Below are 55,780 nucleotides of genomic sequence, written 5' to 3'. Positions count from 1 at the left end.
AAGTACGGTAGTTTTTGTTGTTGTTTCAATCGCCGCGAGGGCGCGCCTCCTACAAAACGTATTACGAGCCATAGAGAGATTTTGCTTTTTCTAGCGACTAGCAAGCGACGAAGGAGCGTCTAACAAGTCACGCAGTGACGTCTAGCGACTGCTCTTACGCATATCATGCATCTTCGGTGTGATGCCGTTGTTTTTGTAGAGGGCGAAGTTTTTCCGGGTGGCGGCGAGGATGTCGGGTTGCTGGATAACGATCTCGAGGATGCGGTCGAATTTCAGCGTTTCTTCTGAAGCATCCAGCGCCAGGTTGATGTAGACATCACGGTGTTGCGGTAGCTGATCGCCCCAGCCGATCTGCACCGGGGCGTCGGGTTTTCTGTTGAGCAGGCCGTGGGGGATGAAGGCGTCGGCGCGATAATCCCACAATAGCTGATCCAGTCGTTCCGCCTCGGTTTCTCCGGCGACATGGATGTAAGCGTTGCGGCCGTGGCCCAGCACTTTATCCGCCAGGCGGCAGAGGAAGGCGGTGCGACTTTCCGGATCGGCGTCGGGCAGAACATAGAAATCAGCCTGGCTCATCGTTGCTATCCTGTTTGATTCAGTCGGAGGAGTGAATTCGCTGGCTTAACGGGTCAGGCCAGGCATCAAAATGCAGATCTGGCCCGTTAAGAACCTGATTTACTCGTCGTCGGTCAGATCATCCACCTGGGCAATCAGATGCTGACACAGCAGGGGGACACAGCGGCCGGTGGCCCCTTTCGATTTACCGTTGCTGTTCCAGGCGACGCCGGCGATATCCAGGTGTGCCCAGCGATACTTCTTGGTGAAGCGTGACAGGAAGCAGGCCGCAGTAATGGTGCCGGCGGAGGGGCCGCCAATGTTACCCATATCGGCAAAGTTGCTGTCCAGCTGTTCCTGATACTCATCCCACAACGGCAGGCGCCAGGCTTTATCCGCGGCAAACTCACCCGCGGCCAGCAGATCGTCGGCCAGCAGATCGTCGTTGGATAACAGGCCGGTTGCATGGTTGCCCAGAGCCACGATACAGGCGCCGGTCAGGGTGGCGATATCGACGACGGTTTCCGGTTCAAAGCGTTCGGCGTAGGTGAGCGCATCACACAGCACCAGTCGACCCTCGGCATCGGTATTGAGGATTTCAACCGTCTGGCCGGACATGGTGGTGACGATATCGCCGGGCTTGGAGGCGTTGCCGGAGGGCATGTTCTCTGCAGCAGCGACAATGCCGACGACATTGAGATCCAGCCCCAGTTGCGTCAGTGCTTCCATGGTGCCAATGACACTGGCCGCGCCGCACATATCAAACTTCATCTCATCCATCTTGGCGCCAGGCTTCAGGCTGATGCCGCCGGTGTCGAAGGTGATCCCTTTGCCCACCAGTACGTGAGGCTGTTGATCCGGCTCGCCACCTTTGTATTCCATCACAATCAGTTTGGATGGCTCAGAGCTGCCCTTGCCGACCGATAACAGGGAGTGCATACCCAGCTTTTCCATCTCATCCTCGTTGAGAATGGTGGTGGTCAGCTCTTTACAGGTCTCGGCCAGAGCCAGCGCTTTTTCCGCCAGATAGGAGGGGGTGCAGATATTACCCGGCAGGTTGCCCAGTTCGCGGGCGGTATCGATACCGTTGGCGATTGCGGAGCCGTCACTGATGGAAAACTCGCCCAGTTCGGCATCGTCCTGGCTCAGCAGGAAGGCGATGCTTTCCAGGTTGAGTGGATCGGCTTTTTTGCTCTTGGTGGCGTCATACTGGTACAGCTCGGCGCTGGCCCATTCGGTGTTGTGGCGCAGTTGGCGGTAGAGGTCCTGATCGGCACTTTCCAGTCCATCCAGAGCGATCACTGCGGTCTTGCAACGAATCGCTTTGAGGCTGGCCATGATGCTCCTGATGATCTTCAGCTGATTACGGTCGCTGCGCTCATCGGCTTTCCCGAGGCCCACCAGTAGCACCCGGCTGGCGCTGATACCGGGAACCTTATGCAGTAGCAGGGTTTCACCCGCCTTGCCGTTGTGATCGCCGAGCACCTCTTTGAGGTAGCCCGCTGATGCCTTGTTGACCAGATCAGCAGAGGGGGCTAGTTCGCCATCAGGGGCAACGCCGACGATTAAACAGTCAGTTTCAAGGGATTCTACTGAACCGGTAACGATTTCAAATTCCATGCTTTCTCCACACAAGACATCGTGCTTGGTTTATAAGATAATGACGCACCGGCGCAACCTGTATCTGTTGCCCGGTTTTTAATTTGATACCCGGATTTTATCCTAATGCCGCAGAAACAAAACCCTGTTTTCGGTATCAGAGAGAATTCTTTACCTGCAATTACACAGGATATGGCAGTTTGATTATCTTTCGCTACCTGGCCAAAGAGGTGCTGATCAGCATGGCCGCAGTTACTCTGGTGCTGCTGTTGATCATTATGAGTGGTCGTTTTATCAGTTATCTGAGTATCGCTGCGGCCGGTGAGATACCGATGGAAGCGGTATTTTACTACCTTCTGTACCGAATGCCCGGTTTTCTTGAACTGATTTTGCCGCTGGGGCTGTTTCTGGGTATTTTGCTGGCCTACGGTCGGCTCTATCTGGAAAGCGAGATGGTGGTGCTGCAGGCCACCGGTATGAGTCAGCGCCGCCTGACCATGTATACCCTGGGACCCGCGCTGTTTACCGCTCTGCTGGTATCACTGATGAGTCTCTATCTCTCGCCTGTGGGCGCAAATCAGACCGAGATTATGCTGCAGAAACAGCGCAATGTCGGTGAGTTTGATGTGATCACCGAGGGGCGCTTCCAGACCATGCCCAGGGGCAACCGGGTCACCTATATCGAACATCTGGATAGTCTCAGCGGCTCCATGAGGGGAGTGTTTATCTCTGAGAAGGTGAAGGTGGATAACCGGGAGCAGGCGGTAATGGTGGTGGCAGAAAAGGGGCGCAGTTATACCAACCCTGACACCGGGATACGTTATCTGGTGCTGGATAATGGTTATCGCTATGAGGGCAACCCCGGTGAAGCGGACTATCGTCAGATTCAGTTTCAGGAATATGGAATTCGTCTGCCGGATCAGCAACCGATCCAGCAGGTGAATGAACTCTACTCCCTGCCGACCACTAAGCTGTTTGATGGCAGTGCCGCAGAACGGGCACAACTGCACTGGCGGTTGTCATTGCCGATGCTGACCCTGATTGTTGCGCTGCTGGCGGTGCCATTGAGTAAAACCAATCCCCGGCAGGGGCGCTATGCCAAGCTGATACCCTCCATTCTGCTTTACATGGCTTATCTGATGCTGCTTACCAATATACGTAAATATATTGAGCGAGACGGGGGCGAGGTGATCCTGCTGTGGCTGGTACATCTGCTGTTCTTTGGACTGGCCATGGGGCTGTTATATGTCGATGGTTCCTGGAAGAAACTGCTGGGATGGCGGAGGGCTGATCATGCTGCTTAAGCTGGATCGTTATGTCGGTCAGCAGGTTTTGCTCAGCATTATGGTGGTGATGCTGATTGTGGTCGGCCTGGACTTTCTGTTCCAGATCATCGATGAGATGTCGGAGCTGAATGAGGGCTATACGCTGATTATCGCATTGGGGTATTCCGCCCTGAATATGCCCGCCGCGTTTTATGAATATCTGCCGCTGGGGTGCCTGGTTGGCTGCCTTCTGGGGCTTGGCGGACTGGCAAACGGCAGTGAGCTGACAGTGATGCGGGCTGCCGGGGTGTCGGTATGGCGTCTGGTGCGGATGGTATTAAAACCGGTGATTGTGCTCGCGGTAGTGGCGCTGTTTCTGGGGGAATATGTGGCGCCCTATGCCGGCGCGCTGGGGGAGAGTATCCGCGCCCAGCACCTTAATCGCGGCACTATCTCCGCCCGTACCGGGGTGTGGCATCGGGAGAATGGCGAGTATATCCATATCAACGTGGTGACCCCTGCCGGCGATATACAGGGCGTAACCCGTTTGGGTCTTGCCCCCGATAGCAGTCTGTCGTTCAGCAGCTATGCCAAATCGGGCCATTACCAAAACGGCGTCTGGGTGTTGAAGGATGTGGCTGAAACCCGTTTTCTGGAAAATAAGGCTCAGACTCAGGTCCAGCATTATGATTCTCAGGAATGGAATATCGAGCTGAACCCCCAGCGTCTCAAGGTGTTGATGGTCAAACCGAAAGAGATGTCCACCAGCGAGCTGTATCAATACAGCCAGTACCTTGATGACCAGGAGCTGGATAATGATCGCTATATGCAGAGTTTCTGGCGCAAAGCATTTCAGCCACTGGCTATTATCGGGCTGGTGCTGGTGGCGGTGTCGTTTATCTTTGGCTCATTGCGCAGTGTGTCTTCCGGACAACGCATCATCACCGGCGTGGTGGTGGGAATGATCTTCAAAATCAGTCAGGATATTCTCGCGCCGATGAGCAGTCTCTATAGTATTGACCCGGTCTGGTCCGCGCTGGTGCCGATTATGATCTGTATGATGCTGGGGAGTTGGTTGATTAAACGAGCAGGATAAATTGCAAAAAGCGCGAGAGTGGCTAGACGTCACTGCGTGACTTGCTAGTGGTTAGAACGCTGCGCTTGCTAGAAAAAGATCAAAGCCACTCCGTGCTATTGCTCTTAATCTTTGCTTTTTCTAGCAAGCAACGCAGTTGCGTCTAACTACTAGCAGGAAGCGAAGCTTCCGTTCTAGAATAAGCGCTTGCAGGGGCATGGTTGTCAGCTTTTTGTGTGCATTATGTAGGAGCGGCTTCCAGCCGCGATCAGTCATTCGCGGCTGCAAAAGGCGCGAAAGTGGCTAGACGTCGCTGCGCGACTTGCTAGTGGTCAGGGCGCTGCGCTTGCTGGGAAAAGAGAAGGATTAAGCGCTTTCAGAGGCATGGTTGTCAGCTTTTTTGTGTGGATTGTGTGTTTTGTGTAGGAGCGGCTTCCCGCCGCGATCAGTCATTCGCGGCTGGAAGCCGCTCCTACAAGGAGAGGTCCTACAAAGCCACTCCGTGCTATTGCTCTTAATCTTTGCTTTTTCTAGCTAGCAACGCAGTTGCGTCTAACTACTAGCAGGAAGCGAAGCTTCCGTTCTGGATTAAGCGCTTGCAGGGGCATGGTTGTCAGTTTTTTGTGCGCATTATGTAGGAGCGGCTTCCAGCCGCGATCAGTCATTCGCGGCTGGAAGCCGCTCCTACAAAGAGAGATCTTACAAAGTTCTCGCTTCACTTCTTGGGCAGCAAAACTATCTGCGTTTCTGAGAAGCTGTCATGCCAGGTGGCTTTGTTGGATGAAAACAGCATCCAGAAGAAGCCCAGGCCTAAGCAGGCGAATGAGACGATGGCGGTCATAAAGCGGATCAGCGCCTGGCGCAGGCTGATATGGCCACCATCGAGGGTTTGCACTCGTAGTTTCCATGCTTGCATCCCCAGGGTCTGACCCAGACGGACCCAGAAGTAGGCGAAGAAAGCGAAGGTCAGCAGAAACAGGACTGATTGAAACAGCGGACCGCTGACCGCTTCACCATGGTTCAGTCCGACGGCTGCGAAACCGGTGCACATCCAGATGGCAACCACCAGAAAACCATCATAGATCATGGCTGCGAAACGGCGCATCAGGCTGGGCTGGCGCAGTTCGCCTTCAAGTTCCGGGAAAGGTTTGCTCATCTTGATTCTTACAGTCTCTGGCTAAGATTGACTACCGGCTGGGCTTGCCTGGATTGATGCAGGCAAGCCGCGACCATCTAACAGCCGCAGACTATACCATCAAAACATGCCCGGTTGTTACGACCCGCATATAAAAAAACCGGACACAGGCCCGGCTTTTCAGTTGTGCGATCGTGTTATTTGAATGGTGTGACAAACTTCTCTTTGTATTCAGTCGCCAGTGCTTTGGCTTGTTCCAGTTCGCTGTCAGAGAGTTTCATGACGATGCGGGACTGGATCGCTGTCGCGGTCTGGTTGCCCAGCTCCAGCGCGTTTTGTAACCAGGCGTAGGCGATGATGTTGGTTTGCTGATCATCCTCTTCACCGTGGTTGTTGGAGTACAGTGCACCAAGGAAGAACATGGCGTCCATATGTCCCTGTTCAGCGGCTTTACGGTACCACTTCTCCGCCATGGCGAAATCCTGCTGAACACCGGTGCCGAAGTTATAGGCCCGTCCCAGGTTGTGCTGAGCAACGACCAGCCCCTGATCCGCGGCCAGTGAATACCATTTGAACGCCTGAGCTGCATCGCGTTTGACACCATAACCAAACTCATACATCTCACCGAGGCGGTTCTGAGCGGTGGCATCGCCGGATTCAGCGGCCGGTTCAACGGTTTTCAGTTCAACTTTGTAACCTTTATCTTTGTAAGCCCGCAGACTGTTGACACAGTCCAGGTGTCCCTGAGCGCTACAACGGTTATAGAGCTTTACGGCGGCCTGCTCGTCGGCTTCAACGCCGAGACCGAATTCATACATCTGCCCGACAAGATTCATTGCGTCCAGATTGTTGTCATTGATCAGTGGCTTCAGCTCAGTCATGGCAGTGCTGTAGTCCTTGGCTTCAAAGGCTTTCAGGCCTTTTGCCAGACTGGCGGCATATGCGGAGGCTGTGTTGAGAGTCAGTAGCAGCCCGGTCATGGCCAGTAGTAGTTTCTTACTCATCGAGTTACGCCCGTAGTTAAAGATAAAAAATTGGCGCCTATTATAACGGCCTGCTTTCCGAAGTTGATAGGGACAAAACGGATCTTTTTGGCCGGCACTGTTGGCGCAGATCAGTGAAATGCTTAATTAGCAGTATCTAATGTTGGGCGTATTCTACATGATAAACGTGCAAAAATCATGACGTTGACCGGGCAGTATTCTTTATCGCTGCGTGATCGGCGAAGCAGTCGCTGGCTCAGTTACTCAGTAGTTCGATCATATAGCCGTCGGGGTCGCGGACAAAGGCCAGGATGGTTGAACCGTGTTTCATCGGTCCCGGCTCTCTGACGATCTGTCCGCCGAGGGATTTTATCTTTTCGCAGGCGTCGTAGACATCTTCCACTTCGATGGCGATATGGCCGTAGGCGTTACCCATATCGTAACTGCTGGTCTCCCAGTTGTGGGTCAGCTCCAGCACGGTGTTGTCGGACTCAGGACCATAGCCGAGAAAGGCGAGGGTGAACTTGCCGTCGGGAAAATCTTTGCGCCGTAACAGTTTCATATTGAGGATCTCAGTATAGAATGAGATCGATTTCTGCAGGTCTGTTACCCTGAGCATGGTATGCAATAGTCGCATTTTGAGGTCTCCTGTTTGTGGCCTGATGGTTGTTCATCGTAAACTATCCCTCTGGCAGATCAAATTAATCTATCTATATATTATTGGGGTTCAGACACCCGGCCGGGTGGCGAGCAAGGATATTGTTATGTTTCAAGATATGTCTAAAGTACTGAGTCAGTCTATGGGGCCGTTTAAAGAGTTAGTCAATATTCAGACAAAAATGCTGGAAGAGCTGACCCGGCAGCAGATGGAGTGTACTAAAGCCTGTATTGATGCAACGGTGGCGCAGACGCGGCAGATGCAGAGCTGTACCTCGGCAGAGGAGTTAATCAGGTCGCAACAGGAGTATGCGGAGCAGCTGGAAGAGATGCTCAGGCAGGCGAACGACAAAAATATGAAGGCGCTGCATGAGGCCCGGGAGTCGGTTGAACGGCTGGCCGGTGATGCGTTTGATGCGTTTGCTCCAAAACGATAATGTTTCTGGTCTGATTAATTAAGTGAGACATAATGAGTAAGGACGTGGGGCTTTTTTACGGATCAACAACCGGCAATACGGAAAGCTGTGCCGAACTGATTGCGACGCATATTGGTCCTGAGCGGGTTGATCTGCATGAGCTGGCGACAGACGGACTGGCGGGGCTGGGCAATTATAGTTATCTGATTCTGGGGATCCCTACCTGGGACTATGGTGAGCTTCAGGAAGACTGGTCTGATGTCTGGGCGGAGCTGGATGAGGTAGATCTCAACGGCGTCAGATGTGCGCTGTTTGGTCTGGGAGACCAGGTTGGTTATGGCGAATGGTTTGTGGATGCAATGGGTGCGCTGCATGACAAACTGGTGAGCCGGGGCGCGCTTATGTGCGGTTACTGGCCGATCTACGGCTATAACTTCGAGGCGTCCAGGGCATTGAATGAGAGCGAGGATTATTTTGTCGGTCTGGTGCTGGATGAAGACTGTCAGAGTGAGCTGACGGCGGACCGGATCGCACAGTGGGTGCCCCAGGTAATGGCCGCGTTTGAACTCTGAGCGGCTGGCAAACTTACGGCTTAATAGCCATTGATCCACAGGTGGGCGGTGATGCTGAGCAGATAGCCCAGCGCGATCGCCCAGCTCCATTTCAGATGGGTGTAAAAAGTATAAACCCCTTGTGCCTGCCCCATCAGTGCAATCCCGGCGGCTGAACCGATGGACAGCAGCGAACCGCCGATGCCGGTTGTCAGAGTCACCAGCAGCCATTGATTGGTGGACATCTCCGGCTGCATGGTCAGCACCGCAAACATCACCGGAATATTATCAATCAGGGCGGAGACCACCCCGATCATGCTGTTGGCCAGGGTCGCTCCCAGGGTGCTGTAGATCAGGTCCGACAGTAACGCCAGATGCCCCAGGGTGGATAAACCGCCCACGCATAACACCACCCCATAGAAAAACATCAGCGTATCCCAGGAGGAGCGCTCAACCACCTGAAAGATATCGAAACGGCGGATAACATCGGTATGATCACCTTTCATCTGACTGATATCGGTCAGGTTATCGATATGATGGTTATGAATATGGCCGGTATCCCGGATGTGAGCTTCAAAACGGCTCAGGTAGTAGCCATACAGTTTTAAGATGCCCAGTCCGGTCATCATGCCCAGCACCGAAGGCAGATTTAGCAGGCTATGGCTGGTGACGGCCAGCATTATGGTGAGCATAAACAGCAGCAAAATCGGCAGCGCTCCGCGTTTCATCCGGCGTGGCTCGTTGCGGCGTTCCGCAACCGGGTTGCCTTTTTCAATGGCAACCGACATCAATACGGCTGGTACCAGCCAACTGACTGCTGAGGGGATAAACAGCGCGAAAAAGCCGCTGAACTCAATTACCCCTTTCTGCCAGACCATCAGCGTAGTGATATCGCCAAAGGGACTGAATGCCCCACCGGCATTGGCGGCGACCACCACATTGATACAGCCGACGGCAACAAATCTAATGTTGTGCTGACCCACCGCCATCACTACCGCCCCCATCAGCAGGGCGGTCGACAGGTTGTCCGCCACCGGCGAGAGAAAAAACGCCAGAGCCCCGGTTGCCCAGTAGATCTGTACCAGCGTCAGTTCGCAGGACACCAGCCAGGCACGCAGGGCGGCAAATACCTGTCGTTCCTCCAGGGTGGTAATAAAGGACATCGCTGCCAGCAGGAAGAAAAACAGCTCAGCGTATTCAAGCAGGTTATGCCGGAAGGCGATCGCCGCGGTTTCGCTATCCCCATCCAGGGTATAGGCCAGCCCGATTAACAACCAGATCAGTCCGGCGGCGACAATCACCGGTTTCGATTTGCGCAGATGAAAAAACTCCTCCCCCAGCACGAACAGATAGCTGATCAGAAAAATGACAATACAGGCGATGCCGATAAATGTATCAGTATGGGGGGGGGCAGTTTCTTCCGCGGCCATCAGGGGCGAAGGAAGTAACGCGAAAAACGTGCAGAAGATGATCAACAGTCGATACATTTTAGTATTGGTTATCTCGCAGTTCCCTAGGTTATATCCAATTCTTGCTGATAAAGGGGGGCAAAGTCGAGTTTTTTCAGCCGTTTGGATACACAGCCGCAGGGGAATCGGGTAAAATGTGCTGCTTTTTTAAACGGCTAATTCAGCCAGTCCCGGTACCGATCAGATAGAACGCTGCCAGCGCAGATAGAGAGAGTAAAGCGATTACGATGGAAATCAATCCGATCATCAATAGCCTGAAAGATATAACCGAGCGAACCGAGGTGTTACGTACTTATCTGGAATACCCGGAGAAGCAGGAACGCCTGGAAGAGGTCAATCGGGAGCTGGAAGATTCTGCCGTCTGGAGTGAGCCGGAGCGGGCGCAGGCGCTGGGTAAGGAACGGGCGATGCTGGAAGGTGTGGTGCAGACTATCGATGATCTGACCGCCGGTGTTGCTGATGCCCGTGATCTGCTGGACATGGCGGTTGAAGAGGATGATGAGGATACCGTTGAAGAGGTGCGCAGCGAAGTTGCAAATCTTGAGGGGCTGCTGAATCAGCTGGAGTTTCGCCGGATGTTCTCCGGTGAGGCGGATGCTAACAACGCTTTCCTCGATATTCAGGCCGGTTCCGGTGGCACCGAAGCGCAGGACTGGGCTGAGATGATGTTGCGGATGTACCTGCGCTGGGGTGAGGATAAAGGCTTTAAGACCGAACTGCTGGAGTGTTCTGCCGGGGATGTGGCGGGTATCAAATCGGCCACCATCCGCTTTGAGGGTGAATATGCCTTTGGCTGGCTGCGCACTGAAACCGGGGTGCACCGTCTGGTGCGTAAATCACCGTTTGACTCCGGCGGCCGTCGTCATACATCGTTCTCCTCGGTATTTGTTTCCCCTGAGATCGACGATAACGTGGAGATCGAGATCAATCCGGCCGACCTGCGGGTGGATGTATACCGGGCCTCCGGTGCCGGTGGTCAGCACGTTAACCGGACTGAGTCTGCGGTGCGTATTACCCACGGACCTTCCGGTATTGTGGTGCAGAGCCAGAGCCAGCGTTCGCAGCATCAGAACAAAGATACCTGTATGAAACAGTTGCGGGCCAAACTGTACGAGATGGAGATGCTGAAGCGCTCCGAGGCCGCCCAGGAACAGGAAGACAATAAAGCGGATATCGGCTGGGGCAGTCAGATCCGTTCCTACGTACTGGATGATCAGCGTATTAAAGATCTGCGCACCGGGGTGCAGAGCAGTAACTGCGATAAGATTCTCGATGGCGATCTGGATCTGTTTATTGAAGCCAGCCTGAAAGCCGGTCTTTAAGTGTTAAACACTGCGAAAGCGGTTGCGCTCATCACGCTTTCACCGCGTTTAAGTTATTGTGCTGGCTGGCGCAACGCTTAAACGATTTAGAAAATATGAAGAGATTGCGATTTAGCGATCTCTGGAATTAAAGAGTTAACCATTAAAGGTTCCACATAACATGTCTGATAACACTCAGCAGCAAGATGAAAACCGCCTGATTGCGGAGCGTCGTGAAAAACTCAACGCGCTGCGTGAAGCGGGTAACGCTTTCCCAAACACTTTCCGTCGTGATAGCTATGCTCAGGATCTGCAGGATCAGCATGGCGATAAATCCAAGGAAGCGATTGCTGAAGAAGGCATTAAAGTCAGTGTTGCTGGCCGGGTGATGCTCAACCGCGGTGCTTTTGGTGTCATCCAGGATATGTCCGGGCGGATTCAGTTCTACGTGAACAAAGAGGCGCGTGCTTTCGCTAAATCACTGGATCTGGGCGATATTATCGGTGTTACCGGTACGTTGCATAAGTCAGGCAAGGGCGATCTGTATGTCGACATGGAACAGTATGAACTGCTGACCAAGAACCTGCGTCCGCTACCGGATAAGCATAAGGGGTTGCAGGATACCGAGATTCGTTACCGTCAGCGCTATGTGGATCTGATCACCAATGAACAGTCCCGCAAAGTATTTGAAACCCGTTCTAAAATTGTTGCCGGTATCCGTAACTATCTGACTGAAAAACGCTTTATTGAAGCGGAAACGCCGATGCTTCAGGTGATTCCCGGTGGCGCCAGTGCCCGGCCCTTTATCACGCACCACAATGCGTTGGATCGGGATATGTATCTGCGGATCGCCCCGGAGCTGTATCTGAAACGTCTGGTGGTGGGTGGTTTCGAGCGGGTGTTTGAGATCAACCGTAACTTTCGTAACGAAGGCCTGTCGACCCGTCATAATCCAGAATTTACCATGATTGAGTTCTATCAGGCGTACGCGGATTACCATGATCTGATGGACCTGACCGAAGATATGCTGCGTACCGTGGCGCAGAATGTGCTGGGAACGACGACGATCGTTAACACCGTACGCAATGAAGACGGAGAGGTGCTGGAAACCTTTGAATACGACCTTGAAAAGCCGTTTACCCGTCTCAGTGTGTTTGATTCTATCCTCCACTATAACGACGATATCACTGCCGAAGCGCTGGCCGATGATCATGCTGCCCGTCAGATCGCAGAGCGTATGGATATCGATGTGAAGGATAGCTGGGGGCTGGGTAAGGTGCAGATCGAGATCTTCGAGAAGACCGTTGAGCACCGACTGCAGCAACCGACTTTTATCACCGAATATCCGACCGAAGTTTCACCGCTGGCCCGGCGTAGCGACGCCAACCCGTTTGTGACTGACCGGTTTGAATTTTTTGTTGCCGGACGCGAGCTGGCGAACGGCTTCTCTGAGTTGAATGACTCTGAAGATCAGGCGGAACGTTTTCAGGCACAGGTGGCAGAAAAGGATGCCGGTGATGATGAAGCGATGCACTACGATGCAGACTACATCAATGCGCTGGAATATGGCTTGCCGCCCACTGCCGGTGAGGGTATCGGTATCGACCGGCTGGTGATGCTGTTCACCGATTCGGCTTCGATTCGGGACGTTATCCTGTTCCCGGCGATGCGCCCCCGGGGCTGATGCGTCTTTGAACAGAACCGGTTAATCTATAAGGGCTGCCCTCGGGTGGCCCTTTTTGTCTTCAGGAATCTCTGTATGAGCTGGTTAATACCGCAACAGAAACGCCATCTGCCCGGCAAACGCTGGATCAGCATTATGCTGCGTTCGCTGCATCTGGTGGGAATTGCCGGGCTGGCGGGTGCTTACCTGTTTCATCAGCCGCAGGCGGCCTGGTTTCCCTATCTGCTGCTGGCTGTTGGCAGTGGTGTGCTGATGGTGGCCAAGGAGCTCTATGTGGACTCTATCTGGCTGTATCAGCTGCGGGGTCAGTTAATACTGTTTAAACTGTTGTTGCTGAGCGCCGCAATCTACTGGTTTACTCAGCCACAGGCCTGGATCTATATCGTGGTGATTCTGATCTCCGGCGTGATCTCCCATGCCCCGGGTAAGGTGCGCTATTACTCGATTATCTATGGTAAAACCCTGACCCGTGAGGTGTGGCTGGGGCGCTCTGATGCGAAGATTCGTGACTGCGGTGATAACTGAATGAATGAGGAGTGTATTATGGCACTGGACAATGCCCCGAGCTGGCAACCCTGGTTAAACGCTGAGTTTAAAGCGCCCTATATGCAGCAGCTGAAACAGTTTTTACAACAGCAGAAGGCGGCTAAAAAAACCATCTACCCCCATTCGACTCACTGGTTTCATGCCCTGGAGGCAACACCGCTGGACCGGGTGAAGGTGGTGATTATCGGTCAGGACCCCTACCATCAGCCAGGTCAGGCCCACGGTCTGTGCTTCTCGGTGCGACCCGGTATCAAGACGCCTCCTTCGCTGGTGAATATCTATAAAGAGCTGCACAGTGATCTGGGGGTGACCCCGGTGAATCACGGTTATCTGGAAAGCTGGGCAAAACAGGGGGTGTTACTGCTGAATGCGGTACTCACGGTTGAGGATTCGCAGGCCGCCTCCCATCAGGGGAAAGGCTGGGAACAGTTTACCGACCGGGTGATCGCCACGGTGAATGAGCAGTGTGAGCACGTGGTGTTTCTGCTGTGGGGGAGCTATGCCCAAAAGAAGGGGGCTGTCATCAATCCGCACAGGCATCTGGTGCTGAAGTCTGCTCATCCATCGCCACTGGCGGCCTATCGCGGCTTTTTTGGCTGCAAGCACTTTAGTCAGGCGAATGAGTATCTGCAGCGTTGTGGGCGTGACCCGATAGATTGGCAGCTCCCGGGGGAAATTAGCAGCTAGACGCGACTTCGTCGCTTGCTAGAACGGCGCTGCGCGCCTGCTAGAGGCTAGCAAAAGAGAGAGTTTGAGCAAATATTAGTAGAGTAAACTGCTGATTGTGTTACGCTTTTTCTAGCCACTAGCCACTAGCCACTAGCCACTAGCCACTAGCCACTAGCCACTAGCCACTAGCCAGCGGCGTAGCCGGTCTGTCGACTGGAAGGAGACACCCCATGAATGAAACTGTGCGTTTGAAAGTATTTCATCTGGATACCGATGCTCAGGAGACGCTTTCTCAGTTATTTGATTTGCGTCTGGATGAGATCTGGGCAGGAGGGCTGCATACCTGTCTGGGACAGGATATGAACCGAGCCTGCTGGCTGCGATTTCGTTTGAGTGATGAACAGTGGATCGAGGTGAGTGTTGCCCGGCATCCGTTTGCCGATGGTTTTACGGTGGGTTGTCTGGCGGTTAATGAGGTTGAAGCGGTGGTGCCTCGTCCTGATCGGTGCAGCTGGATCAGTCTGCCTGCAGCCGCTAGTATTCTCTCTATCGAGATCTATGAGCAGAGGGAGCTGATCGATATTGTGGCGGCAGAACTGAATATCCCCTCTGAATCCCTTAACTATGACGCGCTGCTGATTCTCTATCTGGATAACGGTTCTGCGATTATGTTGGGGATGGAGCAGGATTTCGTTGATGGTGAACTGGTGATACTTCAGACTGACCAGCCTGAGGCGCAGGTTGGCCCCGGCTTACGTTTGCGGCGTAAACTGGAAAACCGTCAGAAGTGAAATTCAGGGGTGCAGAGCAGCCATGAGTGCCCCTAAGGAGATGAAATATGAGTGATACATTAACGGTAACGGGTCAGTGTCTTTGTGGTGCGGTGTCGATGAGCACCGGATCGATGTCTCCTTCAATGGGGGCCTGCCACTGCAGTATGTGCCGGACCTGGACCGGAGGTCCGTTGCTGGCGGTGGACTGTGCTGCTGATCTGCAGATCTCAGGTGCTGAATATATTCGCCGGTTTCAGTCCTCGGACTGGGCTGAACGGGGTTTCTGCAGTCAGTGTGGCACACATCTGTTTTACCATTTAACGCAGCAGGACCAGTATATTGTCCCGATCGGCTTTTTTGCGGTTGATGAGGGGGTTACGTTCAGTCATCAGATATTTATCGATGAAAAGCCTGAATACTATTCGTTTGCCAATGTCACAAAGGATATGACCGGGGCGGAGGTCTTTGCTCTTTATGCTTCTGAATAAGCATCACCGATAAAAAAACCGCCTGAGTTGGCGGTTTTTTTATAAGCTGTGTTAATTATGCACGGCCGGTAAATTTACGCTCTTCCACGTTGACCTTGATGCGGTCGCCGGTGGAGATATGTTCCGGCACCTGCACCACCAGTCCGGTGGACAGTTTGGCTGGCTTGGTGCGGGCGGTGGCGGAGCCGCCTTTGATTGAGGGGTCGGTTTCGATGATCTCAAGTTCGACAATACCGGGCAGGTCCAGCGCCACCGGCACATCATTTAAAACCATGACATGCATCCCCTGCAGATCTTCAGTGATAAACGGTAGCTCATCTTCGATGGTTTCTTTGTTCATGCTGTAGGAGGTGTAATCCTCGCTGTCCATGAACACATACTCATCACCATCAGTGTACGAGAATGTGGCTGCACGACGGCTCAGGTCGGCCAGGGTCAGCATATCGGAGTCTTTGAAGGTCTCATCTATCTTAGCGTTGGTGGCAACATTGTACATCCGCATGCGATAGAGGCTGCCTCCGGCGCGCCCTTGCGGAACTGAGCGTTCAATATCCCTGACAATATAGGCTTCGCCATTGATCTCGATGGCGGCATTTCTTTTTATTTCGCTAGCTTTAGGCATGATCTGATGTTCCAGGATAAAAATGTTAGCGTAGTATAATCAGGTCTTCGGCCGGAAAAAATGGGGCGTCAGATATTTTCTCTATAAAGATGATGCGAGACCGGCAACCGCCAGGCGGGCAATCGTTATTTTCAGCGCTATAGCGACGCTGCGTTCATGGATCAGAGCCGCTGGGGGCGCTCAAACAGTTCCGGATCGAGTTCGTAGGGCAGTGTCAGGCGCTGCAGTGGCTGATCACCGCCTTCCAGTGTCAGCGCGGTCTCGGTGTCATCAAAACTGGTTTTCAGAATGACAGCCAGCAGTTCACCCTGCTGCTCTGAGGTCATTGCGGCACTGACAACGGTGCCAACACCTGCGCGCTCCGGCGTATTGATCGCGGTGCCGGGGGGGGGAGTCTGGTCAGCGCTGAACGCCAGTCGGTACATTGGTCGGTTGAGTTTGCCCCGATGTTGCAGGCGGGTAATCACCTCCTGACCGGTATAGCAGCCCTTGCTGAAGCTGACACCGTCGAACACCTGAAGGTTGGTCATCTGAGGGATAAAGGTTTCCAGGGTCGCGCTGTCCAGTGACGGGATGCCGCTGCGGATATCCTGCAGCTTCCAGCTGTTGGTATCCGCCAGAGTGGCCTCTTTCAGCAGTCCGCTGAGCAGGGTTTTGGCCTGTTCAACCGGCAGCCACAACTCAAATCGCTCTCCCGGAACCCTGATCAGTAAGCCGCTGCCATAGACGGCGAATTCTCCGGTTTCTGCCGGGAGGGTGAAACCTTCTGCCAGGAGTGCCCGGTCCGCCTGTGCGCCACTGATCCCCAGCCCCACAATCTCATCTGAACGGTTATGGCTTTCCGCTTTGGAGAAGATCATATACTTTTTCAGGTTGGCCATCGCGGTGTCCAGAATCGGCCGTTCAGTGCGTAGCCAGAAGCCATTTTCAACCGGCATCAGACGACTGAGGCTGATCATGCTTCCTTTGATATTACAGTGTGAGCCGAGCAGACTTTTACCTGCACTAAGCTGTTGGACATCGCAGGAGAGTTGGCCCTGAAGAAATTTCTCTGCATCAGGACCGGTGACACTGAACAGCCCCAGATGGGTCAGCGGGGTAACCGTGACCGCCGCATCGCGGCTCTCTGCTGCTGAAACCTGGCAGTTTCCCAGCTCATCAACCTGAACACCCAGCGCATTAAGCGTTTCTAACCAGCTCATAATATAACCTGAAAAAGTGAAGTTCTTGTATTAAGTTCTTATGCAAGCTCTTGTATGTAAGCGCTTGCCAACTCGCAGTGGCCTGCTTAATCTTTTTCTAGCCACTAGCCACTAGCCACTAGCCACTAGCCACTAGCCACTAGCCACTAGCGAAGCCGCATCTGGCGAGTCACGCAGTGACGTTCTTGCACGGCTCGTTCACGAGCCACTGATCGCCTGGCCAAGACGCACCGGATCATCCGCTTTCAGTGTCCCTGACCATTCTATCGCATCTTTACCAAATAGCAGCACAACGGTCGACCCGAGCTTAAATCGGCCCATCTCTTCGCCCTGTTGTAGCACGACCGGCTCTGCCGGTTTGTGGTGGTCTGTACGCCAGCTGTGTTTCTGCGGTGGGGCCACCTGACCGCTCCAGACCGTTTCAATACCCGCGACAATCATCGCTCCGACCAGTACCATCGCCATCGGCCCCAGCTCTGTATCAAATATAGCGATCAATCGTTCATTTCGGGCGAACAGATTATCGACCCCTTTGGCGGTGGTCTGATTGACTGAGTAGAGATCGCCCGGAACATAGATCGTTTCCCGCAGGGTGCCGGTAACCGGCATATGTACCCGGTGGTAATCACTGGGGGACAGATAGATGGTGGCAAAATGGCCATGGATAAATTCCTGTGCCAGATCTGCGTGGCCGCCTAACAGGGTACTGAGGCCGTAACCCCGGCCTTTTGCCTGTAAAATCCGGCCATAATCGATACCACCGATCTGGCTGATCGCGCCGTCGGCAGGAGACACCACGGTGGCCTCATCAAGTGGGCGCATACCGGGTTTCAGGGCGCGGGTGAAGAAGGCGTTGAAATTGTCAAACTGGTCCAGATCCCCGATCAGTGCTTCACTCATATTGACCCGGTAATGTCTGGCAAATGTTTTAATAAAGGGTCGCTTGATCCAGTTGCAGCGGCTTTCAGCCAGATAACCTACCGCCCGGGACAGCAGGTGTTGGGGCAGTATGTGTTGCAGCAGAATAAACAGGGAGTCTTTCACAGTCAGGTTTCCGAAAAATAGGTCAAATAATTCTGTTAAATATTATCGTTGAACAGCGGTGTGGATGATCGCGGCGGAAGAACAGCGGCGTTGCTAACATCAGGTCTCAATCGGCGTATCATCCCGGTTACCCCATTCAAACCAGGAGCCATCGTAGCAGCGTACCTTGTCGAACCCAAGGTGTTTTGTGAACAGATAGCTGAGGCCCGAGCGGCGGTGGGTCTGGCAGTGGGTGATGACGGTCTTATCCGGGGTGACACCCAGGGCGTTGAGTTCTGCCATTATCTCCGCGGCAGGTCGCAGTTGTGGCTGCTCGCTGGACACCAGGGCGCGGGTCCATTCATAGTTCACCGCGCCGGGAATATGCCCCCCCCGTTTTGCGTTAATGATCTTCTCGCCCGCGAACTCTGCGGGGGAACGGACATCGAGAACGATATGGTCACTGGCATTCAGATGGTCGCTGATATAGGCGATATCTGCCAGATACTCTGACGTTAAGGTTACCGGGTAAAGGGCTGGGGTTGCGGTGTTTGGCCGGGTCTCCAGTGGCAATCCCGCTTGAACCCAGCCCGCCAGGTGGCCATTCACAAATGAGCAGCGCCGGTGGCCGATACTGTTCAGGGTCCAGATCATCCGTCCGGCCCAGGGCCCCATCTGGTCATCGTAAACAACCACATGTCGTTCAGGGGTCAGGCCGATCTCCCCCAGTAATCTACTGAGCTGTTCAGGCTCAGGGATTTTGTTTGGCACCTCGCCATGGCCCCGTAACAGTCTGGCCGGGTCCATATGTATGGCGCCGGGGATATGCCCCTTGTGATAGTTTTCTGCTGAAGAGAGATCAAGAATCAGCAGATTTGCGGTGGATGGTTGTTCAGCTAGCTGCTGAGGGGAGATAACCAGTGGCAGGCTCATTTTTTGGCTCCGGCGCGTAATTTATAAACATGGTCCAGACAGCGTCCGGCGCTATTACACAGGTCTTTAAACTTTTTATGATGAAAGGTCTGCACCCCATCGGCAGTGTTATCCCGGTCAGCGTAGATAATGACCACCGAGCGGTTACTGGCGATCAGTGACATCAGCAGGTAGTCATTCTGGCTGACATGGCGGCTGAAGGTGGCTGGTAACATTGTTCTGACCTGTTCTCGGTTGGTCTGGTTAATCAGCAGACATCCCGGTTTTTCGTTCAGGCGGCTGAACAGACTTTTGGGCCCCAGAATATGGGTGGAGTGTGGCAGGGGGTGGTTGTCGGCAAAACCGGTGGCTTTGACAACTTTCAGGGAGTTGCTTTTCGGTGGCAATATAATCAGTGCAGCGCGTTGCATACCCAGCCCGGCAATGAGCGCTTTTAGCAGATCATTAAGCACCTGGGCACCCTGACTGTAGTAATCCCCTAACTCATTGAATCGTTGCAGATACTGCCGGTAGAGATTCTTGTCGAGAAAGTCAGCGTCGGCCACAGTGCGTTGCTCAGCTGTTCTGATCGCTGGCTGAGTTTCGGGGGTCACGACCGGCTCAGCCTCAACCGGGGTTTGCCGGTTATCCGCTGACGCGGCCTCATCTTGGCTGATACGACCAGCAGCAGGTTGATCGGTTGCGGCTTCAGCTTCAGCTGCGACTCGTTGCGGTGGGGCCGGCCGGTTAACTGTTGTGGTTGCGTTGGTTTTGGCAGACTCTGAAATTGATTTATCGTGAGGCAGTTGAAAGAGTTTTCTGTCTGTTGCGGTCAGTCTGTATGTGGGAGACAGATCCGATTCAAGCATCAGCATCTCTGCGGCAGGGGCGAGCGTTCCGGCGACATGATAGTTTCGTGAAGCCATAACACAATTTCGATGCAGGAACGCGAAGGTATGGTTGAGTTCGCCCCGCAGGTAATCATTGATGATGTCGATCAGATGGAGAGTCGCTTCTGTCCCCCAGCCATAGTTGGCCGTCAGCGCCAGCAGATTGCCCAGTTTGACCGGGAAAAACTTCTGCTGTGTCAGATGGTTTAGCTGACGCAGCTGGTCGCCATCCAGTCGGGGATCACTCAGGGCGCGCTGGTGTAGCTGCAGGATCATCTGACGATTAAGAGGGGTGCTGTTTTCCAGCGTCACTCTGGCCAGTGACGATACTGGCCAGAGGGACAGCAGTCGCTTGGAGATGCCATCAATGGTGCAGCCCAGTACCCGGGTCTCAGCCAGTTCAGGACTGACATTTTTTTCGCGGATCATGATCTGGATTTTAACCATATGCTGCGGGGCAAAATACCACAGCAGCCAGTGACCTATGTTGTAAAACAGCGCGGCCAGATAGCTCTCTTCGGCAAACATACCGCCACGGCACTGTTTCAGCCACTGATGCACCTGAGTTGCAGCATGATGACTGTTGGCAACGGCCCGGAAATACATTTTCTGCGCGGTACTGGCCGGATTCAGGCGGAGGCTGGGCAGACTGTTGATCAACTGTTCCAGTTTATGCATCCCCAGTGAGCCGATGGCGTGATCGATACTGGTGATCTCTGACTGCTTTTCATCATGCAGCCTTCCTGCAGCCAGTGCCACGTGAAAGCAGAGCAGAGGATCGCTTTTGATCAGCTTGCTCAGATGGTTGACTGAGCAGTTCGGATCGGCCAGTTTTTTTTGTAGCCGTTTGATGATGCTGAGTCTGACCGGTGGCTGTTTTTCACTGAGAAAGTGGTACCACTGCTCAGCATTCTGCGGAATCTGTTGTTCGGTCATTGGTCCTGCTGCCCCGTCAGTCCTGATTCAGGGTATTCAGAATATGCTTGTAGCTGTTTACCCGTTGCTCACTGATCTTACCCTCTTCGATGGCCTGTTTGATAGCGCAGCCGGGCTCCTTTTCATGGTTGCAGTCTCTGAACTTACAGTAGCCGATAAAAGGGGCAAACTCGCGAAACCCATCGAGAAGATTATGTTCATTAATGTGCCACAGGGCAAACTCCCGGATTCCGGGGGAGTCGATCAGGTCGCCCCCATCAGGAAAGTGAAACAGCCGGGCGGTGGTGGTGGTATGGGTGCCTTTGCGGGTGGACTCGGACAGAGCCCCCACTTTGAGATCTATTCCCGGTAGCAGGGCGTTAATCAGTGATGATTTGCCCACGCCGGACTGGCCGACAAACACACTGATACGGTTATTCAGCTGTTGTCGCAGAGGAGCCAGCCCCTCTTTGTCCATCGATGAAACCTGCATCACCTGATAACCGATGGAGCGATAGAGGTCGACCATCGTGTCTACCCGTTGGCGATTTTCATCGTTTAGCAGATCGGTTTTGTTGAGCAGGATGACCGGTTCGATGCCACTGAGTTCGGCAGCCACCAGATAGCGGTCGATCAGATTGTAATGGGCCAGCGGTTCAACGGCGATGGTGATCACGATCTGATCGATATTGGCGGCTACCGGCTTGAGCTCGCCGTGGTTGTTTGGCCGTTGCAGAATCGTGTTGCGTGGCTGGGTGGCCACCACCACACCATATTCAGCTCCGGCGCGCCAGATTACCCGGTCACCAGTTACCAGCGTGTCGAGATTGGTGCGCATATGACAGCGAAAGATCTGCCCGGCAGCATCGCCTTCCTGCGCTTCAACGTCGACCTGCCGGCCAAAGTGGGAGATGATCTGGCCGTGTTGTTCCGGCCCCAGATCACCGCCTTCCAGTTGCTGATCGATATCTGAATCTTTGCGCGCTGCTCGCTGGGCACGCTCGTCCTGAATCTTCTGTACGCGCCAGGTCTGGCGGCGGGTAAGCTTACGTTTCGACATTTATCAGCTAATTCTGGTATAGGGGTGAATTTTCACAGCATGCTAAGGTATTCTATTAAGCACTCATTTTACAGTACTGGTACTAAGGAATACTAATATGTCACGGCAGAATAACCTGATCTGGATCGATCTTGAGATGACCGGTCTTGATCCGGAGCATGACAGAATCATCGAGATCGCCACTATCGTAACAGATTCGCAGCTGAATATTCTGGCAGAAGGGCCAAATCTGGTGGTTCATCAGTCCGATGAGTTGTTAAACGGTATGGATGAATGGTGTACCAGGCAGCATGGGCAGTCTGGGCTGACGCAGAAAGTGCGTGACTCTCTGATCAGTGAGCGACAGGCTGAGCTGGATACAATCGAATTTGTCAGTGAGTATGTGGATAAGGGCGCTTCGCCGATCTGTGGCAACTCAATCGGTCAGGATCGGCGTTTTCTGGTGAAGTATATGCCGGAGCTGGAAGCGTTTTTCCATTACCGCAATCTCGATGTCAGTACTATCAAAGAGCTGGCCCGGCGCTGGGCACCAGAGGTGCTGGATGGTGTGGTAAAAAAAGGCAGTCATCTGGCGTTGGATGATATTAAAGACTCCATTAATGAGCTGCAGCACTATCGTGAAACATTTTTTAAGCTATAAATGATAACGTCTGAATCAGGCTCCCATTATGGGGGGAGAGCTTCGGGTCGGGTGAAGACTTATTCCTTTTTCTGCCATATGCTTACTGGTGAACCGGAACCTGGACACTGCTCATGATTGATGAAATCGATAGTGTAAACTCATACGACCAGCCGCCTGTTGAAGAGCGGGCGATGTCGGTTGAGGAACTGGATAAGATTCTCAGGTTGCAACAATCTATTTTTGCTCAGGTTGCCGGCAACGCTGAGTATATCGATACCCTCAATGCTTTGTGTTGCATGGCGGAGCAACTGCTGCCCAATTCTGTTGCCTCGGTTATGCTGCGCGATGAACAGAGTGGTCTGCTCAATGTGCTGGTTGCCCCCAGTGTGCCGCAACAGGGGGTCGATGCGCTGCAGGGCCTGGCTCCGGGGCCTGGCAGCGGATCCTGCGGCAATGCGGTGATGCGCAATGAGCCGGTGTTCGTCAGGGATACATTCAGTGATCCCCGCTGGCAGGATCTCAGGCAACTGGCTCGTGATTTTAATCTGTGCGCCTGCTGGTCAATGCCGGTGCGCAACAATGATGGCAACGTCATTGGGTCGTTTGCGCTCTCCTCTTTTGAACAGCGTGCGCCATCGGCTTTTCATATTCGGTTGCTGGATGTCGGCGCCTCGATGGTGAATATTGTGCTGGCGAAACAGCATCAGGAGCAGGCGCTGGAAGAGCAACGCAAGCAACTGATAACGGCGCTTGAGTGCGACAGTCTGACAGCCCTGCCGAATCAGTCAAAACTGAAGGTGCAGCTGAAAAACTGTATCGCTATGCAGTCCCTGTTGCTGATCAATCTGGATAACTTCCGCTTTATCAATACCGCTTATGGTCCCTCCTTTGGTGATCTGTTTCTCTGCAAGGTGGCGCAACTGCTGCGGCAGCAGTTTCCTGAGGCTGAGCTATACCGTATTAATGCGGATGAGTTTGCGCTGTATTACCGGCTGCCGACCGATCTGCAACAACAGGTTGAACGGTTCAGGGAGTATCTGTTCGGGCATCCGCTGAAAATTGACGACCAGTTGTTCAGTATCACTTTTACTGCTGGTGGTGCATCGGGACGCAAAAATCTGCTGGAACAGGCCGTTCAGGCGATGAGCCAGGCAAAAGCACGGGGTAAAAACCGTTATCACATCTATGACGCCGAGCTGGATGAGCCTGACCAGACATTGCGCCGTGAATATATCCGCTGGAATGCTATGCTGCATCAGGCGCTGAATGAGGGACGGGTGAAACCGTATTTTCAAGGGGTGCGTGATAATAGTAGCGGCGACATTGTCAGTTATGAGGCTCTGGTGCGTCTTGAGGATCGTGGTAAGGTCTATACCCCCTACCATTTCTTTAATGCGGTCAGGCTGTCCGGCCTGTTTCCCACCATTACCCGTCTGGTGATTGATAAGGGGCTGGCAGAGATTGCCGGTACCGGGTTAATTCTGTCGGTTAATATCACTGAGGATGATCTGCTGCTGGAGTACCTGGAAACCTATCTGACAGAGAAGACGGCCACCTACGGAGTAGCGCCGGAGCAAGTTGTACTGGAGATTCTTGAAGGGATCAGTGCGTCAGGTAAGAAAAATCACATTGCCCAGTTAACCCGGCTTAAAGATCTGGGGTATAAACTGGCCATCGATGACTTTGGCACTGAGTATTCCAATTTCGAACGCCTGCTTGAATTACACGTCGATTTTGTCAAGATCGACGCGAAATATATCAAAAATATCGCTACCGATAACAAAAGCTATGAGATTACCCGGGCAATTGTCTTCTTTGCCCGTAACGCTGGCATCAAAACCGTTGCTGAGTTTGTTCATAATGCTGCGGTGCAGCAGGTGGTTGAAGCATTAGGGATAGACTATTCTCAGGGGTATCTGTTTAGCGAGCCTGCCGCGAAAATTACCGTTGATCACTATTAGATAGAGAAAGCAGCGTTTCGCTTACCTTTCAGCGCAAACGAAAAGTATTCATCTCTAATTCACCTCTGGTATGTTATTTTTGTGCATTGCACAATAAGGCCTGAGAGGTGTCTATGAAACCTGTTTCTATCAATCTTGCATTACAGGGGGGTGGTGCCCACGGGGCATTTACCTGGGGAGTGCTGGATCGTTTGCTGGAGGAGTCCTGGATCAGCTTTGATGGTGTCAGTGGCACCAGTGCCGGGGCTATGAATGCGGTTATGCTGGCTGAGGGGTGGCGCAAAGGTGGTCGTAGCGGCGCTAAGGCGCAGTTAGCGTCGTTCTGGCTGGCGGTCGCTTCCAGTGATTTTTCGATTCGCTTGCCGGAACAGCTTGAGGGGGCGGTGACCCGTTTCTGGCTACATGCGATGCGCTATCTTTCCCCCTACGACCTCAATCTGTTGGATATCAATCCTCTCGAAGACCTGCTGCAGCAGCAGGTGAATTTCAAAAAGCTGAGGCAGGACTGTCCGTTTAAGCTGTTTATCGCCACCACCGAAGTAGCCACGGGAAAATTAACCCTGTTTAATGAGACTGAACTGGATCTGCCCCATCTGTTGGCGTCGGCTTGTCTGCCTAATATCCATAAAGCGATTGAGATTGACGGGGCATTCTACTGGGATGGGGGTTTTTCCGGCAACCCCGCAGTGTTTCCGCTGATCTATGAGTGTGTTACGGATGATGTGCTGATTATTCTGCTGCAGTCGTTGCAGCGGGATCAACTGCCGGTTTCCGCAGAACATATTGCGGCGCGGGTTACCGAACTTGGATTTCAGAGCACCTTTATGCGGGAGATGCGGACCATTACCAATATCCGCAAATACAGTTCAGGCTCGCGTTGGCGGCAGGGCTGGGCAGAGCGTAAGGTAAACGGCATGCGCTGTCACCTGCTGGAGAGTGATCCTCTTTTGGCGGGGCTGGGTGGGGCCAGTAAGTATGATAACAGCAAGCAATTTCTGACCGGGCTGATGGAGTCTGGCCGGGAGGCGGGCGAACACTGGCTGTCTGCCCATGGAGCCCAGTTGGGGAAGCGGGAAAGTTGTGACCTTAACGCCCTGTTTAGTTAAGTAAACTCATGAATATGGGTTTCTTTATTCAGTCCGGCAGTGTTGCTGACCGGCGGTGGTTCAGAATGGGGGGCTGCTGATCGGCGCGTCGGCTTTGCAGATGCTGTAGCGCCCAGAGGGCGTGCTCCCTGACCAGTGGATCATCACCATCGATCATGCTCTGTAACGCCTTCAGCACCTGCTCGCCCCCGCGGCTGTTGCCCAGGGCAACGGCGATATTGCGCTGCCAGCCGCTGTAGCCGGTGCGCCGGATCGCCGACCCTTCCGTGCGTTTCAGAAAAGTCGCCTCATCCCACTGCTGAAGCTCCAGCAGCGATATGCGGTCAAGGTTATGGCGTGGAGTGAAATCAGTCTCGTCGCTGTGCTTTGCAAAACGGTTCCAGGGACAGATCAACTGGCAGTCATCACAGCCGAAGATACGGTTGCCAATCAAAGGCCGGAACTCGGTAGGAATAGAGCCCTTTAGTTCGATAGTCAGGTAGGAGATGCAGCGCCTAGCATCCAGTTGGTAGGGCGCGACAATCGCCTGGGTTGGGCAGATATCGATACACGCCTGACACTGGCCGCAGTGCTCCTCTGTGTAAGGAGGATCGACCGGTAGCGGCAGGTCGACAAACAGTTCCCCCAGCAGAAACCAGGAGCCGGCCTGACGATTTAAAATCAGGGTATGCTTGCCCTGCCAGCCCAGGCCGCTGTTGCGGGCCAGCGGCCGCTCCAGAACCGGTGCGCTGTCGACAAAGGCACGATAACCGAACTGACCGATCAAGGTTTCCATCTGTTTGCCCAGTTGGGTCAGCTTTTTGCGCATTACCTTGTGATAATCCCGTCCCATGGTATAGCGGGATATATACGCCTGATCCGGGTTTTTCAGCACGCTGATGGTTTTTGTATCGGGGGGCAGGCAGTTCATACGGACACAGATAATACGCTGCGTTCCCTCGGTGAGCAGTGCCGGATTAATCCGTTTATCGAAGTGATTTTCCAGATAGCTCATCTCTCCCTGATAACCTTTATCCAGCCAGGCTTTAAGGGGCGCAGCTTCCGCACTCAGGTCGGTGCCGGTGATGCCGCACTGCTGAAAACCCAGGGATATGGTCATCGCTTTGATCTGATCCGCCAGGGTTTGCAGTATTTCAGGGTCGTATTGAGTCATCGGCGCTATATAATGAAGTTAGGAAAAGTCTTTCAGAGACCATGTTTACAGAGAGTATGTTATGTCACATTCTGACCTGCCAGCATCATTATACACAGCGAAACAGACCCGCGCTCTTGATCAGACAGCGATAGCGTCGGGTGTGCCGGGTTTTAAACTGATGCAACGGGCTGGGCATGCCGCCTTTGACCGTTTACGGCAGCGCTGGCCCGACGTTCGGAAGCTGACGCTGTTGTGTGGCGGTGGCAATAATGGTGGGGATGGCTTTGTGGTGGCGGTGCTGGCGCAGCGTTTGGGTATGCAGGTGCAGTTGCTCTGTGTCGGCGGCGATGATTTTGCCGCGCGGTTGTCCGGTGAAGCACTGCAGGCCTGGGAGTGGTTGCAGACGGAGTCTGTGGCGTGGCAGCTTTACAACGAGCAGCCTTTCACCGGTGAGCTGATCATTGACGGGCTGTTGGGAACCGGGATTAGCGGCGAGGTACGCGATCCATTCCGCACCGCGATTAAACAGATTAACCGGGCGGGCCTGCCGGTTGTGGCGCTGGATATTCCATCGGGTTTATGCAGTGATACCGGCGCGGTTCTCGGCGTTGCTGTGCGGGCCGATATGACGGTGACCTTTATCGGCGTTAAGCGCGGATTGCTGACCCATGAGGGGCCGGCGTTTACCGGAGAGCTGCTGTTTGACGGGCTGCGTGTCAGCGATGATGTTTATGAGTCGGTGGATGTCGCTGGATTTATTACCGGGGCAGATGATCTCAGCCACCTGTTACCGCCCCGGAATACAACCACTCACAAGGGTGATTGTGGTCATGTGTTGGTGATTGGCGGCGATACCGGTATGGGCGGCGCGGCAATTATGGCGGCCCAGGCAGCCGGGCGCTGCGGCGCCGGGCTGGTGACGGTTGCGACCCGGGCTGAGCATCTCTCTGCGCTGTTGTCCCGCTATCCTGAAGCGATGGCGGTGGGGGTTCGTTCAGGTAGCGAACTGGAACCCTTTATCGAACGGGCTGATGTATTGGTGGTGGGACCGGGGCTGGGGAAAAACGCCTGGGGCGAGCAGTTGCTGATGCAGGCGCTGGGCGCTGACAAACCGCTGGTGCTGGACGCGGATGCGTTGAACCTGCTGACGCTTCGCCGGGAGTTTGGGCAGCGCAATGGCGAACGCTGGGTGATCACGCCACATCCGGGGGAGGCCGCCCGGCTGTTAGGCTGTAGCGTTGCCGGATTGCAGGCTGACCGGTTTGCTGCGGTGGTTGAGTTGCAAGCCGCATTTGGCGGGGTTGCGCTGTTGAAGGGGCCGGGAAGTCTGAGTTTTGATGGCGACGCGCTGCATCTGAATCCTACCGGAAACCCGGGGATGGCCAGCGGTGGCATGGGCGATGTATTGAGCGGTGTGATCGGCGCGCTGATCGCTCAGGGGCTGTCTGCTGCCGATGCAACCCGTTTGGGGGCCTGGTTGCATGGTGCTGCAGCAGACCGCAGTGCTGCACTTTATGGTCCCCGAGGTATGCAAGCGACCGATCTGTTGGCACAATTACGCCTGTTGGTTAATGGTTTGTAAGGATGGGCAGAGTGCCGCAGAAATCTGATTACAGTGTGTTTATTGCCGATGAAGCGGCAATGGTTATGTTTGGACAGCAGATTGCCCGTGCAACCACCGGCGGAGAGGTGATCTTTCTGGAGGGAGACCTGGGTATGGGTAAAACCACCCTGAGTCGGGGTGTATTGCAGGGCTTTGGTCATCAAGGCTCGGTTAAGAGTCCAACCTATACACTGGTTGAACCCTATGAGCTGGGCGATATAACGGTGTTTCATTTTGATCTGTATCGGCTGGGAGACCCTGAGGAACTCGAATACCTGGGTATCAGAGACTATTTTACCGATCAGAGCATCTGTCTGATTGAGTGGCCTGAACGGGGTGAGGGGGCGTTGCCTCTGGCGGATCTGTTACTGAATATTACGGTGGAGCAACGGGGCCGTCGGATAAACTGGCAACCGCAGACTGAAAAAGGCCGGCAACTGGCCGATAAGCTGATAGTCAGTTGATGTGATTGGCAGGCAGCCTGTCAGCAGGTATGTTGTAATGGATATATTCAGAGCGTATGTGAGCGCTTGATTTAGGGGCTTGGGTTGTAACAGTACGATGAGAAACCGAATGATACGACGGGCGGGACTGATAGTATTGCTTTTGAGCTGTTGGCTGGGGACTGCTGGTGGCTATGCGGCTGAAGTTCATAATGTGCGGGTGTGGATCGCTCCGGATCATGCCCGGCTGGTGTTCGATCTGTCCTCGGAAGTACAGCATAAGTTGTTTACTCTGAAGAAGCCTGACCGCATCGTGTTGGATGTCTCCGATGCGTCTCTGCAATCCAATCTGGAAACTGTTGATCTGTCTGGCAGCCCGGTATCACTGATCCGTTCCGGTTCCCGTAATGGTGGTAAAGATCTGCGCATCGTGCTTGATCTTAAAGAACATGTGAAGCCGAAGAGCTTTGCCCTCAAACCGAATGATCAGTATGGGCACCGGCTGGTGCTCGATCTTTATCGTGATGTGGCGCCTGAAGCCCCGCAGAAAACCGCAGTGGCGTCTGCAGACGACCCGGCAGCGTTGCGGGATATCGTGATTGCGATTGATGCCGGACACGGCGGTGAAGACCCCGGGGCTATTGGTCCTGGACGGGTCAAGGAGAAAACCGTGGTGCTGGGGATCGCCCGGGAACTCAATGCACTTTTGCAAAAGGAGCGGGGGTTTCAGCCTAAACTGACCCGTGATGGGGATTACTATATCAGTCTGCGCAGCCGTACTGAACGGGCGCGCAAGATGAATGCAGATATGTTTGTCTCGATCCATGCGGATGGCTTTCGCGATCACCGTGCCCGGGGGGCTTCGGTCTGGGTGCTCTCCCCCCGGGGGGCCAGTAGTGAGATGGGACGCTGGCTGGCGCAGAAAGAGAACAGTGCCGATCTGATTGGTGGTGTGGGCGGAGTGAGTCTGGAGGATAAAGACGATGTGCTGGCCAAGGTGTTACTGGATATGTCGATGACCGCCAGTCGCAGTGATAGCCGGGATATCGCCCACAGTATCCATAAAAATATGAGTAAGTTTGCCAAAATGCATAAAAAGCAGGTTGAGCAGGCGGGATTTGTGGTTTTGAAGTCTCCTGATATCCCCTCTATTCTGGTCGAAACCGGTTTTATCACCAATCATGACGAGGCGGCCAAGCTGAAATCTAAGGCGTATCAGCGAAAGATGGCCGAAGCCATTTTTGCCGGCATCAAAGCGCATTTCTCGGCTAAGCCCCCCGCGCTGACCTGGCTTGCCTGGCAAAAAGAGGGACGGGGCGCCGCCAGGGCAGCACCCTCCAGCTACAAGGTGGTGCGGGGGGACACTCTCTCTGTTATTGCCAGCAGGAACGGTGTATCGTTGTCGGCACTACGCAAGGCGAACGGGCTTAGCAATGCTGACCAGATACTGGTTGGCCAGGTGCTGAAGATCCCTGCCAGTTAAATAACTATTTGTAATCTGTGATATGTCCCGAATACACCTGCTGACCCCCCGGCTGGCGAACCAGATCGCCGCTGGTGAAGTTGTTGAACGTCCCGCTTCGGTTGTGAAAGAGATCCTTGAGAACAGTCTTGATGCGGGGGCTGGCCGGATTGAACTGGATATCGAGCAGGGTGGGGTCAAACTGATCCGCCTGCGGGATGATGGACAGGGGATAGAGAAAGATGATCTGCCGCTGGCGCTGAGTCGCCACGCCACCAGTAAAATACTCAACCTGGATGATCTTGAAGCGGTCGAAAGTCTAGGCTTTCGCGGTGAAGCCTTGGCATCGATCAGTTCGGTATCCCGTCTGACGCTCACCTCACGAACCGCGGATCAGGAGGCAGGCTGGCAGGTGCAGACTGAGGGGCGGGATATGGTCGCTGAGGTATCGCCCGCAGCGCACCCGCAGGGCTCTACAGTCGAAGTGCGGGATCTGTTTTTTAATACCCCGGCGCGGCGTAAATTTCTGAAAACGGAAAAAACTGAGTTTAAACACCTGGAAGAGGTGGTGAAACGGCTGGCACTGAGCCGCTTTGATGTCGGATTTACCCTGCGACATAACCAGAAAGTGATCCATCAGTTGCGTCCCGCCATCAGCGAAACCGAACAGGAACGGCGAATTTCGACCCTGCTGTCGCCAGCATTTATTGAAAATGCAATGAAAGTGGATGTCAGTGCCGAAGCCTCAGGGCTGCGTTTATGGGGCTGGGTGGCGCTGCCGACCTTCTCCCGCAGTCAGGCCGACCTGCAGTACTTCTTTGTCAATGGCCGGATTATCCGCGATAAAGTGGTTGCCCATGCACTGCGACAGGCCTATCAGGATGTGCTCTACCATGGCCGGCATCCGGCCTATGTCCTCTATATGGAACTGGATCCGAAACTGGTGGATGTCAATGTGCATCCTACCAAGCATGAGGTGCGCTTCCGTGAGACCCGTCTGGTACATGATTTTATCTTCCGCACTACCCATCGGGTGATAGCCGATATCCGCCCGGAGCAGGGTAGTGAGCCGGCGATCTCCGGTGCCGCAGCCAGTCACCTGTTGAGTGCTGCACCGGGACAGTCCGTGACGCAGCAGAGTTTTGAACAGAGTCGCATGCCTCTGCATCAGTTGCAGCGTGATTCCGGCAATGCAGCCGGTGCCGGGTTTATTTCCCGTGCTACGTATCAGTCAGATCGCCCGGGGGCTGGCCAGGTTCGTGATCAGATCTCCGCCTATGGTGCGCTGCATCCTCAGGGAGATTCTGCCACTGGCATGCAGCCGGCCTCTATGCCGCAGGCGGATGATACCGAGTGTCCGCCGCTGGGGTACGCTATTGCTCAGTTGCACGGCGTGTTTGTGCTGGCACAGAATGATGCTGGTCTGGTGGTGGTGGACATGCATGCCGCCCACGAGCGGGTGGTATATGAGCGGATGAAACAGGCATATGAGATGGAAGGGGTTCGCAGTCAGCCGTTGCTGGTGCCCGTGAGTATGGCGGTTAGTTCTATGGAAGCAGACTGTGCTGAGGAGCAGGCACAGGTGTTCTCGAAGCTCGGTTTTGAGATCGCCCGGATGGGAGAGGAAACCCTGGTTGTCCGCCAGGTGCCGGTGGCACTGGCCAGCGCCGATATCAGTAAACTGATTCTCGATGTGTTGGGGGATATGGCGCAGTTTGGTACCAGTCAGAAAATTCAGCAACACACCAATGAGTTGCTGGCGACCATGGCCTGTCACGGTTCTGTGAGGGCTAACCGGCAACTGACTATTCCTGAGATGAACGCATTGTTGCGGGATATGGAGCGTACCGAACGCAGTGGTCAGTGTAACCATGGCCGTCCCACCTGGACACAGATGTCGATGAATGATCTCGACAGTCTGTTTATGCGGGGACAGTAAGTTGGTTGATCAGTTGCCGCCAGCCATCTTTCTGATGGGGCCGACTGCGTCAGGCAAAACAGATCTGGCGATGGCGCTCTGTGATCGCTTGCCCTGCGATATTATCAGTGTTGATTCGGCGATGATCTACCGGGAGATGAATATCGGCACCGCGACGCCGGATGCAGAGTTTCTGTCCCGTTACCCCCACCGGCTGGTGAATATCCTTGATCCGGCTGAGAGTTACTCTGCGGCTGATTTCAGAACCGATGCCCTGCGGGAGATGGCTGAGATCACGGCAGCAGGGCGGATTCCGCTGTTGGTAGGCGGCACCATGCTCTATTATCAGGCTCTGCTGAAAGGTCTGGCCACCCTGCCGCAGGCGGATCAGTCGATCCGTGAGCGTCTGGTTAAGGAGGCTGAGCAGTCAGGCTGGGAGACGCTGCATCGGCGTTTACAGCAGGTGGATCCGGTGGCCGCGCAGCGTATCCATCCGAATGATCCGCAACGGATGCAGCGGGCGCTGGAGGTGTATGAGCTGACCGGACGTTCGATGACTGAGTTGTGGCAGGAGCAGGAGTCACAACGGTTGCCCTATCATGTCACCCAGCTCTGCGTTATGCCGGGTGAGCGTAAAACTCTTCATGAGCGGATTGAACAGCGCTTTCATATTATGCTGGAACAGGGGTTTGAGGCTGAGGTTAGAGCGCTCTGGGAGCGTGGCGATCTCAATCTGCAGATGCCTTCGGTGCGCTGCGTTGGTTATCGGCAGATGTGGGAGTATTTCGAGGGCGTTTGGGATTACCCGACAATGATCGAAAAAGGTGTCATCGCGACGCGACAATTAGCAAAACGACAGGTCACCTGGCTGCGTAGTTGGGACAATCTGCATCATTTTGAATCGGCAGACCCTAATTTAACTAATAATGCCTTGAAATTGTTGGATGGGATCATTATATAATGCAGTACTGAAAATAACTTTTGGGCTGTCCGGCTTTTTAGAGGCAGCATTTTGTATCGCGGGCTATAAAATATAGCTGACCAGCGCTGCATTACTTAGTCTTAGGAAGGAGCTTCCAATGTCAAAAGGGCAATCTCTACAAGACCCTTATCTGAACGTACTGCGTAAAGAACGGGTACCTGTTTCGATTTTTCTTGTAAATGGTATCAAACTTCAGGGACAGATTGAGTCCTTTGACCAGTTCGTTATCCTGCTGAAGAATACTGTCAGCCAGATGGTATACAAGCACGCTATTTCTACTGTGGTTCCAGCCCGTCCGGTAAAACTACCGCAGGGTGACGAATCGACCGACTGAGGTATTCATTGTTCTTTGAGCGCCCTGAGTCTGGCGAATGCGCCATACTAGTTCATATCGATATGGCAGATGAGGTGGACCGCGAAAGTCCTAAAGAGCTCGAAGAGCTTGCCCTGTCTGCTGGTGCAGATCCGGTAGCCTTTCTCACCGGATCTCGCAGTCTCCCAAATCCGAAAACGTTCATCGGCTCCGGTAAGGTAGAGGAGCTGAAGGATCTTGTGCACCTGCATCAGGCTGAACTGGTGATTTTTAATCACAGTCTGAGTCCGGGGCAGGAGCGCAATATCGAGCGTGAGATCGAATGTCGCGTACTTGACCGTACCGGTCTGATTCTGGATATCTTTGCCCAGCGGGCACGCACCCATGAAGGTAAGCTTCAGGTTGAGCTGGCTCAGCTTGAGCATATGTCGACCCGATTGGTGCGCGGCTGGACCCACCTGGAACGACAGAAGGGGGGGATCGGTCTGCGTGGTCCGGGTGAAACCCAGCTGGAAACCGACCGCCGGCTGCTGCGGGCCCGTATAAAAAGCATTCTTAAACGGTTGGAAAAGGTGCGCAAACAGCGCGAGCAGGGGCGTCGTGCCCGCAGCCGCTCCGAGGTGCCAACAATCTCATTGGTTGGTTATACCAATGCGGGTAAATCAACTCTGTTTAATCGTATTACTGATGCTGAGGTTTATGCTGCAGATCAGTTGTTTGCCACGCTGGATCCTACCCTGCGCCGGATTGATCTGGCGGATGTGGGGGCCGCAATCCTGGCTGATACTGTGGGCTTTATCCGCCATCTGCCCCATAAGCTGGTTGAAGCGTTCCGTGCTACTCTGCAGGAGACTACTGAGGCCGATCTGCTGCTGCATGTAATCGATGCCTACGATGAAGATCGGCAGTCACATATGGACGAGGTGCACTCTGTCCTGAAAGAGATCGGTGCCGATGAGGTGCTGACTCTCGAAGTTTATAACAAGATCGATATGCTTGAGCGAGCTGAAGCACGTATCGACCGTAATGATGAGGGAAGACCTGTACGGGTCTGGTTATCTGCAGTCTCAGGTGAGGGGATCGATCTGCTATTTCAGGCGATCACTGAGCTGCTGGCTGGCGATATCTTCCATGAACAGCTGAGCTTACGACCGGAGGAGGGTGGTTTGCGTGCCCAGCTTTATGCTCAGGGGGCTGTTCTGAATGAAGTGGTGGATGATCAGGGAGTTATCGATCTGGAGGTTCGTATTCAGAAAAAAGATCTGCTGCAGCTATTAAGTCGTATGAACATAGCACCAGAGCGCTATCTTGGCGTTAATGTCAACAAACCCGAGTGGTTGCATAGTTAAGTTATGCTGCTTACAATTTTTTAATGGTTTAAACAGTTCTAGACGGAGTACAGTATGGCTTGGAATGAGCCTGGTGGTAACGGGAATAATCAGGACCCCTGGAATAACGGCGGTGACCGTCGCGGTGGTGGTAAAAAGGATCAGGGGCCGCCTGATCTGGATGAAGCACTGCAAAAGCTGCAGGAAAAGCTGAACGGTATATTTGGTAAAGGCGGTGGCAATAAAGGCGGCGGTGGTTCCGGCTCTGGTCCATCGGCGGGATCTTCTTTCGGTATGCTGGTGGTAGTTGCTGTTGTGTTGCTGGTTGGCTGGGCGGCGATGGGCTTTTACACCGTGGATCAGCAGGAGCGTGGTGTGGTGTTGCGGCTGGGTAAATATCACGAAACCGTGATGCCGGGGCTGCAGTGGAATCCGCCACTGATCGATGATGTAACCACTGAAAACGTAACCCGCGTTAGCGCCTATGAGCATCGTTCACTGATGCTCACCGAAGATGAAAATATTGTCGACGTCAGTATGACGGTTCAATACGTTATCTCTGATCCGGTCAAGTATGTGCTTAAGGTTCGTGATCCTAAGTCCAGCCTGGAGCATGCGTCAGAGTCTGCTCTGCGTCATACCGTTGGTTCCTCTGAGATGAACTCGATTCTGACCGCGGGTCGGGAGGTGCTGGGTAATGATGTGAAGCAGCGACTGCAAAATTACATGGATGGTTATCAGACCGGTCTGCGGATCACGCAGATCAACATCAAAGAAGCGAAAGCGCCGTCCCAGGTGCAGGATGCGTTTGATGACGTGATCAAGGCTCGAGAGGATGAGCAGCGCTCTATTAACCAGTCAGAATCATACCGTAACGGTATTGTCCCTGAAGCACGCGGTAATGCGCAGCGGATGAAAGAGGAAGCGAATGGTTATCGTGAGCGGGTTGTGGCGCAGGCTGAGGGTGATGCCAAGCGCTTTACTTCGCTGCTGACTGAGTATCAGAAAGCCCCTGAGGTGACGCGTGAGCGTCTCTATCTGGATGCCATGGAGTCCGTGTATGCCAGCAACGCTAAAGTGTTGGTTGATGTCGAGGGGGGCAATAATATGATGTACCTGCCTCTGGATAAGCTGACAGAGAGCCGGCCCCGGACGGCTACCGGCAGTAATACAAGCCGGTTGAACAGCTCTGAGTTGCGGGATGTAACTAATCAGGTTATTGAGCAGCTTCGTCAGCGTCAGCAATCGACATCACGGGAGGTACGCTAATGTCTGGTAAATCTATGACGGGATTAGTGATCGCGCTGTTAATTATCGTGGTTGGCTATAACTCCCTGTATATCATTAAAGAAACCGATCGGGCGGTACTGCTGAAGTTTGGTGAGATCGTTAATCCGGATATCAAGCCCGGCTTGCATATCCGCTGGCCGATTATCAATAAGGTGCGTAAGTTTGATGGCCGGGTGCAGACACTGGATGCTCAGCCACAGTCATACCTGACAGTTGAAAAGAAGCGACTGGTTGTGGATTCGTTCATCAAGTGGCGTGTCATCGATCCGCAGAAATACTACACCGCCACTTCGGGCGACGAGTATAAAGCGGCAGAGCTGTTGTTCCCGAACGTCGATGCGGGACTGCGGAATCAGTTTGGTGAGCGTACCCTGACCGAGGTGGTTTCCGGTGAGCGCGATGAGTTGATGCTTGAGCTGGTCGACTCCCTGAGTGTTCAGACAAAGGAAGAGCTGGGTATTGAGATGATCGATATTCGCGTCAAGAAGATCGATCTGCCGCAGGAGGTGTCTGCCTCTGTTTACGAGCGGATGCGTACTGAGCGTGAACGGGAAGCCCGTGAGCTGCGTTCCCGTGGTAAAGAGCTGGCTGAGGGTATTCAGGCGGATGCCGATCGTCAGAAAGCGGTTATCGAAGCGAATGCTTATCGTGATGCGCAGCAGGTTCGTGGTGAGGGTGATGCCATGGCGGCCAAGATCTATGCTGAAGCCTACAATAAGGACCCAGAGTTTTATGCCTTTTACCGCAGTCTGAATGCGTACAAAGAGGCGTTTAATCAGCAGGGCGATATTCTGGTGCTCAAGCCTGACAGTGATTTCTTCCGCTATCTGGGAAATTCCAGCGGAAAGGGCAAGTGATCACAATGCGCCGATTGTAGTATAAAAAATCCACGGAATAGGCTGCACTAACTGACCTGTTCCGTGGTAGAATTCCGCAACCGGGTTTTGACCCGGTTTTTTTATGTGGCGGCCGTGCCGCTGTGTTGAGGTGGGTAATGCATTCTGAACTCTGGCACCAGTTACTGATTGGCTTCTGTCTGATGCTGGTGATGGAGGGAGTTTTGCCTTTTCTCTATCCACAGCGCTGGCGTAATCTGGTTCATCAGTTGGCTTTGGTGAGTGACCGGGCGCTACGTATAACAGGTTTTGTAAGTATGATGGCTGGCGTCATCCTGCTTTATATATTTAACTGATCCACTGTATTTCGGAGAGTTACATGTCGTTGGCAGAACGCTGGTTATTACCAGACGGCGTCAAAGAGGTGCTGCCGCCTCGGGCACAAAAGGTCGAGACAGCGCGGCGGCGTTTGCTGGATCTTTATGATACCTGGGGTTATGAGTTGGTGATGACCCCGCTGATTGAGCATCTGGATTCTCTGCTTGTCGGAGTGGGACGCGATCTGGAGCTGGACACCTTTAAGGTCACTGATCAGTTGACCGGACGGATGCTGGGTATTCGCGCAGATATCACTCAGCAGGTGGCCCGCATTGATGCCAACCATCTTAGCAATCAGGGACCGGTCCGTTTCTGTTACTGCAGCACCATATTACACACTCTGCCAGCTAATCCTTTAGCCTCGCGAAACCCTCTGCAGGTGGGGGCTGAGCTGTTTGGTCACAGCGGTGTCGCCAGCGATGTGGAAATTATCTCGCTGATGGTGGAAACTCTGAATGCGATGCAGGTTAATCAGGATCTGAGTCTCGATCTGGGTCACGTAGGTATCTACCGTGGTTTGATGGGCGAGGCGGCACTGAGTGCAGATCAGGAAGCTGAGTATTTCGAGTTGTTGCAACGTAAGGATCTGCCTGAGATAACGCGCTTTCTGGCGGGTTCCGGGCTTCCTGAAAGTGTTAAGACTCATCTGACTATACTGCCAACACTGCATGGCGGACGTGAAGTGCTGAACAAGGCGCGTACCTGCTTTGCCGACGTTGAAATGATTAAGGATGCGCTGGATTATCTGGATGCCGTTGCAGATCAGATCTCCCGGCGTTACCCCCAACTGGATCTGTATTTCGATCTGAGTGAGTTGCGGGGCTATAACTACCACACGGGCGTGGTGTTTGCTGCTTATGTTCCGGCATTCGGACAGGCGGTTGCCAAAGGTGGTCGTTATGATGAAGTGGGGCGCGATTTTGGTCGTGCCCGTCCGGCAACCGGATTCAGTGCTGATCTGAAAACTCTTGTTGAGTTATCTGCCCTGGAAGATAAGCCTGCACGTAAAGTGGTGCGGGTTCCGGCTGTTGAAGATTCTGCAGCGCTGGATGCTGTGGCTAAGCTGAGAGCTCAGGGGGAGCGTGTTGTGCCGATGCTGGATGAAACGGTTGTGGAAGATGCGCAGCAGTTTACCCACCAGTTGGTGCAGCAGGATGGAACTTGGGTTCTCGAGAGCCTGTAAATTTTTGATTGATTAATCGCTAGAGACAACCAATGGGCAAAAACGTAGTTGTTTTAGGAACGCAGTGGGGCGACGAAGGTAAAGGCAAAATCGTTGACCTGTTAACAGATCAGGCATCTGCCGTGGCGCGCTTTCAGGGCGGGCATAACGCAGGCCATACGCTGGTAATTGATGGTGAGAAGACGGTACTGCACCTGATTCCGTCCGGTATCCTGCGTGAGAATGTACTTTGTCTGATCGGTAACGGTGTGGTGTTGTCACCGGAAGCGCTGTTGAAAGAGATTGATGAGCTGGAAGGCCGCGGTGTGCCTGTGCGTGAGCGACTGCGTCTGAGTCCTGCATGTACTCTGATTCTTCCATATCACATCGCACTGGATCAAGCGCGCGAGCTTGCGCGTGGTGAGGCCAAAATTGGTACCACCGGTCGGGGTATCGGCCCTGCCTATGAAGACAAGGTTGCACGTCGCGGTTTACGCGTCGATGATCTGATGCATCCGGAGCGTTTTGCGGTGAAACTGAAAGAGGTGATGGAATATCACAACTTTATGCTGCAAAACTACTATAAAGCCGAACCGGTCAGCTATGAAGCAGTGCTGGAAGAGGGGCTGCGGATGGCTGAAGTGATGCGGCCGATGGTGGCTGATGTCACTGCTAAGCTGCATGAGTATCGCGAACGTGGTGAAAATATCATGTTTGAAGGCGCACAGGGCTCTCTGCTGGATATCGATCACGGTACTTATCCTTATGTAACGTCATCTAATACAACTGCGGGCGGCACCTCGACCGGTAGTGGTTTTGGTCCGCTGTACCTGGATTATGTTCTGGGTATCACTAAGGCTTATACCACCCGGGTGGGGTCTGGTCCTTTTCCGACTGAGCTGGGGTGTGCGGTAGGTGAGCGTCTGGCTGAGCGTGGTCATGAGTTCGGTGCAACCACAGGGCGTGCCCGTCGTTGTGGCTGGTTTGATGCCGTTGCACTGAAGCATGCGATTCAGATCAACTCTGTATCCGGTATCTGTCTGACTAAGCTGGATGTGTTGGATGGTCTGGAGACGATTGAGATCTGCATCGGCTATAAAGATGCTCAGGGTAATGTGGTGACCTCGCTGAGCGGTAGTGAGGCGTATGAGGCAGTTGAGCCGGTATACGAGTCTATGCCGGGTTGGAGTGAGTCTACTCTTGGCGCGAAAACCCTGGATGAGCTGCCTGCTGCTGCCGTTGCTTATATTAAGCGTCTGGAAGAGCTGACCGGTGCGCCGATTGATATTATCTCAACCGGCCCGGACCGGGTGGAGACGATTGTCCTGCGTCATCCGTTTGATGTCTGATCTGCTTTTCTGAGATTTATAGACACAAAAAAGCCCGGCACTTCGCTTTGCCGGGCTTTTTTGTGTCTGGTGTTATTTTTTTGAGACTAAAAAAAACCGGGCAATGCCCGGTTTTCTGTGAGCAGCCGATGTGAAAGCTGCTTTATTAGTCGGTCTATTTTAGTTCGTCATTCAGAGCCGGGCGGATATTCTGCAGCAGTGCTTTCAGAATTTTCGGATTGCCGGCGACCAGGTTGCCTGAGCTCATGAAGTTGTTGTTGCCGGTAAAGTCGGACAGCAGGCCGCCTGCTTCCTGGATCATCAGGATACCCGCTTCCATCTCCCACTGGTTCAGTCCGATCTGGAAAAAGCCATCCAGTCGTCCCGCCGCTGTGTATGCCAGGTTCAGGGCAGGTGAGCCGCCGCTGTAGATGCTGCCGCTTTCCAGGGTGATGTTTTTGAAGATCTGCTGGAAGCTGTCCAGGTGGGCTTTGTCACTGCTGCGGCCAAAAAAACCGCTGCCGATCAGGGAGTTGTCCAGGAGTTTGCGATTGCTAACCCGCAGACGTTTGCCGTTCAGTTGTGCTCCTCTGCCCCGGCTGGCGGTGAACTCTTCACCGGTAATCGGGTTGAGGATAATGGCGTGTTCAAGTTTGCCGCGCTGGTGGCAGGCGATGCTCAGGGCAAAGACTGGCAGGGCGTTGGAAAAGTTGGAGATACTGTCGATCGGATTCACTGTCCAGATGACATCACAAACCCGGTCTTCAGGTTTGTGTGTGCCGGTATATTCACAGTTGATCTGATGCTCTGGGTACGCCTTATGGATCGCGTTAACGATAGTGCGTTCAGCTTGTTTGCAGGTGTCTTCGAGAAATTCGATAACACTTGATTGTTCAGATTTGATCAGATCGAGTCGTTCGACTGAACGGGTGATCTGTTCACCTGCGACGCGAGCCCCGCGCAGGGCGATATTAACCATCGGTTGCATCTGTAAATACCAGTAAGGGAAGCAAAACGCGCATTATACAAAACAGTTGTCATATAAAGAACAGTCCGGGATTAATAGTTGTAAAATATCTGATAAAATACGCCCTTTTTTTCAATGGGTGGGTTAAAGATGCTGGAAAATGTCCGAATCGTGTTGGTGAATACCACCCATCCGGGAAATATCGGTGGTGTTGCCCGGGCGATGAAAAATATGGGGCTGTCTGATCTTTGCCTGGTGAAGCCGAAACTGTTCCCTCATGCTGATGCAGAGGCGCGGGCGTCCGGTGCCGGCGATATTCTCGCCCAGGCGAGGGTAGTTGAGAGTCTTGAAGATGCCCTGGAGGATTGCCATCTGGTAGTGGGAACCAGCGCCCGGAGTCGGACGATTCCCTGGCCTCTGGTTAATCCGCGAGAACTGGCGGCGATTGTCGCACCTTTGCCGGAAGCGACCCGGGTTGCGATTGTCTTCGGGCGGGAAGACCGGGGGCTGACAAATGATGAGCTGCAGCGCTGTCATCAGCATGTCCATATTCCGGTAGATGAGCAGTTCAGCTCGCTCAATCTCGCCGCGGCGGTGCAGGTTATCAGTTATGAGCTACGCATGGCGAAAGTGTTTGGTGTTGATGATGTTAAGCCGCGCTGGGGGACTGAGTGGGATGTGGAGCTGGCTGAAAACCGCGAGCTTGAGCTGTTGTTTGGCCATCTTGAACAGACTCTGACAGAGATTGAGTTTCTCGATCCGCAGAAACCGCGTAATCTGATGCCAAGATTACGTCGTCTGATATTGCGGGCGGTACCTGATAAGGTCGAGGTGAATGTGCTCAGGGGAATGTTGACAGCAATACAGAAACGTAGCCGTCGCTGAGTGTTGTGCTACGGGTTGTAGCTGATCTGTCTATAGTTGACTGTTTTAGTCGGCTTAATAGTTGACCAAAATAGTTGGTTATTGCATAATGCAACCAGCTTCGTTGAACCACGAAGAATGACGGAGAGATTGGTAATGCGATTAACAACAAAAGGCCGCTATGCGGTGACAGCAATGCTTGATCTGGCAATACATGCCGGAAAGGGACCCGTAAGTCTGGCAGATATTTCCGAGCGTCAGGGTATCTCCCTGTCCTATCTTGAGCAGTTATTTGCCAAGCTGCGCCGCAACGAGCTGGTACGTAGTGTACGCGGTCCTGGTGGTGGTTACCAGCTTAACCGTGAGCAGCAGGATATCGATGTGGCGCAGGTGATTGATGCCGTAAATGAGTCAGTTGATGCCACTGGCTGTGGTCACACCGGCAGTTGTCATGATGGTAATATCTGTCTGACACACCATTTGTGGTGTGATCTGAGTAGCCAGATTCATGACTTTTTAAGCCAGATATCACTGGCTGATCTGATGGCAAGAAGTGACGTTCGCAGTGTTGCTGAGCGGCAGGAGCGCGGTCATATGGCGTCATTCGAAGATTCACTTATTTCCGCAAAAGTAACAGCCTGAACCGCGATTCAGGTTTTGGAGAAGTATAGACAATGAAATTACCAATCTACTTTGATTATTCTGCAACTACGCCGGTAGACCCCCGGGTTGCGGACAAAATGATTGAGTGTCTCACTATGGACGGTAATTTCGGTAACCCGGCGTCCCGTTCACATGTGTACGGCTGGAAAGCCGAAGAGGCTGTTGAAACGGCGCGTCGCCAGGTTGCTGATCTGCTTAATGCCGATCCCCGGGAGATCGTCTGGACCTCGGGCGCCACTGAGTCTGACAACCTGGCGATAAAAGGTGTAGCGCACTTCTATCAGAAGAAGGGCAGGCACATCATCACCTCCAAAATTGAGCATAAAGCGGTGCTGGATACCTGCCGCCAGTTGGAGCGTGAACGGTTTGAAGTGACCTATCTTGACCCTGATAAGGAGGGCATTATTCAGCCGCAAGCGGTTGCTGATGCACTGCGTGAAGATACTATTCTGGTTTCGCTGATGCATGTCAATAATGAGATCGGTGTGATCAACGATATCGCGGCAATCGGTGAAATTACCCGTGCCAATGGTGTGCTGTTGCATGTCGATGCGGCGCAGAGTGCTGGTAAGGTCGATATTGATGTTGACAAGATGAAGGTTGATCTGATCTCTCTGTCTGCCCACAAGATGTATGGGCCAAAAGGGATGGGGGCACTCTATGTTCGCCGTAAGCCACGGGTTCGTCTGGAGGCGCAGATGCATGGTGGAGGCCATGAGCGGGGCATGCGTTCCGGTACCCTGGCGACTCATCAGATTGTCGGTATGGGTGAAGCGGCGGCCATTGCCAAAGCCGAGATGCACCAGGAGAAAGAGCGGATAACCGCGTTGCGCAAGCGTTTCTGGGAGGGGCTATCCGATATGGAGGAGATCTACCTGAACGGTTCCGAGAATCAGCGCTATATTGGCAATATGAATGTCAGTTTTAACTATGTTGAGGGTGAATCTTTGCTGATGTCGCTGAAAGATCTTGCGGTCTCTTCCGGGTCCGCTTGTACCTCTGCCAGTCTGGAGCCCTCTTATGTGCTGCGAGCTCTGGGATTGAATGATGAGATGGCGCATAGCTCTATTCGCTTCTCGATCGGTCGTTTTACGACTGAAGAGGATATTGATCAGGCTGTCGAAGAGATTCGCACAGCGGTAGGTAAGCTCCGTGAACTTTCTCCTTTGTGGGATATGTATAAAGACGGTGTGGATTTAACCAAAGTTGAATGGGTTCACCATTAATCTTTATCAGGTGAATACTGCTTTAGGAGGTCGTTATGGCTTATAGTGAACAGGTTATCGATCATTACGAAAATCCTCGTAATGTCGGCAAAATGAATGATCAGGATGATAACATCGGTACAGGCATGGTGGGTGCACCGGCTTGTGGTGACGTTATGCGTCTGCAGATTAAGGTCAGTGATGACGGTATTATTGAAGATGCCAAGTTTAAGACCTATGGTTGTGGTTCTGCCATCGCTTCCAGCTCTCTGGTGACCGAATGGGTAAAGGGGATGACTCTGGACCAGGCTCAGGAACTGAAAAATACTAAGATTGCAGAAGAGCTGGCTCTTCCGCCGGTGAAAATCCACTGTTCAGTCTTGGCTGAAGATGCAATTAAAGCCGCGGTTGCCGACTACAAAGAGAAGCAGGCGAAAAAGCAATAACAGAGCTAAGGGCTCAATGGAGAAATCGGATTCATGGCAATTACAATGACACCGGCAGCGTCTGATCATGTCAGCAAATACCTCAAAACCCGGGGGCACGGGTTTGGCATCCGTCTGGGCGTGCGGACATCGGGCTGCTCTGGTATGGCCTATGTGCTGGAGTTTGTTGATGATATTCAGGATGAAGATAAGGTGTTTGAGTCTGACGGTGTAAATGTTGTCATTGATCCGAAAAGTCTTCTCTATCTTGATGGTACTGAGCTGGACTTTGTTAAAGAGGGGTTGAATGAAGGGTTTAAATTTAATAACCCTAACGTCAAAAACGAATGCGGTTGCGGCGAAAGCTTTAATATCTGAGCCTTCCCTCTTTACGCCACTGTTATCTGAGCGCTTGTTTATTAAAGCGCTTTGATAATGTATAACACTTCTTTTTTCACCTGCTGGTTAGATAATGGATATTACCCAGAACTATTTCGAATTCTTAGCTCTGCCGGTGACGTATCAACTGGACCTGCAGGCGCTGTCTGAACGCAGCCGGGAATTACAGAAAACCCTGCACCCGGACCGCTTTTCACACTTGTCAGACCGGGAACGCAGGCTCTCGGTACAATATACAGCCTATCTGAATGAGGCTGTATCGACGCTGAAAAATCCTCTTTCCCGCGCTCAGTACCTGTTAAAGCTGAAAGGGTTTGATACCTTCTCTGAAAGCCAGCGGCAGCTTGATCCGATGTTTCTGATGCAGCAGATGGAACTGCGCGAATCGCTGGCAGAGATTTCGGCTACAGCCGATCCTGAAGCTGAGCTGGACGCTCTGAGGGCAACGGTTGAGCAGGAGCTGAGGTCTCTGCGTGAACAGTTTGATAAGTATTATCAACAATCGACACCATCATCTTTTGAAGCTGCTGCGGTCTGTGTCAGAAAGATGCAGTTTTTTGATAAGCTGGGCCGCGAAATTGAGGCTCTGGAAGATCAACTATTCGACGAATAAACAAATACTATGGCGTTATTGCAGATTGCAGAACCGGGACAAAGTCCTGAGCCCCACAAGCGTAAGCTTGCGGTCGGCATCGATTTAGGAACAACCAACTCGCTGGTTGCCGCTGTGCGTAGTGGCGAATCAACCACGCTGCCGGATGAGGGCGGGAGCCACCTGCTCCCCTCTGTTGTGCGGTATACCGAGCAGGGTGTGGTGGTTGGTCAGGCTGCCCTGTCGAAAGCATCGGTAGACCCGTTTAACACTATTGTATCGGTTAAACGCCTGATGGGACGCGGTGTTGATGACCTTAAAGGTCTGGAAGGTGAGGCGGTGTATCGCTTCACTGAGCACGAGGGTGGAATGCCATATCTGCAGACAGTCGCCGGGGATAAGAGCCCGGTTGAGGTGTCTGCTGAAATTCTGAGAACACTGAAGGCGCGGGCACGGGCTTCATTGGAAGGTGAGCTTGAAGGTGCGGTTATTACCGTTCCGGCATATTTTGATGATGCCCAGCGGCAAGCCACTAAAGATGCGGCGCAGCTGGCGGGTATCAAGGTTCTGCGGTTACTGAATGAGCCGACGGCGGCTGCGGTGGCCTATGGTCTGGATAAAGCTGCCGAAGGAGTGATCGCGGTCTATGATCTGGGTGGCGGAACCTTCGATATCTCTATCCTGCGTCTCAATAAAGGGGTATTTGAGGTGCTCGCCACCGGTGGTGATAGTGCGCTGGGCGGTGATGATTTTGATCTGGCGCTGGCGGGATGGTTTCTGGAGCAGCTTGGCGGTAAAGAGGTGGTTGCCGGTGAATCCCGTTATCTCACTGAGAAAGCTCGCTGGGTGAAAGAGCAACTGACCGATAATCCGGCGGTGGCCGTGGATCTGGATCATGCGGGTCAGAAGATCTCGCTGGAGGTTTCGCGGACGTTGTTTGATGATCTGGTTGAACCACTGGTGAGTAAAACAATTCGTGCCTGCCGTCGTACACTGAAAGATGCAGGTGTTACTATTGGCGAGGTGCAGGATGTGGTCATGGTCGGCGGCAGCACCCGGGTGCCGGCTGTGCGTAGTCGGGTAGAAAGCTTTTTCGAGCGAGCACCGCGGATCGATATTGATCCCGACCGGGTTGTGGCTGTGGGCGCGGCGATCCAGGCTGATGTGCTGGCAGGTAACAAACCGGACAGTGAGATGCTGCTGCTGGATGTTCTGCCGCTCTCGCTGGGACTTGAAACGATGGGCGGGCTGGCAGAAAAGGTGATCCACCGTAATACCTCAATACCGGTTGCCAGGGCGCAGGAGTTTACCACCTATCAGGATGGTCAGACGGCGATGATGATTCATGTGGTTCAGGGTGAACGGGAGTTGGTTGATGATTGTCGCTCGCTGGCTCAGTTTGTGTTGCGGGGAATTCCTCCCATGGCGGCGGGGGCCGCTAAAATCAGAGTGGCCTTTCAGGTTGATGCGGACGGTTTGCTGGGGGTGTCAGCGAAAGAGTTATCCACCGGTGTTGAAAGTGAGATCCAGGTAAAGCCCTCATACGGCCTGGATGATAATGAGATCGCTGAGATGCTGAAGGCATCCTATAGCTTTGCCGAAGATGATATGGCGCTGCGCAATCTGCGTGAACAGCAGGTGGAAGCGGATCGTCTTTTGGTGTCGCTGGAACAGGCGATGCTGACTGATGGTGAGCAGTTGCTAACCGCTGAAGAGATGGAACATCTGCGTGAGCAGATGGCGATTCTGCAGGCGCTGCGTAACGGCTCCGATGCTTCAGCAATTGAGCAGGGGGTGAGTGTATTATCCCAGGCCAGTGATTTTTTTGCCGCACGCCGGATGGATCAAAGTATTAAAAATGCTCTCAAAGGGCATAGTATTCAAGAGATTGAGGGAGAGTCCTGATGCCGCAAATTATTTTTCTGCCCCACGATGAGCTGTGTCCGGAAGGTCGGGTCATTGACGCTGAGGCGGGGGAGACAGTCTGCGATGCTGCCCTGCGGGAGGGGATCGAGATTGAGCATGCATGTGAGAAATCCTGCGCCTGCACAACCTGTCATGTCATTGTCCGGGAAGGATTTGATTCCCTGAATGAGTCCGATGAGCTTGAAGATGACATGCTGGACAAGGCCTGGGGGCTGGAGCCCGAGTCCCGTTTAAGCTGTCAGGCTGTGGTGGGCGACGATGACCTGGTGGTCGAGATTCCAAAATATACCATCAATCAGGTGTCTGAGCGTCATTGATGTCTGAGTTTAAGGGCTGTGTTTAAGGGGTGAGTTCAGGACAGAGCGGAGGTGATTATGAAGTGGGTAGACGTTTACGATATTGCGATAGAGCTGGATGAAAAGTATCCGGATACAGATCCTCTGGCAGTCAGTTTTCCTGATCTGTATGAATGGGTGATGGCCCTGGATGGCTTCGATGATGATCCTGACCGTTGTGGCGAAAAAGTCCTGGAAGGGATTCAGATGGCCTGGATCGAAGAACGTCGGTAGATGATATGGAAAAAGCCCGCACTTGCGGGCTTTTTCATGGCTGGAGACGCTGTTCACTCCGGATCGCATAGCGTATAATTGCGCGTTTCATTTTTCTGGCGAGTCTGCGACTTTAGTCTGCCGGCTTCAATTTGCCCTGAACTTTATACAGAGGATTAATAGCACATGGCTATCGAACGTACTTTTTCTATCATCAAGCCTGATGCAGTTGCAAAAAACGTTATCGGTAAAATCGTTTCCCGTTTTGAGTCTAACGGCCTGAAAATCGTTGAGATGCAGCTGAAGCAGCTGTCCCGTGAAGAAGCTGAAGGTTTCTATGCTGAGCACAAAGAGCGTCCTTTCTTTGGTGATCTGGTTGAATTCATGACTTCCGGTCCTGTTGTTGTTCAGGTACTTGAAGGTGAAAACGCTATCGCTCTGAACCGTGAGCTGATGGGCGCAACTAATCCACAGGAAGCTGCTGAAGGCACTATCCGTCGCGATTTCGCTCAGTCTATCGATGCGAATGCGGTACATGGTTCCGATTCCCCGGCGTCTGCAGAACGCGAGATTGCTTACTTCTTCGGTAAGTAATCCCTGCGGGCCGCTGACCGGCGGCCCGTCATTTCATGAAAGTTGAGACCGCTATGACTGAATCCACTCAAAAAATTAACCTGCTCGGATTCTCTCCCAAAAAACTGGAAGAGTTCTTTGTGAGTATTGGCGAGAAACCGTTTCGCTCAACTCAGGTGCTGAAATGGATTCATCAGTTTGGTGCCAGCAGCTTTGATGAAATGACCAATATCAGCAAGGCGCTGCGGCAGAAGCTGAGTGAGGTTTCTGAAATTCGCGAGCCTGACGTGCTGGTGCAGAATATTTCTAAAGATGGTACCCGTAAATGGGTGATCCAGCTGGATGGCGGTTCCGCTGTTGAGGCGGTATTGATTCCGGAAAATGGCCGTGCCACCCTGTGTATCTCATCTCAGATCGGCTGTTCGCTGGATTGTAGTTTTTGCTCAACTGGTAAGCAGGGATTTAACCGTAATCTCAGTGCAGCAGAGGTTATCGGTCAGGTGCGCGTTGCTATCCGCTCATTTGGTCCGTTTGATCCTAACGGCGACCGTCGGGTGACCAATGTGGTGTTGATGGGGATGGGTGAGCCGCTGATGAACTTCGATAATGTCGTTGATGCGATTCAGCTGATGATGGATGATAATGCTTACGGTCTGTCCAAGCGTCGTGTTACCTTGAGTACAGCGGGTGTGGTACCGCAGATCGATAAGCTGAGTGAGGTCACCGATGTCTCTCTGGCTATTTCGTTGCATGCTCCCACCGATGAATTGCGTGATCAGTTAGTGCCGATCAATAAGCGTTATCCGATCGCAGAGCTGGTTGATGCCTGCAATCGTTATATGGCAAGTTTAAAGGATAAGCGGGTGATTACGGTTGAATACACTCTGATTGCCGGTGTAAATGACCACCCAAGTCAAGCAAAACAACTGGTTAAGCTGTTAAAACGTTTACCCTGCAAGTTAAACCTAATACCATTTAACCCATTTCCGAACTCAGATTATCGGCGACCCTCTGAAGATGCTATTCAGGCCTTTAAGATGATCATGGTTAAAGCGGGCATTGTTACCACTGTGAGGCGAACCCGGGGGGATGATGTGGATGCAGCCTGTGGGCAGCTGGTTGGGCAGGTGATGGACCGCACCCGGCGCAGCGAAAAATATATCCCTCTGAAAGATGCCAGCGGAGTGCAGCAGGAACCGCCCCGTTAATTGATACAATGTGATACTAATCTCACCAGGAGTGAATACGATTGAAAGGTTATCTGATATTACTGATTAGTCTATTGATTACCGGGTGTGCTGGGCAGCAGGTTAGTACAGCAGAACAGGATTCTCCCAAAGCGGTTCAGGCGTATAATTCGCTGGGTATGCAGTATCTTCGCCGGGGCGATACAGGCAATGCCAAACTCGCGTTCCAGCGTTCCATCGAGCTCGATTCAGGTTCCGCTCAGGCCTACAACGGTCTGGCAATGGTGTTTCAGCTGGAAGAGGATGCGACGCTGGCCGAAAACTATTTTAAGAAAGCGATCAAGGTTGAGCCGGACAGTGCCATGCTACACAACAATTATGGCGCTTTTTTGTTCAGTCTTAAGCGCTATCCGGAGGCCTGCAAACAGCTGGCCCGGGCCACAGAGGACCCGTTTTACAATCAGCGTAGTCAGGCGTTTGAAAACCTCGGCCGGTGTTATCTTCTGATTGATCGTCTGGATGCCGCAGAACATGCTTTTAAGCGCAGTCTGACATTGAATCCGAAGCGGCCTCTGGCCATTCTGCAGCTGTGCGATGTCATGTTGCAGAAAGATGATCTTGAAGCAGCGGTGAATCTGTTCGATCAGTACAGTGCGATGGTGGATGCAAAGCAGATCCAGCATAACGCTCAAAGTCTGTGGCTTGGGGTGCAGATCTCCCGGCTGGAGAAAAACGGCGTAGATGCTGCAACCTATGGTCTGATCCTGAAGAACCTGTTTCCGGATTCAGAAGAGTACCAGCAGTATAAGGAGTCGACTCCGTGAGTAATGAGCAGTTGCTGAATCAGGAAGCTGAAGGGCTCGAAACAGAGTTTCCGGCAGGTGAGCTTGCAGTCGCCAGAGAACAGCAGGGGCTGACCCGCAGTGATGTCGCCCGGGAGCTGAGGCTGTCGGAAAAGTATATCGATTCGCTGGAACGGGGGGCGTTTAATGAGTTGCCCAGTATGGTGTTTGCACGTGGTTATGTTCAGTCATATACCAAACTGCTGAAACTTGATGCGAAGCATTATCTGGACCTTTTTGATCGTCTCTATGGTCGTACCGGAGCCGGAGCTGCGCCGCAGTTTCGTATTGCCCCGGGGGTACAGTCTACCGCGAAGCTTGGTGACCCGGTGATCAAGTGGTCGGCCTGGATATTTGTACTGGCGATTATCGCTGCCACTGTTTGGTGGTGGAAAACCCAGCAGGGAGTCGGTCAGCCAGTATCGCAGATGCCTGCAGCACAGTCGGTGGAAGTGGAATCAGTTGATGGCAGTACTCTGATCGTACCCTCGGGTATCACGGAAGAGTCGGAAGCGCAGAATCCGGACCAGTCGGGGATTGATGCTGCTTTGCCAGACGTAGCTACTGAGGCGGGAGAAGAGACTGCAGGTGCGGTCACAGGCTCACCAGAAGAGGAAATGGATCCGGAAGAGGGTGATACCTCAGAAACGCTGGTTGCTGGTGATACTGCTGTTGAAGAACCGGACCCTCAGCCGGTAACTGGCAGTGATGCTTCGCTGCGGATTACGTTTACCGATGAGTGCTGGGTGAGTGTTGAAGATCATACCGGTAAGGTGCTGGCTATGCGGGTTAAGCCTGCAGGCAGTGAACTCAGTGTCAGCGGCGAAACGCCGATTAAACTTCTGCTTGGCAGGGTTGAGGCCGTCGGACAGGTGTTTTTTAATGGCACGCCGATAGAGTTTAACCGTGACAGTCGCTCAGGGGTGGTGCGTTTAACGCTGCCGCAATAATTGATAAAGTCATAACAGATCAGGAAATAGACATTGGCCAAGATTAAAGCCATACGTGGAATGAATGACATCCTGCCAGACCAGACACCGGTCTGGCATTTTCTTGAGAACAGTGTGAAGTCGGTGCTGGGCGCTTATGGGTATTCTGAGATCCGTATGCCGATTGTAGAGCAGACCGATCTTTTTAAACGCTCCATCGGCGAAGTGACCGATATCGTAGAGAAAGAGATGTACACCTTTGAGGATCGCAATGGCGAAAGCCTGACGCTACGACCTGAGGGGACCGCCAGCTGTGTTCGCGCTGGTGAAGAACATGGTCTGCTGTTCAATCAGGCTCAGCGTCTGTGGTATCAGGGGCCGATGTTTCGTTATGAGAAGCCACAGAAAGGACGTTATCGTCAGTTTCATCAGATCGGTGTTGAAACCTTTGGTATGTCGGCCGCTGATATTGATGCTGAAGTGATCATGCTTAGTGCGCGGCTGTGGAAGCAACTTGGAATCATTGATTCGGTTACCCTGCAGCTGAACTCGCTGGGCAGTAATGAAGCCCGTACCGAATACAAAGCGGCACTGGTTGAGTATCTGTCCGCCCGTAAAGATCAGCTCGATGAAGATAGTCAGCGTCGTCTCAGTAGTAACCCTTTGAGAATCCTGGACAGTAAAGATCCTCAGACCCAGTCGTTGCTGGATGGTGCCCCCTCGCTGAGTGACTATCTCGATGATGAGTCGCGGGAGCATTTTGCAGATCTGTGTGAAATGCTTGATCAGGCAGGTATCGCCTATGAGTTGAACCCGCGTCTGGTACGGGGCCTCGACTATTACTGCAAAACCGTTTTTGAGTGGGTTACTGATAAGCTTGGTGCTCAGGGTACAGTGTGTGCCGGTGGCCGCTATGACGGTCTGGTAAAACAGCTGGGTGGCCGGCCAACACCTGCCGTGGGTTTTGCAATGGGGGTTGAGCGACTCATCCTGTTATTGGAAACACTGGCGGTGATTCCAGAGTCGGTGAAACAGCCCTTTGACCTTTATCTCGCAGCAGAGCATAAAGGGCTGCAGCAACCGCTGATGGTGTTGGCTGAGCAGTTGCGGGACGAGATTCCCGGCCTGAGAGTCCGGGTGCATTGCAGTGGTCTGAAAAATATCAGCAGTAAGGCCAGGCAGACGGGTGCTCCCTGGGTGGTATTGGTCCGTGAAGAAAACGGGTCTCTGCTTGCCAACCTGTGGTATAACTCTGAACCAACCTATGATGTTCAGGTCAACAAGCTGAGCGGCTTGCTGCTGCAGCAACAGGCATAATAACTAAATTTTCAAAGGCGATTAGGAGCTGGCTGTGTCGGATATGCGCACTGAAGAAGAACAGGTTGAAGCGTTAAAGAACTGGTGGAAGGAAAATGGTAAATCGCTTGTATTAACCATCGCGCTGGCGCTGGCGGTTGTTTTTGGCTGGAAGGCCTGGCAGAACAATCAGCGCATCACTGCTGAGAATGCCGGTGTTATGTATCAGAACCTGGTTCAGGCTGTCGCGCTGGCGAGTGCCCCTCAGGCCACCGATGATCAGCGGGCGACCGCATCGCATCTGGCAAAATCGCTGAAAGATGAATACGGCGATACCACCTATGCGCTTTTTGGTGCGCTGTTCAGCGCCCGTTTGTATGTAGATGCCGGTGATTATGCGGCGGCGCTGACTGAGCTCGACTGGGTATTGGCCCAGTCCGATGACAGTGTGATGAAAACGGTTGCGACGATGCGTAAAGCGCGGGTGATGGCGGCGATGGGTGATGCCGATAAGGCGATCTCGCTTCTTGATGGACTGGCAGAGCCCAGCTTCAGCGTCAGTGTCGCGGAACTGAAGGGCGATCTCTATCTGCAGACGGGTGAGGTTGATAAGGCGCGTGCTGCATATCAGTCCGCAGCCGCTGATGCGCCTCAGGGCGCACGTCCGCTTCTGACTCTGAAGCTTGAGAGTCTTGCTGTAAAAGGAAGTTAACAGATGAAACAGCTATGTCGAGTTTTACTGCTGACTATCAGCATGCTGTCGATGACAGCGTGTGGCTGGTGGGGTGGCGAGGTCGAGATTGAGCCGGCTGAACTGGTCGATTTTCAGGCTGAAAAAGAGGTTCAGGTCCTGTGGAGTCGCTCTGTCGGGGCGGGCCTGGGGGAGAAATTTAATAGGCTCAGTCTGGCGGTGAATGGCGAGGTTATTTACGCACTGGATGTTGATGGCAAAGTGTTTGCGGTCAACCGCAGTGATGGTAAGGAGATCTGGAAAACCGATCTCGATACCCCTATTCTGGGCGGGGTTGGTGTGGGGCCAAACCACGTTGCAGTTACCACCGAGTCGGGTGAAGTTGTTATGCTGAGTGCCGATGATGGGGCGGAGATGTGGCGTCAGCAGCTCAGCAGCGAAACCCTGAGTCCGGTACAGATGAACACTGACATAGCGGTTGCTCAGCTGCAGAATGGTAAACTGGTGGCTATGGATATCAGCACCGGTAAGCGTCTGTGGAGCTATGATAGTCAGATTCCACGGTTGACGCTGCGCGGTACCAGTTCACCGATTGTTGCTTCTAATGTCACTATTGCCGGATTTGCAAATGGCAAGCTGGTGGCGGTGCGCAATGATAGTGGCGCTGAGTTATGGGAGCGCCAGGTTACAGTACCCGAAGGTAAAACTGAGCTGGAACGTCTGATCGATATTGATGCCAGGCCGCTCTATATCAATGGTGTTATCTATATTGTCTCCTATCAGGGGCGTCTTGTTGCAGTGAGTGCCTCGGATGCTCAGATACTGTGGTCGCAGAAAGCTTCCAGCTATCAGAGCCTTGCCGCCGGTTTTGGCAATATCTATGTAAGCCAGGAGAATGGCTTTATAGAGGCTTTTGATCAGCGCAGCAGTGCCAGTGTATGGCGTCAGACTGCTCTGGAGAACCGTCAGACAACCGCGCCAGAGGTGCTGGGAACCACCGTTGCGGTGGGTGATTTTGATGGTTATCTGCACTTTATGTCTCAGGTTGATGGGCATTTTGTGGCCCGTTACCGGGTCGATAGTGATGGTATGCGTGGCGATATGGTCGTCGTTGATGATGTTCTCTATGTGCTGGGTAATAGCGGTCGTCTGGTGGCGCTGCAGTTAAACTAGCCATAGAATTTCTGATCGGGCGGCTATCTGTTACTCCAGGTAGCCGCCATTTTGTTTTATATGTAACGCTTTCTTAAATGTGGTAATGAAAATATGCTTCCGGTAATTGCACTCGTCGGCCGACCCAATGTGGGCAAGTCGACACTGTTTAACAGACTGACAAAAAGTCGCGATGCGCTTGTCGCTGACTATTCGGGTCTGACTCGTGACCGGAAGTATGGCGAGGGTCGTCTGGGTGATCGTGACTATATCGTAGTGGATACCGGCGGTATCTCAGGTGATGAAGCGGGCATTGATTATAAGATGGCTGAGCAGTCGCTACTGGCGATTGATGAAGCGGATATCGTGTTGTTCCTGGTAGATGGCCGGGCGGGACTTAATCCGGCTGATGAGATGATTGCAGATCATCTGCGCCGTTCCGAAAAAGAGAGCTATCTGATTGTTAATAAGACCGATGGTCTTGATCCTGAAGTAGCGATGGCGGATTTCCATGGTCTGGGGCTGTCTGAGCCGCTGCCTATAGCTGCGTCACATGGCCGGGGTGTTACCCAGTTAGTGGAATATGTTCTGGCCGAACTGCCTTTGCGGGATGAGGCTGAAGAGGAAGAAGAGCGACAGCGGCAAAAGAAAATCGCGATTATTGGCCGCCCTAATGTGGGCAAATCGACACTGGTGAACCGGATTCTGGGTGAGGATCGCGTGGTTGTATTCGATCAGGCAGGCACAACCCGGGATAGTATCTATATCCCGTTCGAAAGAGATGAAGAGGCTTATACGCTGATCGATACGGCGGGGATTCGTCGCCGCAAAAATGTGACCGAGGCGGTGGAAAAGTTCTCCATCATCAAAACATTGCGTGCAATTAACGATGCCAATGTTGTCGTGCTGGTTATCGATGCTCGTGAAGGGGTTTCAGAGCAGGACCTGCATCTGCTGGGGTATGTGCTTGATGCCGGGCGATCCCTGGTGATTGCGGTCAATAAATGGGATGGTATGTCCGGCGATGAGAAAGAAGCGGTGCGTGAGCAGTTGCGCCGTCGGCTTGAATTTGTCTCGTTTGCGCGGATGCATTTTATCTCCGCCCTGCATGGCAGTGGTGTAGGCAACCTGTTCGCTTCCGTCGATGAGGCCTATGGCTTTGCGATGGCCAAGTGGGCAACCAACAAGCTGACCCGCTTGCTCGAAGATATTGTTGCGGATCATCAGCCTCCGATGGTCAATGGCAACCGGATTAAGTTGAGGTATGCTCACCAGGGTGGTTCTAACCCGCCCATCATTGTTATCCATGGCAATCAGACCCGTTCCCTGCCGGGGTCATATAAGCGATATCTGGAAAATAAATTCACCAGCGTCCTGGGAATCAAGGGCACGCCTCTGCGCTTCGAGTTTAAGAGCAGTGAAAACCCATTCAAAGATAAGAAGAATGAACTGACTAAACGTCAGGTGATGAAAAAACTGCGCCAGAAGATGCATAATGATAAACAGAAAAAGAAAGGTAGAAAGCGGTGAGGGCTTTGGAGTAGCTAGACGCTTCGCTTGCTAGTGGCGAGAACGGAAACTGCGTTTCCTGCTAGAAAAAGCAAAGACAAAACATAAAAACCGCCGCGAGGCGGTTTTATGTTTAAGGGTTAAGAGATTTTATTCTACGGACTCGCGTACGAAGTGGGTTTTCACAACACTGATAAAGAAGGCTCTGCTAACCACTAGCAAGCGAAGCGTCTGGCAGCGGCGAAGCCGCGTTCTAGCCACTCGGTCTTAAAAACTTCGATGTTTTTCAAATATTCTTAACTTTTTCGTGCTCCCCCTGTTGACTCCTCTGCCGACGGCGGTAGAATGCGCTTCC

At 53.0% G+C, this 55,780-nt stretch carries 56 protein-coding genes; 42 read left to right on the top strand and 14 right to left on the bottom strand.

From position 1 onward, the window contains the following. Positions 1–141 precede the first annotated feature (141 nt). The gene (locus JW499_RS16075; RefSeq protein WP_205211536.1) at positions 142–576 is read right to left on the bottom strand and encodes a DNA polymerase III subunit chi; all 435 of its coding nucleotides are present in this window, start codon (positions 574–576) and stop codon (positions 142–144) included. A 99-nt stretch (positions 577–675) separates the two neighbouring features. Then, positions 676–2,175, bottom strand: a complete 1,500-nt coding sequence (locus tag JW499_RS16070) for a leucyl aminopeptidase (protein ID WP_205211535.1) — start codon at positions 2,173–2,175, stop codon at positions 676–678. A gap of 179 nt (positions 2,176–2,354) precedes the next feature. Here JW499_RS16070 and lptF point away from each other — a divergent pair, with 179 nt between their 5' ends. Both lptF and lptG read left to right on the top strand, forming a co-directional pair. Further along, positions 2,355–3,458, top strand: coding sequence for an LPS export ABC transporter permease LptF (gene lptF, locus JW499_RS16065; protein ID WP_205211534.1), 1,104 nt, complete (start codon positions 2,355–2,357; stop codon positions 3,456–3,458). After that, a complete protein-coding gene (gene lptG / locus JW499_RS16060) occupies positions 3,400–4,515 on the top strand; it encodes an LPS export ABC transporter permease LptG (protein ID WP_232846467.1) in 1,116 nt (371 codons plus the stop codon). Before lptF ends, lptG begins: the two co-directional genes overlap by 59 nt. A gap of 694 nt (positions 4,516–5,209) precedes the next feature. On the opposite strand, the gene JW499_RS16055 is transcribed toward lptG, so the two are convergent. The 3 genes from JW499_RS16055 to gloA form a co-directional block, all read right to left on the bottom strand. Next, positions 5,210–5,650, bottom strand: a complete 441-nt coding sequence (locus JW499_RS16055; RefSeq protein WP_205211533.1) for an RDD family protein — start codon at positions 5,648–5,650, stop codon at positions 5,210–5,212. Between the two features lie 176 nt (positions 5,651–5,826). After that, a complete protein-coding gene (locus JW499_RS16050) occupies positions 5,827–6,633 on the bottom strand; it encodes a tetratricopeptide repeat protein (RefSeq protein WP_205211532.1) in 807 nt (268 codons plus the stop codon). 235 nt (positions 6,634–6,868) lie between these two features. After that, positions 6,869–7,249 carry a lactoylglutathione lyase gene (gene gloA / locus JW499_RS16045; protein WP_205211531.1) on the bottom strand — a complete coding sequence of 127 codons (381 nt, stop codon included), beginning with the start codon at positions 7,247–7,249 and terminating at the stop codon, positions 6,869–6,871. A 127-nt stretch (positions 7,250–7,376) separates the two neighbouring features. Between gloA and JW499_RS16040 the strand changes: the two genes are divergently transcribed. Together JW499_RS16040 and fldB are read left to right on the top strand one after the other, a co-directional pair. Continuing rightward, entirely contained in the window at positions 7,377–7,706 is a 330-nt protein-coding gene (locus tag JW499_RS16040; protein ID WP_205211530.1) for a phasin family protein, read from the top strand. 32 nt (positions 7,707–7,738) lie between these two features. After that, entirely contained in the window at positions 7,739–8,257 is a 519-nt protein-coding gene (gene fldB / locus JW499_RS16035; protein WP_205211529.1) for a flavodoxin FldB, read from the top strand. A 20-nt stretch (positions 8,258–8,277) separates the two neighbouring features. Here the strand turns inward: fldB and nhaD are convergent, their stop codons facing one another. Next, positions 8,278–9,723, bottom strand: a complete 1,446-nt coding sequence (nhaD, locus tag JW499_RS16030) for a sodium:proton antiporter NhaD (RefSeq protein ID WP_205211528.1) — start codon at positions 9,721–9,723, stop codon at positions 8,278–8,280. A gap of 209 nt (positions 9,724–9,932) precedes the next feature. On the opposite strand from nhaD, the gene prfB reads away from it, so the two are divergent. The 6 genes from prfB (at position 9,933) to JW499_RS16000 (ending at position 15,166) form a co-directional block, all read left to right on the top strand. Then, positions 9,933–11,027, top strand: a complete 1,095-nt coding sequence (gene prfB, locus JW499_RS16025; RefSeq protein ID WP_205211527.1) for a peptide chain release factor 2 — start codon at positions 9,933–9,935, stop codon at positions 11,025–11,027. A 160-nt stretch (positions 11,028–11,187) separates the two neighbouring features. Further along, positions 11,188–12,690, top strand: a complete 1,503-nt coding sequence (gene lysS, locus JW499_RS16020) for a lysine--tRNA ligase (RefSeq protein ID WP_205211526.1) — start codon at positions 11,188–11,190, stop codon at positions 12,688–12,690. A 75-nt stretch (positions 12,691–12,765) separates the two neighbouring features. Next, entirely contained in the window at positions 12,766–13,215 is a 450-nt protein-coding gene (locus JW499_RS16015) for a hypothetical protein (RefSeq protein WP_205211525.1), read from the top strand. An 18-nt stretch (positions 13,216–13,233) separates the two neighbouring features. Further along, positions 13,234–13,923 carry a uracil-DNA glycosylase gene (gene ung, locus JW499_RS16010; RefSeq protein WP_205211524.1) on the top strand — a complete coding sequence of 230 codons (690 nt, stop codon included), beginning with the start codon at positions 13,234–13,236 and terminating at the stop codon, positions 13,921–13,923. A gap of 212 nt (positions 13,924–14,135) precedes the next feature. Continuing rightward, on the top strand, positions 14,136–14,696 hold the full coding sequence (locus JW499_RS16005; RefSeq protein ID WP_205211523.1) for a hypothetical protein: 561 nt from the start codon (positions 14,136–14,138) through the stop codon (positions 14,694–14,696). A 47-nt stretch (positions 14,697–14,743) separates the two neighbouring features. Next, entirely contained in the window at positions 14,744–15,166 is a 423-nt protein-coding gene (locus JW499_RS16000; RefSeq protein WP_205211522.1) for a GFA family protein, read from the top strand. A 55-nt stretch (positions 15,167–15,221) separates the two neighbouring features. Here JW499_RS16000 and efpL read toward each other — a convergent pair whose 3' ends face one another. The 6 genes from efpL to rsgA form a co-directional block, all read right to left on the bottom strand. Then, positions 15,222–15,788 carry an elongation factor P-like protein EfpL gene (gene efpL / locus JW499_RS15995; protein ID WP_205211521.1) on the bottom strand — a complete coding sequence of 189 codons (567 nt, stop codon included), beginning with the start codon at positions 15,786–15,788 and terminating at the stop codon, positions 15,222–15,224. A gap of 161 nt (positions 15,789–15,949) precedes the next feature. Then, complete coding sequence (gene ygfZ / locus JW499_RS15990; protein WP_232846466.1) at positions 15,950–16,990, bottom strand: CAF17-like 4Fe-4S cluster assembly/insertion protein YgfZ; 1,041 nt, start codon at positions 16,988–16,990, stop codon at positions 15,950–15,952. Positions 16,991–17,188: 198 nt separating this feature from the next. After that, positions 17,189–18,034 carry an archaetidylserine decarboxylase gene (gene asd, locus JW499_RS15985; protein WP_205211520.1) on the bottom strand — a complete coding sequence of 282 codons (846 nt, stop codon included), beginning with the start codon at positions 18,032–18,034 and terminating at the stop codon, positions 17,189–17,191. 99 nt (positions 18,035–18,133) lie between these two features. Next, the gene (locus JW499_RS15980; RefSeq protein WP_205211519.1) at positions 18,134–18,946 is read right to left on the bottom strand and encodes a sulfurtransferase; all 813 of its coding nucleotides are present in this window, start codon (positions 18,944–18,946) and stop codon (positions 18,134–18,136) included. Continuing rightward, entirely contained in the window at positions 18,943–20,751 is a 1,809-nt protein-coding gene (locus JW499_RS15975; protein ID WP_205211518.1) for an HDOD domain-containing protein, read from the bottom strand. The genes JW499_RS15980 and JW499_RS15975 overlap by 4 nt, the downstream gene beginning before the upstream one ends. 16 nt (positions 20,752–20,767) lie before the next feature. Next, positions 20,768–21,790, bottom strand: a complete 1,023-nt coding sequence (gene rsgA / locus JW499_RS15970; protein WP_205211517.1) for a small ribosomal subunit biogenesis GTPase RsgA — start codon at positions 21,788–21,790, stop codon at positions 20,768–20,770. A 97-nt stretch (positions 21,791–21,887) separates the two neighbouring features. Between rsgA and orn the strand changes: the two genes are divergently transcribed. The 3 genes from orn (at position 21,888) to JW499_RS15955 (ending at position 25,479) form a co-directional block, all read left to right on the top strand. Further along, positions 21,888–22,430 (top strand): oligoribonuclease, encoded by a 543-nt coding sequence (gene orn, locus JW499_RS15965; RefSeq protein ID WP_205211516.1) that lies wholly within the window; start codon positions 21,888–21,890, stop codon positions 22,428–22,430. A gap of 113 nt (positions 22,431–22,543) precedes the next feature. Then, complete coding sequence (locus tag JW499_RS15960) at positions 22,544–24,373, top strand: EAL domain-containing protein (RefSeq protein ID WP_205211515.1); 1,830 nt, start codon at positions 22,544–22,546, stop codon at positions 24,371–24,373. A 113-nt stretch (positions 24,374–24,486) separates the two neighbouring features. After that, positions 24,487–25,479 (top strand): patatin-like phospholipase family protein, encoded by a 993-nt coding sequence (locus JW499_RS15955; protein ID WP_205211514.1) that lies wholly within the window; start codon positions 24,487–24,489, stop codon positions 25,477–25,479. Positions 25,480–25,507: 28 nt separating this feature from the next. Here the strand turns inward: JW499_RS15955 and queG are convergent, their stop codons facing one another. Then, the gene (queG, locus tag JW499_RS15950; protein WP_205211513.1) at positions 25,508–26,632 is read right to left on the bottom strand and encodes a tRNA epoxyqueuosine(34) reductase QueG; all 1,125 of its coding nucleotides are present in this window, start codon (positions 26,630–26,632) and stop codon (positions 25,508–25,510) included. 61 nt (positions 26,633–26,693) lie between these two features. Between queG and JW499_RS15945 the strand changes: the two genes are divergently transcribed. The 12 genes from JW499_RS15945 (at position 26,694) to JW499_RS15890 (ending at position 39,678) form a co-directional block, all read left to right on the top strand. Further along, complete coding sequence (locus JW499_RS15945; protein ID WP_205211512.1) at positions 26,694–28,196, top strand: NAD(P)H-hydrate dehydratase; 1,503 nt, start codon at positions 26,694–26,696, stop codon at positions 28,194–28,196. A gap of 11 nt (positions 28,197–28,207) precedes the next feature. Further along, positions 28,208–28,681 (top strand): tRNA (adenosine(37)-N6)-threonylcarbamoyltransferase complex ATPase subunit type 1 TsaE, encoded by a 474-nt coding sequence (tsaE, locus tag JW499_RS15940; RefSeq protein WP_408627327.1) that lies wholly within the window; start codon positions 28,208–28,210, stop codon positions 28,679–28,681. 136 nt (positions 28,682–28,817) lie between these two features. Then, positions 28,818–30,143, top strand: a complete 1,326-nt coding sequence (locus tag JW499_RS15935; RefSeq protein ID WP_269814582.1) for an N-acetylmuramoyl-L-alanine amidase family protein — start codon at positions 28,818–28,820, stop codon at positions 30,141–30,143. A gap of 22 nt (positions 30,144–30,165) precedes the next feature. Next, complete coding sequence (gene mutL, locus JW499_RS15930; protein ID WP_205211509.1) at positions 30,166–32,061, top strand: DNA mismatch repair endonuclease MutL; 1,896 nt, start codon at positions 30,166–30,168, stop codon at positions 32,059–32,061. After that, a complete protein-coding gene (miaA, locus tag JW499_RS15925) occupies positions 32,027–33,001 on the top strand; it encodes a tRNA (adenosine(37)-N6)-dimethylallyltransferase MiaA (RefSeq protein ID WP_205211508.1) in 975 nt (324 codons plus the stop codon). Before mutL ends, miaA begins: the two co-directional genes overlap by 35 nt. Positions 33,002–33,119: 118 nt before the next feature. Continuing rightward, a complete protein-coding gene (hfq, locus tag JW499_RS15920; protein WP_091361235.1) occupies positions 33,120–33,356 on the top strand; it encodes an RNA chaperone Hfq in 237 nt (78 codons plus the stop codon). An 8-nt stretch (positions 33,357–33,364) separates the two neighbouring features. Further along, positions 33,365–34,684: a ribosome rescue GTPase HflX gene (gene hflX, locus JW499_RS15915; protein WP_091361237.1), complete on the top strand. Its 1,320-nt coding sequence runs from the start codon at positions 33,365–33,367 to the stop codon at positions 34,682–34,684. A gap of 54 nt (positions 34,685–34,738) precedes the next feature. Continuing rightward, on the top strand, positions 34,739–35,932 hold the full coding sequence (gene hflK / locus JW499_RS15910; RefSeq protein WP_205211507.1) for an FtsH protease activity modulator HflK: 1,194 nt from the start codon (positions 34,739–34,741) through the stop codon (positions 35,930–35,932). Beyond that, a complete protein-coding gene (hflC, locus tag JW499_RS15905) occupies positions 35,932–36,810 on the top strand; it encodes a protease modulator HflC (protein WP_205211506.1) in 879 nt (292 codons plus the stop codon). Before hflK ends, hflC begins: the two co-directional genes overlap by 1 nt. 137 nt (positions 36,811–36,947) lie before the next feature. Beyond that, a complete protein-coding gene (locus tag JW499_RS15900; protein ID WP_205211505.1) occupies positions 36,948–37,145 on the top strand; it encodes a DUF2065 domain-containing protein in 198 nt (65 codons plus the stop codon). A 23-nt stretch (positions 37,146–37,168) separates the two neighbouring features. Beyond that, a complete protein-coding gene (locus JW499_RS15895) occupies positions 37,169–38,350 on the top strand; it encodes an ATP phosphoribosyltransferase regulatory subunit (RefSeq protein ID WP_205211504.1) in 1,182 nt (393 codons plus the stop codon). 32 nt (positions 38,351–38,382) lie between these two features. Continuing rightward, positions 38,383–39,678, top strand: a complete 1,296-nt coding sequence (locus JW499_RS15890; RefSeq protein WP_205211503.1) for an adenylosuccinate synthase — start codon at positions 38,383–38,385, stop codon at positions 39,676–39,678. A 154-nt stretch (positions 39,679–39,832) separates the two neighbouring features. Here JW499_RS15890 and JW499_RS15885 read toward each other — a convergent pair whose 3' ends face one another. Beyond that, positions 39,833–40,645 (bottom strand): inositol monophosphatase family protein, encoded by an 813-nt coding sequence (locus JW499_RS15885; RefSeq protein WP_232846465.1) that lies wholly within the window; start codon positions 40,643–40,645, stop codon positions 39,833–39,835. Between the two features lie 129 nt (positions 40,646–40,774). Between JW499_RS15885 and JW499_RS15880 the strand changes: the two genes are divergently transcribed. The 17 genes from JW499_RS15880 (at position 40,775) to der (ending at position 55,446) form a co-directional block, all read left to right on the top strand. Then, on the top strand, positions 40,775–41,509 hold the full coding sequence (locus JW499_RS15880) for an RNA methyltransferase (protein WP_205211502.1): 735 nt from the start codon (positions 40,775–40,777) through the stop codon (positions 41,507–41,509). A 135-nt stretch (positions 41,510–41,644) separates the two neighbouring features. Then, complete coding sequence (gene iscR, locus JW499_RS15875) at positions 41,645–42,130, top strand: Fe-S cluster assembly transcriptional regulator IscR (protein WP_205211501.1); 486 nt, start codon at positions 41,645–41,647, stop codon at positions 42,128–42,130. Between the two features lie 32 nt (positions 42,131–42,162). Next, entirely contained in the window at positions 42,163–43,377 is a 1,215-nt protein-coding gene (locus JW499_RS15870) for an IscS subfamily cysteine desulfurase (RefSeq protein ID WP_205211500.1), read from the top strand. Between the two features lie 35 nt (positions 43,378–43,412). Next, positions 43,413–43,802, top strand: coding sequence for a Fe-S cluster assembly scaffold IscU (gene iscU, locus JW499_RS15865; protein WP_091361257.1), 390 nt, complete (start codon positions 43,413–43,415; stop codon positions 43,800–43,802). A 33-nt stretch (positions 43,803–43,835) separates the two neighbouring features. Continuing rightward, positions 43,836–44,159, top strand: coding sequence for an iron-sulfur cluster assembly protein IscA (iscA, locus tag JW499_RS15860; RefSeq protein WP_091361260.1), 324 nt, complete (start codon positions 43,836–43,838; stop codon positions 44,157–44,159). 94 nt (positions 44,160–44,253) lie between these two features. Beyond that, a complete protein-coding gene (gene hscB / locus JW499_RS15855) occupies positions 44,254–44,793 on the top strand; it encodes a Fe-S protein assembly co-chaperone HscB (protein WP_205211499.1) in 540 nt (179 codons plus the stop codon). A gap of 9 nt (positions 44,794–44,802) precedes the next feature. Next, the gene (gene hscA, locus JW499_RS15850; protein WP_205211498.1) at positions 44,803–46,677 is read left to right on the top strand and encodes a Fe-S protein assembly chaperone HscA; all 1,875 of its coding nucleotides are present in this window, start codon (positions 44,803–44,805) and stop codon (positions 46,675–46,677) included. Then, positions 46,677–47,015, top strand: coding sequence for an ISC system 2Fe-2S type ferredoxin (fdx, locus tag JW499_RS15845; protein WP_205211497.1), 339 nt, complete (start codon positions 46,677–46,679; stop codon positions 47,013–47,015). The genes hscA and fdx overlap by 1 nt, the downstream gene beginning before the upstream one ends. A gap of 57 nt (positions 47,016–47,072) precedes the next feature. After that, positions 47,073–47,267 carry a Fe-S cluster assembly protein IscX gene (gene iscX, locus JW499_RS15840; protein WP_205211496.1) on the top strand — a complete coding sequence of 65 codons (195 nt, stop codon included), beginning with the start codon at positions 47,073–47,075 and terminating at the stop codon, positions 47,265–47,267. A gap of 165 nt (positions 47,268–47,432) precedes the next feature. Then, the gene (ndk, locus tag JW499_RS15835) at positions 47,433–47,840 is read left to right on the top strand and encodes a nucleoside-diphosphate kinase (protein WP_091361275.1); all 408 of its coding nucleotides are present in this window, start codon (positions 47,433–47,435) and stop codon (positions 47,838–47,840) included. A gap of 53 nt (positions 47,841–47,893) precedes the next feature. After that, positions 47,894–49,027, top strand: coding sequence for a dual-specificity RNA methyltransferase RlmN (gene rlmN / locus JW499_RS15830; protein ID WP_205211495.1), 1,134 nt, complete (start codon positions 47,894–47,896; stop codon positions 49,025–49,027). Between the two features lie 41 nt (positions 49,028–49,068). Next, positions 49,069–49,830 carry a type IV pilus biogenesis/stability protein PilW gene (gene pilW, locus JW499_RS15825; protein ID WP_205211494.1) on the top strand — a complete coding sequence of 254 codons (762 nt, stop codon included), beginning with the start codon at positions 49,069–49,071 and terminating at the stop codon, positions 49,828–49,830. Next, on the top strand, positions 49,827–50,798 hold the full coding sequence (locus JW499_RS15820) for a RodZ domain-containing protein (protein ID WP_205211493.1): 972 nt from the start codon (positions 49,827–49,829) through the stop codon (positions 50,796–50,798). The genes pilW and JW499_RS15820 overlap by 4 nt, the downstream gene beginning before the upstream one ends. A gap of 60 nt (positions 50,799–50,858) precedes the next feature. Beyond that, positions 50,859–52,094 (top strand): histidine--tRNA ligase, encoded by a 1,236-nt coding sequence (gene hisS, locus JW499_RS15815; protein WP_408627328.1) that lies wholly within the window; start codon positions 50,859–50,861, stop codon positions 52,092–52,094. Between the two features lie 43 nt (positions 52,095–52,137). Beyond that, a complete protein-coding gene (locus JW499_RS15810) occupies positions 52,138–52,785 on the top strand; it encodes a YfgM family protein (RefSeq protein ID WP_205211546.1) in 648 nt (215 codons plus the stop codon). A gap of 3 nt (positions 52,786–52,788) precedes the next feature. Further along, a complete protein-coding gene (gene bamB, locus JW499_RS15805; protein ID WP_205211491.1) occupies positions 52,789–53,937 on the top strand; it encodes an outer membrane protein assembly factor BamB in 1,149 nt (382 codons plus the stop codon). Between the two features lie 93 nt (positions 53,938–54,030). Further along, on the top strand, positions 54,031–55,446 hold the full coding sequence (gene der, locus JW499_RS15800; RefSeq protein WP_205211490.1) for a ribosome biogenesis GTPase Der: 1,416 nt from the start codon (positions 54,031–54,033) through the stop codon (positions 55,444–55,446). The last annotated feature ends 334 nt before the right edge of the window (positions 55,447–55,780 follow it).

The organism is Amphritea pacifica (assembly GCF_016924145.1).
In the GTDB taxonomy this organism is placed as follows: Bacteria; Pseudomonadota; Gammaproteobacteria; order Pseudomonadales; family Balneatricaceae; genus Amphritea; species Amphritea pacifica.
This window is presented reverse-complemented; position numbering and strand designations above follow the sequence as displayed.

Coding starts and splice junctions, on each gene's coding strand:
- JW499_RS16075 (WP_205211536.1), bottom strand. CDS start 576: ATGAGCCAGGCTGATTTCTATGTTCTGCCCGACGCCGATCCGGAAAGT.
- JW499_RS16070 (WP_205211535.1), bottom strand. CDS start 2,175: ATGGAATTTGAAATCGTTACCGGTTCAGTAGAATCCCTTGAAACTGAC.
- lptG (WP_232846467.1), top strand. CDS start 3,400: ATGTCGATGGTTCCTGGAAGAAACTGCTGGGATGGCGGAGGGCTGATC.
- JW499_RS16055 (WP_205211533.1), bottom strand. CDS start 5,650: ATGAGCAAACCTTTCCCGGAACTTGAAGGCGAACTGCGCCAGCCCAGC.
- JW499_RS16050 (WP_205211532.1), bottom strand. CDS start 6,633: ATGAGTAAGAAACTACTACTGGCCATGACCGGGCTGCTACTGACTCTC.
- gloA (WP_205211531.1), bottom strand. CDS start 7,249: ATGCGACTATTGCATACCATGCTCAGGGTAACAGACCTGCAGAAATCG.
- JW499_RS16040 (WP_205211530.1), top strand. CDS start 7,377: ATGTTTCAAGATATGTCTAAAGTACTGAGTCAGTCTATGGGGCCGTTT.
- fldB (WP_205211529.1), top strand. CDS start 7,739: ATGAGTAAGGACGTGGGGCTTTTTTACGGATCAACAACCGGCAATACG.
- nhaD (WP_205211528.1), bottom strand. CDS start 9,723: ATGTATCGACTGTTGATCATCTTCTGCACGTTTTTCGCGTTACTTCCT.
- prfB (WP_205211527.1), top strand. CDS start 9,933: ATGGAAATCAATCCGATCATCAATAGCCTGAAAGATATAACCGAGCGA.
- lysS (WP_205211526.1), top strand. CDS start 11,188: ATGTCTGATAACACTCAGCAGCAAGATGAAAACCGCCTGATTGCGGAG.
- JW499_RS16015 (WP_205211525.1), top strand. CDS start 12,766: ATGAGCTGGTTAATACCGCAACAGAAACGCCATCTGCCCGGCAAACGC.
- ung (WP_205211524.1), top strand. CDS start 13,234: ATGGCACTGGACAATGCCCCGAGCTGGCAACCCTGGTTAAACGCTGAG.
- JW499_RS16005 (WP_205211523.1), top strand. CDS start 14,136: ATGAATGAAACTGTGCGTTTGAAAGTATTTCATCTGGATACCGATGCT.
- JW499_RS16000 (WP_205211522.1), top strand. CDS start 14,744: ATGAGTGATACATTAACGGTAACGGGTCAGTGTCTTTGTGGTGCGGTG.
- efpL (WP_205211521.1), bottom strand. CDS start 15,788: ATGCCTAAAGCTAGCGAAATAAAAAGAAATGCCGCCATCGAGATCAAT.
- ygfZ (WP_232846466.1), bottom strand. CDS start 16,990: ATGAGCTGGTTAGAAACGCTTAATGCGCTGGGTGTTCAGGTTGATGAG.
- JW499_RS15980 (WP_205211519.1), bottom strand. CDS start 18,946: ATGAGCCTGCCACTGGTTATCTCCCCTCAGCAGCTAGCTGAACAACCA.
- JW499_RS15975 (WP_205211518.1), bottom strand. CDS start 20,751: ATGACCGAACAACAGATTCCGCAGAATGCTGAGCAGTGGTACCACTTT.
- rsgA (WP_205211517.1), bottom strand. CDS start 21,790: ATGTCGAAACGTAAGCTTACCCGCCGCCAGACCTGGCGCGTACAGAAG.
- orn (WP_205211516.1), top strand. CDS start 21,888: ATGTCACGGCAGAATAACCTGATCTGGATCGATCTTGAGATGACCGGT.
- JW499_RS15960 (WP_205211515.1), top strand. CDS start 22,544: ATGATTGATGAAATCGATAGTGTAAACTCATACGACCAGCCGCCTGTT.
- JW499_RS15955 (WP_205211514.1), top strand. CDS start 24,487: ATGAAACCTGTTTCTATCAATCTTGCATTACAGGGGGGTGGTGCCCAC.
- queG (WP_205211513.1), bottom strand. CDS start 26,632: ATGACTCAATACGACCCTGAAATACTGCAAACCCTGGCGGATCAGATC.
- JW499_RS15945 (WP_205211512.1), top strand. CDS start 26,694: ATGTCACATTCTGACCTGCCAGCATCATTATACACAGCGAAACAGACC.
- mutL (WP_205211509.1), top strand. CDS start 30,166: ATGTCCCGAATACACCTGCTGACCCCCCGGCTGGCGAACCAGATCGCC.
- miaA (WP_205211508.1), top strand. CDS start 32,027: ATGATCTCGACAGTCTGTTTATGCGGGGACAGTAAGTTGGTTGATCAG.
- hfq (WP_091361235.1), top strand. CDS start 33,120: ATGTCAAAAGGGCAATCTCTACAAGACCCTTATCTGAACGTACTGCGT.
- hflK (WP_205211507.1), top strand. CDS start 34,739: ATGGCTTGGAATGAGCCTGGTGGTAACGGGAATAATCAGGACCCCTGG.
- hflC (WP_205211506.1), top strand. CDS start 35,932: ATGTCTGGTAAATCTATGACGGGATTAGTGATCGCGCTGTTAATTATC.
- JW499_RS15900 (WP_205211505.1), top strand. CDS start 36,948: ATGCATTCTGAACTCTGGCACCAGTTACTGATTGGCTTCTGTCTGATG.
- JW499_RS15895 (WP_205211504.1), top strand. CDS start 37,169: ATGTCGTTGGCAGAACGCTGGTTATTACCAGACGGCGTCAAAGAGGTG.
- JW499_RS15890 (WP_205211503.1), top strand. CDS start 38,383: ATGGGCAAAAACGTAGTTGTTTTAGGAACGCAGTGGGGCGACGAAGGT.
- JW499_RS15885 (WP_232846465.1), bottom strand. CDS start 40,645: ATGCAACCGATGGTTAATATCGCCCTGCGCGGGGCTCGCGTCGCAGGT.
- JW499_RS15880 (WP_205211502.1), top strand. CDS start 40,775: ATGCTGGAAAATGTCCGAATCGTGTTGGTGAATACCACCCATCCGGGA.
- iscR (WP_205211501.1), top strand. CDS start 41,645: ATGCGATTAACAACAAAAGGCCGCTATGCGGTGACAGCAATGCTTGAT.
- JW499_RS15870 (WP_205211500.1), top strand. CDS start 42,163: ATGAAATTACCAATCTACTTTGATTATTCTGCAACTACGCCGGTAGAC.
- iscU (WP_091361257.1), top strand. CDS start 43,413: ATGGCTTATAGTGAACAGGTTATCGATCATTACGAAAATCCTCGTAAT.
- iscA (WP_091361260.1), top strand. CDS start 43,836: ATGGCAATTACAATGACACCGGCAGCGTCTGATCATGTCAGCAAATAC.
- hscB (WP_205211499.1), top strand. CDS start 44,254: ATGGATATTACCCAGAACTATTTCGAATTCTTAGCTCTGCCGGTGACG.
- hscA (WP_205211498.1), top strand. CDS start 44,803: ATGGCGTTATTGCAGATTGCAGAACCGGGACAAAGTCCTGAGCCCCAC.
- fdx (WP_205211497.1), top strand. CDS start 46,677: ATGCCGCAAATTATTTTTCTGCCCCACGATGAGCTGTGTCCGGAAGGT.
- iscX (WP_205211496.1), top strand. CDS start 47,073: ATGAAGTGGGTAGACGTTTACGATATTGCGATAGAGCTGGATGAAAAG.
- ndk (WP_091361275.1), top strand. CDS start 47,433: ATGGCTATCGAACGTACTTTTTCTATCATCAAGCCTGATGCAGTTGCA.
- rlmN (WP_205211495.1), top strand. CDS start 47,894: ATGACTGAATCCACTCAAAAAATTAACCTGCTCGGATTCTCTCCCAAA.
- hisS (WP_408627328.1), top strand. CDS start 50,859: ATGAATGACATCCTGCCAGACCAGACACCGGTCTGGCATTTTCTTGAG.
- JW499_RS15810 (WP_205211546.1), top strand. CDS start 52,138: ATGCGCACTGAAGAAGAACAGGTTGAAGCGTTAAAGAACTGGTGGAAG.
- bamB (WP_205211491.1), top strand. CDS start 52,789: ATGAAACAGCTATGTCGAGTTTTACTGCTGACTATCAGCATGCTGTCG.
- der (WP_205211490.1), top strand. CDS start 54,031: ATGCTTCCGGTAATTGCACTCGTCGGCCGACCCAATGTGGGCAAGTCG.